Source organism: Psychrobacter sp. MES7-P7E, from assembly GCF_002863645.1.
Classification (GTDB): domain Bacteria; phylum Pseudomonadota; class Gammaproteobacteria; order Pseudomonadales; family Moraxellaceae; genus Psychrobacter.
The window spans coordinates 1-44,600 of the sequence record NZ_PJBU01000104.1; the positions used below are offsets into that span (position 1 = coordinate 1).

Sequence of the window (44,600 nt, forward strand, 5' to 3'; positions counted from 1 at the left end):
TTACAATCATACGCTTTATTGTTACTTTTCCTATCTTGGTTTTAGGTGGTTAACATTATTATACTTATGTCCAATGGCAGTTAAGGTAAACTTTTACTGTTTAAGCGGATAAATGAGCACTACTAAAAGATTAATAAACACGGCTCCCACATCTGCTGCACTATTCTTTAACTTGTTTGACTTTATGTTTTTCCATCTTATAGAGAGGATATTTTTATGAAGAAGTTATTAACCACGACAGTGATGGCCGCTTCGTTGTCAGCACTGACTTTAACTGGTTGTACCAGCACTACCAATTCTGGCGCAGTTGGTGTTGATCGTCAGCAGTTGCTATTAGTGTCTAGTGAGCAAGTATTGGCATTATCTGCCCAAAGCTATGCCAAAACAATACAAGACGCAAAATCAAAAGGTGTGTTAGATACCAATACCGCTCAGCTAAACCGCTTAAAAAATATTGCCAACCGACTAGTTGGTCAAGTTGGCGTCTACCGCGCAGATGCAGCCAAGTGGCAATGGGAAGTACACACTATCAAGTCTAACGATTTAAATGCATTTGTGGTGCCGGGTGGTAAGATTATGTTTTATTCAGGCATCATCGACCGTTTGAACCTTACTGATGATGAGATTGCTGCCATCATGGGTCATGAAATCTCTCATGCACTACGTGAGCATTCACGCGAGCGTCTATCACGCGAGTATGCAACCCAAACTGGTATTGGTCTGGCTGCTAGTATATTTGGCTTATCACAAGGACAGGCTGAGTTAGCTGGTACTGCGGGTAATTTAGGCTTGAGCCTACCCCACAGCCGCACTCAAGAAAGTGAAGCTGATCAGATCGGTCTTGAGCTGATGGCACGTGCAGGTTATAACCCTCAGGCGGCTGTTACGCTTTGGCAAAAAATGCAAAAAGCAAGCCAAGGTGAGCCACCACAATTCCTCAGCACTCACCCAACGAGCAGCAGCCGTATCGCAGAGTTACAGTCATTGATGCCAAAAGTTACGCCTCTATATCAACAGTCGCGCCGCTAATAAGTAGATAATTAGCTACTCCTACGCTTTAGCAGTGCGCATTTAGATATCATAGAAGCAAAGTACAGCCAAAGCGTTGTGCTTTGCTTTTTTAGTTATAGCCAGACATGGCAGGTTTTATAATTGACAAGCATTGTAGTTGATAAGCATTGTAATCGGCAGGGTTTGCAATTGATCGATTTGGCAATCGCACGCTATCCCGCTTATCGTGTCTGTTATAATGCCGATAAATATTATTTGCAGATTGCCCAATCAAATTGCACAAAATACATTGAAGGATTGTTATGAGTACCACACCTACGGCCGACGCACTTCATACTGAATTACAAGCGCTAGAACCGCAGCATATCGAACTGATCAATGAGTCGATGTCGCATGCTGGTTACTTTGAAGGTAAAGAAAGCCACTTTAAGCTCACTATCGTTAGCGATGCATTTGACGGCAAACGACTGGTCGGGCGTCATCAGCTGATATATGGCCTAGTCGCGCCTTTGCTCACTTCACAAGGCGGCCAAGTACATGCCCTCGCCATCCATGCCTATACTCCGACAGAATGGCAAGGTCAAAGCCCTGCGAGTCCATTATGTGCTGGTCAAAACAAATAGACGATTATGTTTGACTCGCAACTAACTATTCTAAATTAGCCTATATACTGCAGTTTTAGAGGGAGCAATATTCAATGAAACACCTACATATGCTGATGGCAGCGCTGACTGTTGCGCTATTTTTATATCAAAGCTACTTAGTACTCAGCGCAGACCGCCGCGCACCACGTGTGGTCAAAATAGCCACGCATATTATCTATGCCCTACTTATCTTGTCAGGTGCGATGATGCTAATGCAATTGATGGGTGCCAACGCTCCTGTCCAGTGGGTGTTTGCCAAAATCATTTTACTTATCGCTGCTATTAGCTCAAGTATCAAAGCGTTTAAGGTTGATGCGACACCTGTGCAAAGAAAAACAGGTATCCTTATCGCTGCCGTTGCTTATATCGGGATCGTCATACTTGCCTTTGCTAAGCCGGCAAACTTATTTTAATAAGCGACTTTCTGTTTTAATAAGCAAACGTTTTAGAAAGCTATCGTTATGTTGATGACATGATACGAAAATTTTTCATCATCGATGGATTTTCAATATCTTAATCACGCTATTTTTGCTATCTTAAATAGATATAAATACAATCACTTAGCCACTGGAGCCATTATGAAAACGTTTACGACAGCGACACTACTAGCTGGCATTTTTGCGCTCTCAGGCTGTGCCTCTACTGGTAACATCACCCCGCAATATGTACCGCCAAGTACTTATCAGAATTATAATTGCCAAGCACTTGGCCAAGAGTATACTCGTGTCAACCGCTATGTCGAAGCGGCACGCAATGAGCAGTCTACCCTATCGGCATCAGGCGTCGGTGTTGGTGTCTCTGCAGGACGCTGGGGTATCTCGCCGAATATCAGCTTTGGTCTAGGCAAGAGCAACAATACCAAAGCACGTGATGCAAAATTATCGCGTCTCTACGGTGAGCGTGATGCAATTGTCCAGTCGGCGCGCATTCAGCGTTGTAGCTTTGCCAATGGCATCAAGATTTATGGTGAGTAAAATTAAGCAAATGCAAAGCTATCTAAACGACTAAGATAGTGCCTGATACCGTAAAATAGTGTATGACACCATAAAATAGTACATGAAATAGAAAAAAAGCCAATATGCAGATCACATATTGGCTTTTTTATAATAGCTACGGTTTTTTGTAAGAAAACATGAGCGCTTAGATAGCTTGGAGAAAAAGTAATCTAGCCTGACTAATACTACGACTGTAAGCTTTGCACCCATTGGATGATTTGATGACTTGGTAACGCGCCTGATTGTCGCGCGACTTCTTTACCATTTCTAAAAGCAACCATCGTTGGCAAGCTGCGAATATTGTAAGGAGCGGCTGCCTGCTCGTATTTATCCGTTTGTACCTTAGCGAAGACTACTTGCGGTAATTGGCTAGCAGCGCTCTTGAACTCTGGCGCCATCATGATACAAGGCTGACACCAACTAGCCCAAAAATCCACGATAGTCAGCACATCATTTTTTTGAATAACCTTATTGGCTGTTTGCGCATTTAGCTCATGCGGACTAGCAGTCAATAATGGCTGACCACATTTACCGCATTTTGGCGCAGCGCTTAATCGTGCAGCAGGCACACGGTTGGTTGCTTGGCAATGTGGGCATACTAGATGAAAACTTTGCTCACTCATTATTTAATTCCTATTCTAATTATTTTGTTATTTCAAATACTGTTCATGAACCATTTTATATAAAAGCTAGTTACGTTGCTTGCTGTAGTTATAGCTGTAGTCGTTGCGTTGATTGATTACATAAATAATTTTAGCATAGTTAATTGGGCTTATCCTTTATGCCAGTTGCTGTGCCACACCGCTATACACATAGCTCATTGGTCGTGGACCAGGCAAATACGCTTCGCTCAACTCATCAATGACAAACCCACCTTCTCTGATAAGCGCCGGAATATCGCGATCTAAATGACACCCACCTGCTATAGGCTTCCAAAAAGGTGTCAATCGATGCTGCCAACGCTCAACAGAAAAATCTGGTGCCAGTCCGTGCTCACAAAATAGTAAGCGACCGCTAGGTTTTAGCACGCGCGCCATTTCTCGAAGCGCCGCCACTGGATCATCAATGCTACACAAGGTAAAAGTCATCACAATCGTATCAAATTGATCCGTATCAGCATGGATACCTTTTACATCGACGGCTATCACTTCAACCGGAATGCCAATGTCAGCTGCACGTTCACGAGCCAGCGACTGCATTTGAGCCGCTGGATCCACACCGATAATAGAAGAGACTTTATTAGCATCATAAAACTGCAAATTCAGACCGCTACCAATGCCAATCTCCAACACCTTACCGAGCGCTTGCGGAACAATTTTGGAACGTGCTTTCATGACATTGCCCGTACTACAGGCAATATCTATCATCTTTGGCAACACATAGCGCTCGTAAGGGTTCATTGCTCTCTCCAGTTATTGCATTATTTAATTTATCCACCAAGGACATTGATCGGAACTTTTAGATAGCGTGTACCATTATCTTCTGTTTCTGGAAAGCGTCCGGCATCGATATTGATTTGTACAGCAGGAATGATAAGGCGAGGCATATCTAAAGTCGCATCACGGCGCTCACGCATCTGCACAAACTCCGCTTCGTTTATACTGTCTTTGACATGGATGTTTTCTAGTTTTTGTGCGGCTACTGTCGTCGTTGGGCAGTGCTGACGACCTTTGCTCGGATAATCATGACACAGATACATGATGGTATCTTCAGGAAGTGCTAGCAGCTTCTGAATAGACTGATAAAGCGTTTTGGCATCGCCACCAGGGAAATCACAGCGCGCTGTACCGACATCAGGCGCAAACAACGTATCTCCAACGAATACCACTGTTTTTTCATCATCAGCGGCTAGATAGGCCATATCGGCACATGTATGACCAGGTACATACATCGCAGTGATAGTAATATTGCCAAGCTCTAAGGTCTCGCCTTCATCTGTTAAAATATCAAACTGGCTGGCATCAGTGCGGAAACTAGTGTCAAAATTAAAAATTTGCTTAAAGATTTTTTGTACTTCGGTGATATGCTGACCGATGACTAATTGTCCGCCAAGGCTTTCTTTTACATGGATGGCCGCTGATAAATGATCTGCATGCGCATGGGTCTCGATAATATACTTGAGCGTCCAATCCTGCTCACGTACAAACTCAATCACTTCATCGACACTGCTGGTATTGGTTCGGCCTGACTTAGCATCAAAGTTCAATACAGGATCGACAATGGCGCATAATTTTTGCTCAGTATCAGCAAGTACGTGGGTATAGGTTTCTGTATCGTTATCTAAAAAAGAATGAACTTGCATGGCGGCCTCTTCAATTATTTATACATAAGTTATTTATACATATTTTGGTTATAGGAATTTTTATCTTTAATTAACCCTTAAGTATGATATTCAGTCGTATATAATGCGTTCCTACGACTTATCTGATGCCACCAATATAACAACCACCATACAATTTATCAATTTATATAATGTAATTAATGATAACTTGCTATATGGCGTGATATCATTGATAATCAACTATATATTGTTCAAAACATCATGGTATCTGTTACCCTCTAATGTAAGGAATTTGTTCTGACTACTTCTATTTCAGCCGAAGGTACACCTACTCGCAGTACTACTGACGATGGGTCATCTGATACTGCAGATTTAGTACCTGCCGATCTTGCCAAGCAAATGCAGCAAGCATCGCTACAAGCCAGCCAACTACTAAAGTCGCTATCGCACCCTGATCGCCTACTTCTTCTCTGTCAATTGACCCAAGGTGAATATTGCGTCGGTGAGCTGGAGGATTTGGTCGGGGTTGGACAGCCGAGCTTATCGCAGCAATTGGGTATATTGCGCAAAGACGAGCTGGTCGCCACACGCCGCGAAGGTAAGCAAATTTACTATAGTATCGCAAGCGAGGATGCGCTAGCTGTACTCGATCTGCTGTATCAACGTTTTTGTGCCAAAGCAGAATAACGCCGCCCTCGCCTAATTATTTGTACTATCTACTGTGGTGATTGATATGTCCTCTATCGTCGCTCGTCTGATTCCAGCTTGGCTGCGTCAATACCAGCTCTCAGCGTTGCCGACTGATCTCGTCGCAGGCATAGTGGTGGGCGTGTTGGTCATACCGCAGAGCCTAGGTTACGCGGTGCTTGCAGGACTGCCGCCTGTCTATGGCCTATATGCAGCGATCGTACCTGTCCTCGTTTATGCGTGGCTCGGCTCTAGCAACGTGCAAGCCGTAGGTCCCGTTGCCATTACCGCCATCATGACAGCCAGTGGCCTACTGCCTTATGCTGAGCAAGGCACTGAACAGTATGCACTGATGGCCAGCCTATTGGCACTAATGGTAGGTGCACTGCTATGGATTGCAGGACGGTTAAAACTTGGCTGGATCATGCAGTTTATCAGTCGCGGTGTGTCCGCAGGGTTTGTAAGCGGTGCAGCGGTTCTTATATTTGTCAGTCAGCTCAAATATCTGACAGACATTCCGGTCACTGGCAATAGTTTGATTGGGTATCTATCTACCATGCAACGCTATGCCAGCCAGCTGCATCCATTGACCTTAGCTATCGGTATTACCGCATTTGCGCTATTGGTTGCCAATCGCTATGCAAGTGAATGGATATGGCAGACGTGGCTATCATCGTCGTATGCCAAATGGGCAGAGCGCTTATTCCCGCTTATTTTACTTGGCATCGCCATCGTACTCAGTATGGCACTGCATTGGAGCACATATGGTGTCGCGACCATCGGTCGTATTCCACAGGGGCTGCCGAGCTTTACGTTACCGCATATCTCAGACTTACAAGAAGCACTCAAACTCTTGCCCACAGCAGGATTGATGGCACTGATCGTATTTGTGTCGAGCAGTTCAGTTGCCAGTACCTATGCGCGCTTGCGTGGTGAGAGTTTTGATGCCAATCGTGAACTGACTGGGCTGGGTCTGGCCAACCTGTCTGGTGGACTGTTCCAAAGTTTTGCGGTTGCTGGTGGTTTTTCGCGTACGGCTATCAATGCCGACTCCGGCGCGAAGACACCACTTGCCAGTCTCGTCACCGTACTGGTAATGATTGCCGCGCTTATAGCCTTTAGCAATGTACTTGCCCCACTACCCTATGCACTACTGGGCGCAACTATCATGGCCTCTATCATTGGCCTGATAGATATTGCGACGTTGAAATCTGCATGGCAGCGTGATCGCTTAGATGGTGCTAGCTTTTTGGCCGCGTTCGTCGGTGTTCTGATATTTGGGCTAAACACGGGACTGGTCATTGGTCTAATGGTGTCATTCGCCAGTCTCATCTGGCAGTCGAGTAAGCCGCACGTGGCTATCGTTGGACAATTGGGCGGTACAGGACATTTTCGTAATATCAATCGCCATGACGTCGTAACTTTTAGCAATTTATTGATGTTGCGTATCGATGAGAGTTTGTTCTTTGGTAATAGTGAATCTGTACATCGACGCATCCTCAATGCCATGCAGCAATATCCCGATGCCAATGAAATCGTATTGATTATGGCCGCCGTCAACCATATAGATTTGACCGCTCAAGAAATGCTTTGTACCTTGAACCACGAATTGGCGTTACAGAATAAGCGCTTACATTTCAGCTTTATCAAAGGTCCTGTAATGGACATCATCGGTCACACCCCATTGATTAGCGAGCTATCAGGACAAGTCTATCTAAGCACCTTAGATGCTGTCGATGCGTTAAAGTAATCTATATTTTGACCACAACAAAGTTGCTGATACATTAATTTCGCTCAACCTCAATTACTATTGTCGCCTACAACACAATATCGCTATGATAGCGCCTGTGTTATGCTAGACGCACTAAATAAGTAATCAATTAACCTAGAAATCGGCCTAAAAAATGCTGATTTATAGTCTTTTGATATTCTTAGCCTAACCTTCAATAATAAATATACCTTAACAAATATAACTGAATCTATTTTATGACCGATGATTTAACGATTTATAAGCAAATATATCCAAGTCAATGCGTTAAGATTGCTGAGCTTGGTTATCGTTCAGTGCTTAATATTCGGCCAGATGCCGAGATTGAGACACAGCCTAATAGCTGCGATTTGGCAACGGCTACCGAACAGGCAAACCTAGCGTATCAGCATCTGCCGTTTGATGATGAGCGCTTAAGTATGCTGACGGTCGAGCAGTTTGCCGATTTCTATCACTCCATGCCCAAGCCTATATTAATGTTTTGTGGCACTGGTGCACGTGCCAAGCTACTATACCAAAGCGCATTGATGCAAGGTCTGTTATAACGATAACCGTCGCTCGAACTAACACGTTTTATAAACCCAACAACACCAATAAAAACAAGGAGCTCTTATGAGCCATGAAGTTAGCTTTACCGGACAAATCACGCCTGACCAAGTGCCTATGATTGCCGAAAATGGTTTCAAAACCATTATTAACAACCGTCCTGATGGTGAAGAGCCAAATCAGCCAACCAGTGCCGAAATCGAAGCAGCCGCCAAAGAAGCTGGTCTTGCTTATAAAGAGATTTCTTTTGCAGGTAATGAGCTAAATCAAACTCACGTTGAAACGTTTGCAGATTTCTTTAATCAAGCTGAGCAGCCAATGCTGATTTTTTGCCGCACGGGTAACCGCTCAAACGGTATCTATGAAGCAGCCAAGCAAATGGATTTACTAGACGACTAGTGCAGCATAAGTAGACTAGAAAGTTAGCGTATTTAGCCCACAGAATCTTGTGGGCTTTTTACTGTGCGTATCATTATGCTCAAAGTGTCATTAGCCACAAACAACTCAATCACTACCTAGTCACTGCCTAATCATTTCCCGATAGCTTCCAACAACCTCGACCAACCTCAATAGTCACGACAAGTGGGTTACTATACGAGCGTAATACCGCTATTATCATTTGATAGGCTTGATCTAGCTTAGTGGTTAAGACACCTCATTAGCTAGACGATTAAATACCTAAACACATGGATTGTGAGCAGCTGCCTGATGACAAGGTTGCCCCGCTGCTATTTACTTTCAAAAAGCCATCTTGATATGGCATTTTAGTTTTACAAGGAATGTTTGATGAATAATACCGCGCTAGCATTACTGCCACTAGCCCTTGCCTACATTATGTTCACTCTAGGAGCAGGGCTAAAACTGAGTGATTTTAAGGTCATTGCCAAATATCCGAAAGCGTTCTTTGTTGGCTTAATCAATCAAGTTGTGTTGGTACCGTTGGTTGCGCTAGCAGTCGTGTTAGTGACGGCTCCGCCACCAGCGATTGCTTTTGGGATTATGCTGATTAGTTTTTGTCCCGGTGGCGTCACTAGCAACATGTTGACCTACTATGCCAAAGGAAATGTCGCGCTCTCTATCGCGTTGACCGGTGTGGTCAGCATATTGTCGGTGATTACATTGCCCATTTTAATTACGTTGGCTTTTGATCATTTTATGAAAGATCAGGCGAACTCTATTAGCGCGATAAAGATTGGCTTAGTCATGTTCTTATTGACCACATTGCCAGTATCTCTTGGTATGCTTGCTCGCCACAAATTTACTGACTTTATGGTACGTCGTAGCAGCCTTCTAAACGGCTTGGCCAGCGTGTTTTTTGTACTAATTGTCTTTGCTGCTATTGCCTCTAACTGGCAACTACTACAATCACAGTTCACTCAAATTGGTTTAGAGCTGGTCTTTATCATTGCTATTTTATTTGCTATTAGCATCTTAATCTCTAGAGTCCTAAAGCTCAGCTGGTTTGATACCAAAACCATCTCAATAGAAACCAGTATCCAAAATAGTACGACGGCTATTACCTTAGCCCCTATCATCATGGGTGTGAGCACACTGCCAGTTATAGCACTGCCTGCTGCTTTGTACGGTGTGCTGATGTATGTCGTTGCGCTGCCTGTTATTTTCCTAATTAAAAACAAGAACTGATTGTAGTAAGTACGAGAAATAAAAAGCGCCCTTCTCAATAAGTGCTCGTCTAAATAAGCGCCCTTCCAAACATTGGAGGGGCGCTTTTTTTGTAATATGATTTAAATGATAAAAATATAGCTCGGGTTATAGACTGGTCAATACTCAAGATTGAGTACATAATAAAATGCTACTGTTATCGCTTAATAGGACTCTATGATGGAAAAACCGCTATTAATTATTGGGAATAAAAACTACTCATCTTGGTCGCTACGAGCGTGGCTATTGCTCAAAGCATTCAATGTTGATTTTGATGAGCAACTTATTGAGTTGTTTCATCCATCAGCACGTTCAACGCTCGAAGCACATTCGCCAACGGGTAAAGTACCTATTTTAGTCTATGGTGAAAAAGATAATAAAGTAACCGTTTGGGACACCTTAGCGATTGCGATGCATGTCAATGAGTACTTTACGGATATTGATATTTGGACAGGTATTGATAAATCTAACGCTGAAAAACGAAATAATAATCAAAGTAGAATAAATAGTGCCTATTGCCAAAGCATCGTGGCTGAGATGCATTCGGGATTGACAGGCATTCGTAATGAGATGCCGATGAATATACGAGCAACGGCTAAGATACAACCAAGTAGTGCTTGTTTGGCTGATATCGCTCGTATCGAAAACATCTACGCCGATTGTTTAAAAGGTCGCTCAGCAGACAGTTTCTTATTCGGAGATTTCACAGCATCCGATGTGTTTTTTGCTCCAGTGGTGCTGCGATTACAGACTTATGCTGATGCGTCTGATATTGCTTTGCAGCCACTGACCAAGCAGTATTGCCAAACTATGCTAAATCATCCACACATACAGGCGTGGCAACAATCAGCACTGACAGAAACTCGAATTATTGAAGAAGATGAAGCAGGAGAAATACTGTCTGTCGTTGGCGTATTGGCGAATAACCATTCATTTTAGGCATAAATAGTATCTTGCATAAAAAAACCACTTTAACTACGTTAAAGTGGTTTTTTCTTTCATGAGAAATAAAGCCTACAGGTACTACTGTTTTTGGTCTAACGCTTCTTTCACTGCTTTTTTACCCCATGCGCTCAAATCGAGATCCAACTTTTCATACTCTTGTGCATCAAATAAAGGCTCTTTAACCCCTGATCTTAACTGACTTGCAAAGTCGTCAAGTAGACGCTTAGCTCGCGGAAATAACATTATCAAGGCCAATAAGTTTGCTAGCGCTAGCACGCCCATCAACGGATCAGCGAAGAAGAACACTGCGGTTGCTGCAGGAGCCACTGCGCCCAAGAATAATACCGCAATCACCACAACTCGCAAAACTAGAGTCGCCATTTTGATATTCTTTTTGATCAAGAAATTAATGGCATTTTCACCCATATAATAGTTATACATAATAGAGCTTAGGGCAAATAGCAATATCGATATGGTGAGAATATACTGTGCCCAATCCCCAAGTTGGGTCGTTAGCGCCTGCTGTGCCAATACAATACCATCGACTTCAGCACCTGGTTGATACACGCCGCTCAGTAAAATCATAAATGCGGTGGCACTACATACGATTATCGTATCAATAAACACAGACAGTGACTGCGAGATACCTTGACTAACAGGATGAGTGGCGTAAGCGGTGGCGGCAATATTAGGCGCAGAACCTAGACCCGCTTCATTAGAGAATAAACCACGCTTCATACCTTGCTCAATTGCCACACCAATACCACCGCCCACGACAGACTCAATGCCAAAAGCATTTTTGACAATCATTACCATCAGTGCAGGCAGTTCTGTAAAGTTAAACGCAATAATAATAAGTGCCATACTGATATAGATTAATGCCATAACAGGAATGACAACGTCAGCTACTTTTGCAATGCGCTGAATACCGCCAAAGACAATAAATCCACCTGCAATCACCAGAACCAGACCCGTTATCCAGCGGTCAATCCCAAAGCTTTCAAGCGCTGAGCCTGCTACCGTGTTGCCCTGAAACGCCACAAACCCGATAGAAAAAGACAGTAGTAGCGAGATCGCATAAATGACAGCGAGCCAGCGATAGTCTTTACCTAACCCATGTAAAATATAGGTCGCAGGGCCACCGCGAAAGTTACCATCATTGTCTCTACGCTTGTAAAGCTGGGCTAAGCTACACTCGACAATGCTGGTCATCATGCCAATTAAGGCCACAACCCACATCCAGAATACCGCTCCCGGTCCTCCTAAAGAGATGGCAACAGCAACACCAGCAATGTTACCGCCGCCCACACGTCCACCGATAGAAACGAGCAACGCCTGACGGGCAGAGATTCCGTCGTCTCCTACTTCATCCGTTTTGAACACACGGAACATACGTTTAAAATATTTAAACTGAGCGAACCTACCTACGATGGTAAATAATAAACCAAAGATAATTAGCATAGGCACGAGCGCCCAGCCCCACGTTAGATCCCCGACTAGGGCAAAAAAAGCTTCAATGTATTCCATGCCTATTTTCCTTATAGTTCATGACGCTATGATAGGTTTTATTGCATACATTATTGCATCAACAACACGAGTTTGTAATGCAAATGTCGAATTTGTAACGTAAATACTGATATTTTCTGAGTGAAATCGCGTTATTTGTTTACTTAAGAGTCCATTTTCTAATTATCAGGATTTTTCTATATAGACGTATTTATGCGATAGCACAAAAAAACCACCTCAACCGAGGTGGCCTTTTATACTGAAACTAAACCGAATAACTTACTGCATGACCAAGTATTCAAACGCTGACAGTGCCGCTTTACTACCTTCACCCATCGCAATGTTAATCTGCTTAAATGGCACGGTGGTTACGTCACCACAAGCGAAGATACCTTTACGATCTGTACGGCAGCGCTCATCGATTTCGATCTCACCAAAGCGGTTTAGATCAACGAAGCCTTTGATGAATCCAGTGTTTGGTACTAAACCAATCTGTACAAACACCCCTGATAAATCACGCTCATGAGTCTCACCCGTGCTGCGATCTTGATAGACGATAGACGATACTTTGCCATCAGTCGCTTTGATCTCTTGTGTCGCTGCACCGGTAATGAACTCAATGTTGGTCTTCTCTTTCGCTTTGTTGATCAGTACTTGGTCAGCTTTTAACTCGTCAGCGAACTCGAGTACAGTAACGTGATTGACGATACCTGCCAAATCTAGTGCTGCTTCCACGCCTGAGTTACCACCGCCGATCACTGAGATGTCTTTACCTTTAAAGAATGGACCATCACAATGCGCACAGAAAGCCACACCTTTACCGATATTTTCTTCTTCACCCGGTACGCCAAGCTTTCTCCACTGAGCACCTGTCGCCAAGATAATACTACGAGTCTCGAACGTCTCACCAGTATTTAGATGGATACTGTAGTTCTCTTCTTCAGTCTCGCCGATTTCTTTAACGCTCACATGCTCTTTTAGCGTGATATTATATTCGGCCAAGTGCTTAACAAAGTTGGTCGATAAATCTGTACCATTGGTTAGCGGCACTGAAATCAAATTCTCAATGTCTTGCGTGTCTTTTACCTGTCCACCGATACGATCAGCGACCATTGTGACTTTTAAGCCTTTACGCGCTGTATAAATGGCTGCAGCCACACCTGCAGGGCCAGCACCGATGATAGTGACGTCTTGCTGCTCTAATTGCTCAGCATCGTCTTCTACTTCTGACAGTAAATCAGGGAACTGCTCTTGCAATTTTCCAATCAATTTAGCAGTGTCGATTAGACCATTAGCAAATGGCTTACCGTTTAAAAATACAGCTGGTACACCTTGGATTTTATTCGCTTCTACTTGCTCTTGAAACAATGCACCATCGATCATCTCGTTGCTGATACCATCGTTTAATAGCGCAAACTGGTTCAATGCCTGAACGACTTCTGGGCAGCTATGGCATGACAATGACACGTAGGTCTGGAACTGTAATGGCTTATTAAAGCGCTTAACTAACTTTTGGATACCTTCATCCAACTTTAGCGTATGACCACCCGCTTGCAAAATCGCCAAAATCAATGACGTAAACTCATGACCACCTGGGATACCGCTAAATACGATACCAGTATCGTTTGATTCGCCATCAATGTGACTGACTACTTTAAAACTAATCGCACTAGGCAAACTATCGTCAGTTGCTTCTGCATCGAAATTGATTTTGTCTGTCGTTCCAGCAATCTTGGTCAAAAAATCTACCAATTCTGCACGTTTCGCATGCGTACCATTACCCAATACAAAGGTAATTGGACGTGTCATGTTTTCGCTATAGCTCTTAACGGCATCTAATAAATTTTGATCTATCATGTTTGTTCCTCATTATGACTGAATATGTAACGGCAGCTGTCATGCTACGCGTCTAAATATGAAATAGTTGGTGTTGATAATTTTGTATAAAAGGTTATATATAGTGGGCTCTTGCCCTTTGATGTGTCTATTATCAAGCGTTTAGCGAGTTTCGGCAAGCTGAGAAACTCAAACTTTATGTTTTATAAAACTAATCGTTTATCGCTTTAAACAATTAAATACAAATACACAAACAAATGATAGTGATGGTACATGGTCTATTTTTTCGCTACAATCGAATGGTATGGATAGCAATATGCATTATCAATATCGTGAAGTAACTACCTTTATTACCATTAAACGTTCACCCCTTCCAAAAAAAGTCTCACCATCATAAGCGTCTTAACCATAACGTGCTTACGCTTATTCTAAGCTTGCACTAAATAACAAGGATGACAACATGACAATGACAGACACATGGCAAGATCACAGTGATATTATCGATGAGCTTAAGCAAAAGGACACGCATTTTGCGAGTATCTTTGACGAGCATACGACTCTAGATAGGCAAATTAATAAGCTTGAAAACGATGTGGTCAAGCATGCCAGTCGCGACGAAGAAATCGAACAGATGAAACGACGAAAGCTACAACTCAAAGACGAGATTTATAAAACTATTGATAAAAATAAAGCACAGTCTCGCGCTTGATATTGCGTCTATACTTAGAGATATGCTGAAAAAATAATACTAACAATACCTATGCTTAAGACGTAAAAAGACCCCATCAACTTATGTTAATGGGGTCTTTATTTGCAGCACTGACTTAAATCAGAGATTTAAGGTACAGCACTACTTTTATCTAAATATGAAATATCTACTTAGATTTTACCAACTAGGTCAAGACTTGGCTTCAATGTGTCGCCGCCTTGTTCCCAAGCTGCTGGGCAAACTTCACCGTCGTTTTCACGAACATACTGTGCTGCTTTTACTTTACGTAGCATGTCTTTTGCACTACGGCCGATACCGCCAGCATGGATTTCAGCGACTTGGATCAAGCCATCAGGATCTACTAAGAATGTACCGCGCTCAGCCAAACCTGCTTCTTCAATCATGACATTGAAGCCACGAGTGATTTTACCAGTAGGATCGCCGATCATTGGGTATTGTACTTTACCGATAGCTTCTGAAGAATCATGCCATGCTTTATGCGTGAAATGCGTGTCAGTAGATACTGAGTATACTTCAACACCAAGGCCTTGTAGCTCGTCATAATGAGCAGCCATGTCTTCTAGCTCAGTTGGGCAAACAAACGTGAAATCGGCTGGGTAAAATAGGAAAATCGCCCAGTTGCCTTTTACGTCTTCTGAAGTGATGGTTTTGAACTCACCGTTTACGTATGCATCTGCTGAAAATTCTGGGATTTCTTGATTGATGATAGACGCCATGGTTGGCTCCTCTATAGTTAAGTAAATTGGAAATTAATTATGTGGTTTTTTCAATTAGCCCTCTAGCTCTCTGGGCTACCTGACAAACTATACGCGAATTCTATGGTTAATCCAGTTAAAAGTTTTTAATGTGATGTTTTGTTTTATTAAACTTGTTAAACTATTATCTCTACATTTTATCATTGGTGCTTAATTGGTAATTTGCTACCTTATAAAGGTTGACCAAACATAATAAATTGCATTAAAAACCCACTAACAGAGATGTTTTATGATTACTTTACGACAACTTGAGTTTGCCCTAGCCGTCGCCAAACATCGTCATTTTAAACGTGCGGCTGAAGATTGCAATATCTCGCAATCTGCACTAAGTTTGGGTATCGCAGAATTAGAAAAACAGCTAGATACTCAGATTTTTGAGCGCAACAATAAACAGGTATTGATTACCCCTATCGGTCAAGACATCCTCACACGGGCGCAGCGAGTGTTTTCTGAGGTCAGCGATTTGACCACGCGTGCTCATAGCCATCAGACGCCGCTTGCCTATCCCATGACTGTCGGTATCATTCCGACGATTGCGCCTTATTTGCTGCCAAAAGTACTGCCTGCGCTGCGTGCACAATATCCAGAGTTCCGTATGACCATCGTCGAACAACAGACAGAGCGTTTGCTTGAACAGGTACGCTACGGTCATATCGACACCGCTATTATTGCGCTACCTTATGCGGTAGATGGGCTACACAGTTTTGAGTTTTGGAGTGAAGACTTCTTTGCTGTATTTCCAAAAGATGACATACATGCCAAGCTTGAGACCATCAATGCTGACGAACTGGCAACTGCCAACCTCATGCTACTTGGTGAAGGACACTGCCTAACTGACCAAACCCTGTCTGTTTGTCATTTCGACCGCGCACAAATGAAATCAAGCTTCTCAGATGCCAGTTTAAACACTTTGATTCAAATGGCACTTGCCAATATGGGCACAACGCTAGTGCCTGAAATGGCGCTCGATCAGCTACACCTGCAAAACCAGAATGCCGTTGCCATACCATTGGCTGAAGACGGGCCGCATCGCCATATTGCCTTTGTCACCCGTCTGAACTATGCGCGTGTCGATGATGTTAGCTTGCTTGGTGAGGTGTTTAATAAAGCATTTAAAGACGCAGTGGCTAACAAAGAATAATCAAACCATTTTTACCACGGTCATAGTGAAAAAATGACATATGAAAACTGTCTCAAATAAGCATGATGAGCTTGGCAAGTGCTTTGCACAGCATTTGTCAACTATGACCAGTGATATCTCGCCAAAGCAAATAGATAGGCTTTGGCAAGATATCGTGACGCGCTATGGTGAACCACAACGTGCTTATCATACACTCAATCACATTGAGCAGTTATTGGTACAGTTTGAGAATATTAAGCACCATCTTGCTAAGCCACATATCATTGCATTGGCACTGTACTATCATGATGTGATTTACGACCCAACACGCTTCGACAATGAGCTAAAAAGTACAGAATTTGCGACAGATGCTTTGGGCCCTTATCTAAGCACAGAGCAATGCCAACACATTCACGTTCTCATTATGATGACGGCTAATCATCAGATAGATATGTTGGTAGACAGGGACAAATATAACGATGCGGCATATCTGTTAGATATGGATTTAAGTATGTTGGGTGCGCCTTGGTCTGCATATGAGCAGTATGCAAAGGCGATACGTCAAGAATATGCACACGTCGCCGATGACAGCTACCGTGATGGGCGTACTGCAGTGTTACAAGGGTTACTAGCGCATCCCAAACTCTATCTGACTGACCATTACTATGAGCAGTTAGAAACGCAAGCTCGAGATAATATTAAGCGCGAGCTTACTTTACTTGCAGCTTTATAAATAGCTCACTACCTTGCCGCGCTGGATGTGAATTATAGCTGGGCTGCATAATATCGATATCAAAATAACTTTGAAAACGCTGCTGGTACTCTTCCTTGCTGCCGCCGAATGGTGGCTCTTCCCGTCCAAAATCTGTGTCGAATAACAACCCAACTAATTTGCCTTGCGGCTTTAACAGCCTTGCCATCTGTTGCACATATTCATCACGGCGAGATGGATTAATCGCACAAAAAAACGTCTGCTCAAGTATCCAATCAAATTGATATTGCTCAGCTGACAAGCTAAAAAAATCCGCACAGATCAGGTGTTCAGAAGGAAAACCAGGATAGCGCTCTGCAAACGTCTCAATCGGTGCAGGGGCAAAGTCAACCAGCGTGACATTGGTAAAACCTTGCTCATATAAATAGCCTACTTCATAAGCATTACCCGCACCTGGCACTAGTATCGCTTGATCTTTCGCGCTCTCAGGTAGCTGGTCGATATAAGCTTTTAGCGGTGGTGACACCTGCCCCATGTCCCAACCGATGCTGTTCTTCTCATAACGCTGCTGCCAAAACTCCGCTTGGTTGACGTTTTCCATATGACATCCCTGTATATAAACTTGTTAATTAAACGACACGATTTGTACCGTTATTTCTTATAATATCAGGCTTATCCAGGTGTGTCCTTATTTTAAAAATGATAATAAAAATAGGACTTGTTGCTCAGCATAATGAATGTTACGCAGATGATATCGAGATATTTATTAGGGCTATTTAGATAGTTAGATACTTAGATGATAGGTTTAGTCCAGCTGCCCTGTCTTGCCCGCTAGGGTATTATGCCATTGCAAATAATCTGGCATCGCTGTTGCAACCGTTTGCCAAAACGCTCGGCTATGGTTGGCATGATGCAAGTGGCACAGCTCATGAACAATTACGTATTCGGTGCATTCAATAGGATAGGCAGGAAGATAGACTGATAGCCAAATTCGTTTTGCGCGCGTGTTGCAGCTGCCCCAACGCGTGTGCATTTTTTTTAATCTTACTTCATTGGCATAAGTGCCAACGATTGGCTGCCACTTTTCAAATAGTGCAGGTGCGACTTCGGAGAGTTGTTGCCGATAGTAGGTGATTTTTTGATCGGGACTGAGCGTAAATGATTGCGCTGCACCCCATAATAAAACTGAATTATTAGCAGTTGAAAAGTTTGACGACGTATTCTGTCTACGTTTGTATTGCTCTAATACTTGCGGGTGATTTGCAATAGCCCAAGGCACCCGCTTAGCAACAGCATGCAACATTTGTGATGCGCTGACATGCATCGGTGCAGATACCATCAACGTATGGGGCTTTAAGCGAAAATTGATATTTTTAACACGCTTTTGACTGATATGTAGCTCGATGCCTGCTTGTGCAAGCTGATGTCTGACAGTATCTAAATTGGTGTCTAAGCTAATGCTCTACCTCCTTGGCTGACTATTACTGTCATTCTAGTGATAGTCATTATTAATCACCATGCCTGTTCGTCTGTCGCTCTTGTTGAACATCATGGGTCACAGTGCTTGCAAATGGTTGTCAAACGACATCATATGCAGTTGACTGTCTTTGATAATCCGCTCATGAGTTTCAACGTCGTTTACGTCCAACTTTACTTCAGGCAAAACATTTACCCTTAACGCTGTTAACTGACCTTGACCATCACTAACGATAAAACCTGTCGGCTCGGCATGTTTATCAATTTTACTCATTGAAGCACTAGAATTAGCTAACACCGAAGCCCCTGCACAATCTGGCAGACTTATATCATCAATCAGTTTGCGAGTACGCAAATCATAAATCGCCGCACAGCCACCTATCGGTGTAGTCACGCAAAGTAGGTTACGCTCACTATCCACTGCCACGCTAGCGATATATTGGTGAAAACGTTGCCATTGATTGTTTGGCATGGTCAGTGGGGTCAAGCTGGCATCACCACGTTTATGGGTCAATACCAATGGGACATTGATATGTTTTTCACCTTGGAACTGAATACCGATCATGACAGTGCCGTCATTGTGCATGGCTAAGTGGCGCACACTCATCTGATTGTGTTCGGGAGTCACTTGCTCAAGCAGGGTGCCATCATGACGATTCAGATAAACCAGTGAGGGTCGCATGGTATCTAGATTTAGCTCTTCGCGTGAGGCCTGCTCGGTTTTGATACCACCGTTTGCAATGACGAGCGTTTCGCTATCAGGATGCATAATCAGCTCATGCGGGCCTATACCATATGAGTCAAATTCTGCTACTTTTTGATAAGCATCATTGGCATCATAGATACCAATTTTACCTGCCAAACTCACTGTGTCGTTCTCGGTTACATAGAGCAAGCTGCCATCTAAACTGTAGCAAGCATGACCATAAAAGTGACGGTTTACATCAGCTGTAATCGCATGTTGTACTTGCCCATTTGATGTATTAAGCACCCAGAATTTTTCGCTTGGACGGCGACCCATGACGACGACATCACGTCTTTTTTCAACATTGCTATACTGAACTTCAGATACATTGACAGATACAGGCTGAACAACGATGTCGTGGACACGCTCAGGCATAGTTGTCTGCCAAACGATTTGTCTGTCAGCATCAATACCTACCACGCCAAAGTCGTGCTCACTCTGGCCTGATGCAGCCTGATCTTTTGGCATAGATGCGACGCCACTGACCCAGCTGACTGGTCGCGCTAGCATCGTTGTCGTATGCATGACAGCAAAGTCAGGCGTGTTACTTTTATCATCACCTACAGCATGATAAGCCTGCTTCCAGGTTACCACTGCTTGCTCACAAGCATAACGTAAGCGCGAAAGCTTCGGCGTTGAATCAGGACCAGCTCGTAATACCTGCAACTGCGTACGAATACCATCTACATAATCTTGTAGACTGGCATCTGGATGCTGCTGCTTACGATAACGATGGTGAATACCAACTAATGCTGCCGTACTAACTGCTGTCAGCACTGAAGTCGTCAAAAGCTCATGAGCTGACGAAGTTCTCCCAGACCGATTAGACCTGTTCATCTGGTCATGAGTCTGGACTGCTGACACTGCTGTACCCGCTTCGATAGTAGACATTGTCTAATCGCCATCAGTGCTATTAAACCCCACACGGATACCAAGTGCTGGGATTAACTGGCGCTTAATCAGACGAGTGACATCAGTCAGATGATCGTATAACGCTTGTTGGTCGTCCTTACTAGCCTCTGATAAATCTTCTGGCATTTGTGCTAATAATGCGGTTGTATCAGCCAATGCAGTCGATAAATTATCCGAAACTTTGTTTTCATCATTGCTGCCAAGAATAGCCGTCAGTACTGGGTCAGTCATGGCTTTATTGATAGTATCTAACTTAGCATTGATAATAGCGCGGCTCTGACCAGCAGTAGCAGCAGGCAGATGACCTTTTGCTTTACCTGTCAGACCTAGTGGCTGATCAATGGCATTAGACTTCATGGTCTCAATCAATGATAGTAGAGAGTTAATCCACTGATTTAAGCCTCTATCGCTTTCTGCTGCTTTGTCTATCGCCAATAAATCAGTCGCGTTTTGCTGCCAGTTTTTCTCGATGTCTTTTAGACGCGTGCTCAACGCACTACTAGCGCTAATCACATAAGCACACTGACCAGCGTCTAAACTGTCATTGGCAAACAAAGCTTCTTCTAACCCTGGCACGCCTTGTACGATAGCGCTCTCGCCAGCAAGCTGCTCTGGCGTTAGTTTTGGATTGGCAGCAATCAAATCAGCCACGCCACTGTGTACGAGTCCGCGCTCGTCAGGATAGTAGTTTATATATAGATTGCTCATGCTAGCAGTCGCAGGACCAAAGTTGACCATCTCAGCACTTGACCACGCTTGTGCCAATACTAGCCACTGCGCACGTAATGCTTGTAGCTCATCGCCACTTACTGGCGCTTGGGTACAATGTTTCTGCGCCAATTCGTTCAACAGATCGCTTTGCTTAGCTGCATCAGCATACGCAGGAATCACGATATCGTCTGCCACATGCGTCAAATACGTTTTTGCAGTCTCAGGGCTGATATCTACTGCAACGATTTGCTCAGTACTTTCTTTGCTGTTTTCTACTGAGCTGTCAGTAGCTGCACTGTCTTGCACAACTTTTTGGCTGTCTACATCTGCAGTTTTGTTGTCATCGGCAGGTTTGACACAACTGATCAGCAGTCCAGCACTCAATGCAGATAGCGCCATTGCCAAAGCGTGGTTTATTTTCATAGGTTTCTCGGTAATGTTGTAGATAGTAATTTATAGCGTTTTATACTGGTCTTATAATAGCGACTTTATTACAATGATTTTATTATAGCGACTTTAGGAACGCATTAAGCTCTGCGCGACCTTGTTTATCTAATTTCAATACTTGTTGCTTTTGCTTTTCGGCTTCTCCGCCATGCCACAAAACAGCTTCCATCAATGTACGGGCACGGCCATCATGCAAAAACGTCGCTTGAGGATCAACTGTCTGCGCAAGCCCTACGCCCCAAAGTGCTGGCGTACGCCATTCATAAGAGTTGGCTAAAAACTCAACTTGGGCACTTTTCGGTGGTAGCTTACCGGCAATCGTACGATCAGCGAGATCATTGCCCATATCATGCAATAGCAAATCTGTGTAAGGATAAATCACTTGTCCATGCTGCTCAAGATGATCATCGTCGGTTTTTGGCAACTGATATCTTGGCGTATGACAACTTTGACAACCCATGTCATAAAAACGCTTTTTGCCAGCCAGCACAAGCTTATCATCTGCATTACGGCGATGCGGCACTGCTAGATTGCGAGTATAAAATTCTACAAATTTCGCGACCTCATCGTTTACTTCAACAGGTGATTTACCATTGCCCTGTTCATCAGCACCTGTCGCTGCATTTAGGCAAGCGGTCTGCGTTGGCATACAGGATTCGTTAGGACGGATGTTCGACGTCAGACCCATGTCTTCGTTAAAGGCACTTTGGTTCTGAGTAATCAGCTTGGTTTGACCCGCTTTCCACCCAAATCGTCCAAGCGCACGCTTGCCCGTCTGTGGATCCGTCACCCAGTTAAATTTACCACTGATATCACCATTACTACTGTCGCTGGCTTGTTTTTTAATGTCATCGTCAGGTATTTGCTCTAGTAGCCCAAGCCCAATCATCGGTAGCGCCACACGCGGTGATACCATCATGTCATCGTCAAAAGCACCATAACCAGGTTTGGTCAAATTAAACGTTGGTGCACGCAGCGTCTCGACATATCCGTCAGCAAAGGTAACTGGTTTGTCTCTCCACTGCACTGCGATTCTTGCTTCAGCAGGCACGCCCTGAATGCCACGATCTTGTAGTTGCCCACCATACATAGGATGAGCCACCTTTTCAACTAGCGAATCCTTTAGCTGCTGGCGTTGCTCATCAGTCGTCGCTGGCATAGACAGACGAATCAATAAACTATCAGCATCGTCATCGGCAGTCATCGGTGCATGACCTCGCCCATCTTTGACATGACAGGACTGGCAAGCGGCCACATTGAATAATGCGCCCAGCCCATCACGACTATCAGTACTAGCAGGTGCAACGACCCATGGCTGTTTGAAAAACGCGTTACCAATAAAGAACGACCCTTTTCGAGAAGCAGCTAGGTTTGATGAAGGCTTTGAGTAGCTTTCAGCACTGCTAATACTAATACCAGAGTCGCCGCCCTGCTTGATTTCTTGAGGGTCAAAGCTCACCAGTTGCTGCATTGGCACGCCTGCCAATGTTTCTATATTTTTGGCGTGTTCGGACGACAGCGATTGGTTTTTTTCACTGCCGCTGTCATTACTTGAGGTCTGCTCTGAAGCATCACTAGAAGTATCATCAGAAACGCTGTCAGATGGTTGACACGCACTAATGGCCATTGCACTGGCGATAATTAGCATAAGCTTAGAGGGTATATGTCGTAGGATTTGAGTAGCAAGAGGAGAGTCAGAAGGGTTAACATAATTGGCGTTCATAGAAATTCAGTGCCTTAGCGCTAGAGTAGAACCATTAAAATTTTGTCATACCATCTCATTATATGTCGTCACAATCATTGCTTATCGACATATAATGAAATGGTACACCGGCCAATTGGCTTATTTAATGCTCGTAAAAATGCGTTGCCAACGGTGGCTGACAACGCACGTATTATATCTAATCTAAGTATCTAATAAACAGCGGTTACTGACCTATAACGACTAATAAAACGTCGCAAAGCCAATGAAAGGCTTTTAAATAAGAGCCGCTAGCTTAAGTTTTTCTTAAAACTGTGACCCTGCATCTGCGTCTAGATTATCGATTCCAACTGCTTTTGCAGCATTTTCGATACTGGCGGTCAGCTCTTGTAAGCTAGTGATACCCGCTTCAACCCATCCGCGACGGACGTTTTGTTCTTCAGCAGAGATACCTTCTTGGCCGGCTTGACCGACAGTTGCAATCATCTGGTCAATCTTGATGCCGTCTTTTTCGCCTTTTTCAACGATAACGTTGAACGCGCCTTCTACTTTGTTGAACTCAGCAGCCAACTTGTCAGCGGCTTCTGTATGTCCGTTATCCGTCAGATAGTCTTTGATACCGTAGCCGCCCACTGTCTTACCAGCGACTGTTGTATAGCTACCATTAAAGACGTTTTGGATACCGCGCGCATTATTGGCATAGCTTAAATGAGTCAAGTCACTAAAGCATTCGTGCTCATCTTCAGTAGATCCAGTAACAAAAGCGACCTGCATACGCTCAGACGCAAGCTCACCTAATGCTAGGCTACCCATTTGATACATAATTTGGCGCAGACCATTGTCATATTTGCGCGTTATCAAATCGCTACGCAAAGTATTTTCAGTGTCAGGCTGCCACTGGGCTTCCATCGCGGTCAAATCATCAACCAATAGTTGAGTTGCAGCAGTTAAGAATTCACCACGGCGCTCACAGATACTGGCATCTTCATTGACGGTCTCACCACTAGTACACTGTCCGGCTTCAGTCGCATAGTCAGTGACTGGGCGATTACCTGCACCTTCTTTTACGCCATTGTTGTCTTGACCCCACAGCATAAACTCAATCGCATGATAGCCAGTCGTTACGTTGGCTTCACTACCACCGATTTCATTCATTTCTGCGAGTAGCTCAGGCGTAATCGTACTGGTATCTTGCTTGATACTACCGACAGTAATGCTGTCGCTATTGATGATATTCTCTTGGCTGTTATATTCGCCTTCATAGTCGTCACCAACATAATCAATCAGCGCTTCATCAAGTGGCCAAGCATTGATCTGCCCTTCCCAGCTATCAATGCTGTTGATAGCACGTTTATCATTGGCAGTCACAAAGCCTTCATCAAAACGGAAAATCTCAGTTTGTGAATATGGTTGGCGTGCTGCTTTATAGGCAGCCTTTGCAGCATCAAGGTTCTCTTGTGTTGGAGTGGCCACGTAAGTTTCTACCGCAGTTTGTAGCGCTTTGGCCGTGTCCAACGAATCTTTATAAGCGGCGTGTGCCATATTTGCATAACTGATAATCAATCTATCAATATGTGCTTTTTCGGCAGCAGTCATCTCTGAATTATCAGCTGTCTCTGTGTTTGCTACTTCTGTTTGCGTTTCTGTCGCAGCATTGGTGTCTTCATCGGCTTGCTTTGTACAGCCCGACACCATTAACAATCCTGCAAGTGCAACAGCTAAAGTAGTTGGTAAAAGCTTACGGCTCGTTACTGTGGTAATCGTCATACATATCCTCAAGAAATATAGCAAAAAATTCGTTTTAGTTAAGTAGCCTCAATTATTTTGATAATCAAGCCATGTTACAGCAGGCTATCTTAGCCATGCACATTGACTCTCAGTGCGCACGATAAGACGTTTAATATTGCATAAGTAGCAAACACTGACAAATTATAGTGTTATTGATAATCATTATCAATATTTAATTTAATATTAACTTTATCTATCAATACTCAATGTTTTATTCAGACTGAAAACATAAAAAAAGAGCCAGCATATCGCTGACTCTTTTTGAAATATATGTGCTCAAATATCTAGCACATACTTAATAGCTATATAGCTATTTATTAGTTATAGCTATTGATTAGTTTACGCTCTGTGGCGCGTTAACTGTTAACTCAACACGGCGGTTTTGCTGACGACCAGATTCAGTGTTGTTAGTAGCAACTGGACGTGACTCGCCATAAGCAACAACATTTACACGGTTTGAAGCAACACCGCGAGCTGTTAAGTAGTTAGCAACTGAGTAAGCACGATCACGTGACAGACCCATGTTGTAAGATGCTGAACCTTTGCTATCAGTGTGGCCAGCGATAGTAATTGTGTTTTGGTTGTACTGGTTCATCGTTGAAGCAAGCTTATCAAGCGTTGGCTTGAATGATGAGCTAAGGGTTGCATCATCAAATGAGAACGTGATGCTACCTGGCATAACCAAATCAATGTTACCAGTGGTTGGATTTTGCTCAACAGTTACGCCTGTACCAGCCATTTGCTGCTCAAGCTGACGAGCTTGACGCTCCATGTAGTAACCAACGCCTGCACCTAGTGCTGCGCCGATAGCTGCATCACGACCAGTTTTGTCGCCGCCTGTTGCTTTTGAAATAGTTGCACCACCTGCTGCACCAACTAGACCACCCAGAGCAGCTTTGTTTAGACGCTGTTGTCCAGTGTTTGGATCTGTTGTACAACCACTAAGTGCTAGACCTGATGCTACTGCTGCAATCATTAAAGTATTACGCATAATATTTCCTCTTAAGTTTAAAAAATCGTGCTTTTTATAAAGATTGTCCATTAATCTTTTTTAAGTACTTATCTACATTCCCCATTATTATGGCAACTACAACCTATCTCTGTGTAATATTTTGTCATACCTATGTATGAGAAGTGCAGGTTATATTTCAATGATTTTATAGGTCAAATTTTCGCGCCTTGCTACCACTAGTCACGTTTACAACCGTACACTACAACATGTTTCTGCTAAAATTATATCGCTGAATTTGTCGGCTTTGAATAGTCATGATTTAAAGCTTTACGTTCATGATATTCCTGACTTGACTAGGACAGATTCAGCGACATACTGCTTATTATTAATCAGATAGACTGAAAAGGATTGAGCATGCGATTGACATCTACCATTCGAAAAATGCATAAACGTTCGCCTAAATTGGGCAAAGCTGTGTCGCTTGCAACAGCTACTGGTGTCATCGCCGCCAATAGCTTCGGTGGTAGTATTCCTTTATGGCTAATGGGCGTCGGTAAAGTCATTACTGGTGCCTCTATTGCAGACAAAGCCGTCATCAAAATTGCTACTCACTGGATCAGTAGCAACAGTGCCTTGATCGATAACATGTTGCCTCGTAAAGATTGGCGTATCAACCTACCGGACGATATTCATACCAATGGTAAATACCTACTGGTGAGCAACCACCAATCATGGGTCGATACTAGCATCGTGCAGTATATTGGCGAAAAACGTTTGCCACTTACGCGATTTTTTACCAAGTTTGAGCTGATTTACATTCCTATCGTTGGTCAAGCTTTTTACTTTTTAGACTTTCCAATGATGCGCCGACACTCAAAAGAAGCCATCGCCAAAAATCCTGCGTTAAAAGGCAAGGACATCGAAGAAGCCAAACGTGCCTGCGCCCTACTAAAAGACAAACCGTTTACCTTATTAAATTATTTGGAAGGTACTCGTTTCACCAAAGCCAAACAAGCTCAGCAAAAATCGCCTTATAAGCACTTATTGAAACCTCGTGCAGGCGGATTGTCATTGGCTATCAGCGCATTAGGTGAAGATATCGATGGCATACTAGACATGACAATCGTATACCCTGATGGTGTGCCAAGCTATGGGGATCTTTGGAAAGGCAATATTAAACGCTTGGGTGTTGACTTGCGCTACATTGACATACCGGATACGTTGTTCGAAAGTATCAAGCAAGGTGGCTACGAAAATGATGAAGACACAAAAGCTCAAATGTTCGACTGGGTTGAACAGGTGTGGCGTCAAAAAGATGAACGCATCAGCACTATGTTGGCAGATTTTGAAACCAATCCTAAAACGTAAAATGCCTAATGAGAATGCTCAGCAATATTAAACTGGCTGACCGTTAGACCTTATCAAATACCAAGCACAGTCTATGCAAGCGTACTAAGTAGTAAATATCGATGTAATAAACGTTAATGTAATAAGTATCGAGCACGAGATAAAAAGTTATAGGGCAATAAAGTTGCGGGTACAAATGTCACAATAGTCATATCTTACTTATGATGTTTGCTGTTAAAACAGCCATGCATCATAAGTAAATTTTAATCAAAGATGGGTTGTTTTTTAGCCTTATTCATTGATAATGTGACTAATCATGAACGCATAGATTTTCGATGTTTACTTCAATAGTAAATGGTAGTAAATATCGATTTCTGACCCATTTTTTGTGCCATTTATTACTTATAAGGTATGACTGTGCCCACCTCTACTACTAGCTCGCCGTTAGCTACCGAATCTGTTTTGAGTCAGCCTCCTTATCCAATAAGTGATGAGCCACCAAAACCGAACCATCCAAAGCCGAGTCGCTTTAAGCTCACTTACGATATTGTCATGATTATTGCCATCAGTATTGATCTGCTATTGATCAGTATCGACGCTATTTTGATGAGCAATTTTAGTAGTAATGCTGCAGAATGGCTAACCATCAGTGAAGCGCTCAATTGGTATCAAACAACCCTACATGATCCTCTACGCACTGCTGGAGGATTTTTTACTATCTTTTTGGTCGTTGAGTTGCTATTGCGTTGGGCGATTGCCATCAAACAAAAAGTCTATTATCGCTGGTTCTTTTTCCCATTCGTTCATTGGTACGAAGTATTAGGCTGTTTTCCGCAGCTACGTGCTTTGCGACTGCTGCGAGCGGTCGTTATTGGACGACGTCTATATCAGCTTGGCTATCAAGTACTGCCGCAGGCGTGGATCAATCGAATCAAGTTCTACATTGACCTACTGTTAGAAGAACTCTCCGATCGCGTTATTTTGACAGCGATACAGAACTTTCGACAAGAACTAACCAGTTCAGACACGCATAAATCATTCATCGAGTCGACGATTGCAAAAAATCGAAATGAGATTGAAGCGGCTGTATTGTCTATGCTGCGTACAGAGCTTGCACCAAAGCTGCAGGAACTGACTGCCTCATCAGGTGGCGGCAGTATATTGGCGAGCGAAATGGGTAATGCTATTGAAGAAGGATTGGCCAACACACCTGAGTTGCGCCGCTATCTACGCATGATACCGATCGCGGGCAGCCTTATTGAATCACAGCTACATCACGTCGGGCACAATATCGGTGAGAACGTCGTAAATGCATTAAACAAGCGACTTTTAGACCCTAAGCGCTTGGATATATTAATGATGGAAATTGCTAGCGGTATTGCGCAAATAGATACCAATAATACAGCGCTAGATACCTTAATTTCTAGTATCATTGATGACAGTTTGACTGCGTTTGAAGCGCAAGTAAAAGTGCAGCAATGGAAGCACCAAGATATGCTAAATCTATAGTTTAGCTATCTAATAGCATGACGTAATAAGAGACATAATACCGTGACAGAATTATTTTTAAGGGTTTGTATATGACAGTTTCAGCTAACGATAACCAGACTGCACCAGCGCTAGCTTTCTATGGCAAGATGCTGACGTTTTCACGCGTACAGTTTAGTACAAGCGATCTAGCAGCTATAGAAGCTCAGCTAACTGAAACGCTCAGTAATAAATCGAGCAATATCCCTATCCTTATTGATAGTGACGTTGAGCAGGATTTATCAGCATTGGTAGAGCTGTTATGGGCATGGGGATTGCAGCCTATTGGCGTGGTGACAGGTATGCTTGATGCGCAAGCACGTGAGCAGCGCTTAGCGATATTCCCAGCAGATGGTAAGCGTATTGAGCGTATATTACCAAGTAAAAAAGCGCCCATCCCTACTCAAAAGGCAGTAGAGAACAACAACGCCGAAGCAGTTAATGCTAATAGCGTCGATGATACTTCTACCACGAGCGAACCTGCTACTGAAACGACACTATCTAATATGCCCACCGAAACATTGGTAAGTACCCAGCATATTACTAGCTTAATCTATGATCAAATGCTGCGTTCAGGACAAAGCCTCAATCACGTTGGTGGCGACTTGATTTTGACCAGTAGTATCAATAGTGGTGCTGAAGCGATTACTGACAATAGCTTGCATGTATATGGCCGTGCACAAGGGCGTTTGGTGGCAGGCGCAACAGGGGATAAAGATGCCCGTATATTCTGCCAAGTCTTTAATCCGTCATTGGTATCAGTAGCAGGAACCTATTGCTTACGAGACAACTTACCTGAGCATGTCATCGACAAGTCGGTGCAAGTAAAATTTGTAGAAGGCGAAGGCTTAGTATTTACCGTAATGGATGAAGCTTAAGACGCCATTAAAAATAATACACCGTGAAGTGACTTTATAGAAAACTAAGGTAGTTAAGCTGCTCTATTCGACAAGCCAAAAACCATAGTTATAACCCTACTAATATTACGCAGAGAGGCTAATTTAGCGATACATAGGTTGTTTTTCTGCTTTAGTATCGAGCTGCTATAAATTTTTGTTTATTTATGCTAGGCTAGCTTCGAAGATAGTGTATATATGTTAGGTGAATAACATGTAATTTTGCTATTTATATAAAAGATATCCCATTGATTCATAGGAGTGTGCCATTGTGGCGAAGATAGTTGTAATCACTTCAGGTAAAGGCGGTGTGGGTAAAACCACGACAAGTGCTTCTTTTGCCGCTGGTTTGGCGTTACGTGGCTATAAAACAGTTGTTATCGACTTTGATGTAGGTCTACGTAATCTAGACTTAATCATGGGTTGCGAAAACAGAATTGTTTATGACTTCGTTGATGTCATCACTGGAAACGCGCGTTTGTCGCAAGCACTTGTCAAAGACAAACAGCTTGAAAACCTGTATATCCTGCCCGCCAGTCAGACACGCGATAAAGACGCACTGACAGACGAAGGGGTATCAGAGGTAATGGCTGAACTCTCTAAACAGTTTGACTATATCATTTGTGACTCACCTGCCGGTATCGAGCGCGGTGCACAGCTAGCGATGTATCATGCAGATGAAGCTATTATTGTCACTAACCCTGAGATCTCTTCAGTGCGTGACTCAGATAGAATCATCGGTATTCTGCAAAGTCAGACGAAAAAAGTAGAAGAGAACCAAGGGACTGTTCGCGAGCATTTGATTATTACTCGTTATAATCCTGAACGTGCGGCTGCCAATGAGATGATGGATATTGATACTATCTCAAATGATATCCTAAAAGTTCCACTACTTGGGGTTGTGCCTGAGAGCCATTCTGTGCTTGAAGCGTCCAACCATGGCGAACCAGTTATTCATTATACCGACTCTGTGGCTGGTCAATGTTATGAAGACATTGTCGCCCGTTTCTTGGGTGAAGAGCGTCCACTACGTCATATTGACGTGAAGAAAAAGAGTCTATTACAGCGCTGGTTTGGGGGATAATGATGACTAAGAAAAAAGGATTTTGGAGTAGCCTATTTGGTACTGACGACAACAGTAACGCAGGTAGCGCAAATTTAGCAACTGAGCGTTTAAAAGTTATCGTTGCTAGCGAAAACAGATTGAACAATCGCTTAACGGTTGATCGCATCGAAAAAATGAAACGTGAAATCTTAGAAGTTGTGAACAAATACGTTAACGGTGTGCAGATTGATGATGTCAATATTAACCATCGTTCTGAAGACAGCTTAGATGTGTTAGAGATGAATATCAATTTACCTGAGCATAAGAAATAGCATTCTAACAGTACGTATTTCTACAATGAATAAAAAAAGCCCCAAGTTTGATACTTGGGGCTTTTTGATGTTTATCGATTATAGATTATTTCATACGGGCAATGAGATTGTCTTTTTTGACAAACTGATGGTATAGCGCGGCGGCTATATGCAAGACCGTAAAACCAATAATCATTGGCCAGATAATCTCAGTATGCAAGTTATTGTAAAAACGAGCCAAACTTCTATCTGGGGTCACGAATACAGGTATCTGAAAAATACCAAAAATATCGACTGGTCGACCGCCATATACTGCCATCAGTAAGCCAACCATTGGCATAGCAATCAGTATGGCATAGAGAGCAAAATGTGACAGCTGAGATATGAGCATTTGCCATTTTGGCATGGCTAACGGTGGTGGCGCCTTAGTAAAAATGCGGTTGATGACTCGGGCAATCATCCAAAATAATAGGCTCACGCCGAACGCTTTATGATACCCAATAAACATATTACTATCTAAATTTTCATATAGCAGTATCATTACCCATGTGACTAACAGTAAGGCTGCACTAATCCAATGAAAAATACGGCTACTAACCGACCACTTTGATACATTCGAGTTGGCATTATTCATGAGGGACTCTACTACCTTTATCAGGAATTATCTCTAATCAATTTTATAAGTCAGCTAATGCTCTTCAAGAGATGAAGTCATTAACATTACTGGCTTACTATTTATAGAATGGAGAATACCTCAAATAACGATAAGAATCTAGCTATCCGAATCAATCAGGTGATAGGCAATTTTGTCTAAATCTGGTACTAAGTAGATTTCATCATCAATCATTACTGTTTGATATAGGTAGGATGAGACATCATTTTTATCGAAATACTCTTCCCTATCTTCGCCATTGGTAGTACTAAACTGTTCAGGTGTCTCTACATCTTTGACTTCAGAAATTCGTGCTTGCAGCTGACGCAAATCACCTGCCGTCTGTAAGGCAAAACGGTGATCAATCGTATTACCTTCCAAAACAACCATTTTGTCTGGGGTTTGATCTTGCAGTAGCAAATGAAATACAGCCAAATCTTGCTGTTGCCAGTCGTATCTAGAAACCTGCTGCTGGAACTCATCCACACTCAAAATTAGGCTACTTGGAATAATCCAGTCTGGCTGGTTAACGGCTGGAACAATAGTGACGTCAAGCATACCGTTGTTGGTAGTCAACAGACTCACAGCCTCAAACGAATGTTTTAAAATTTGTGTCATACGTCACTCGCAATAAGTTAATGTGAATGGCTATCTGCCCTTTCACCAATGTAATCGGTTAGTTTTTTTGCTAAATCGGTAGGGCTACCAACAAAATTGCAATACCCTGAGTCAATGATAGCCTGGGGTTGACTTGGACATGCACTCAAGCTCGGATCTTGGGCCCATAATTGACTGTTATTGTCTTGGATTAAGTCTAGATACTGAGAGCCATCATTACCCATACCTGAGAATATAATATTAATAAGCTCGCTACCATGAACATCACTGGTATTTTTGAGCAGCTGCCCAATTGCAGGCTTATATTCACCATGCCAATCTTGATCCAATAGTATCACGCGACCCGTTGAATCACAGACAACCTGCTTATCAATAGGCACTATCAGACACTCTCCTGCACGTAGCCGCTGTGAAGAAGCGATAATCTTACAGCGCCAGTCATTATGACGGTTAAGTATGCGAGGCAACGTACCAATCATGGCCTGATTGAAATGATGTGCCAATAAAATACAAATTGGCAGTGTGGCTGGCACATTATCTAAGAATTCTTTAACCGCACTAGGGCCACCCATAGAAGCACCCAAAAATACGACATAATGCCAGTCAGTATCAGCACTCTTGTAAGCTGGAGCATCTACCAATATTGGCAAGTCAAGCAGTTGAGCAAATTTACGCTTTAACTTACGCTGCCATTTTGCATATTCTTGTGATTCGTTTAGGTACGGAGCCTGACTGAAGCCAACCAGTACTGCTGCTGGTTTGGATGCCACCGTCGCTATTGCCACACTGTCATCATAATCACTGTCTATCAGCCAAATATCGATAGCTGCGTGAGACAGCGCGTGTGTGTCCTGCCACTGTGCTCGTGAAACGCAACCGACTAGCGTAAAACCGAAACCACGTACCGTATCTGAAAAAGCCATGCGCTGGCGATGGTCTTCTGCCACCACCATCACTTTAATATCGTCTTTATTTTTTTTTCGCAGTGCTAAAACACGTGCATTATCCTTCATTAGTCAGGCTAACCCCTTCACCTAGTAATTTTTGCATTTTATCAAGCAGCTCTTTTTCTTGGAATGGTTTGCCCATATAGTCATTCACACCAATCTCTAGGGCCCGCTCACGATGCTTTTCGCCAGTACGTGACGTTATCATAATAATTGGAATTTGCTTTAGACGATTGCTATGCCTGACTTGAGTCGCCACTTCGAAACCATCCATACGAGGCATTTCGATATCAAGCAATATCATATCTGGAGTTACATCTTGCAGTATCTCGATCGCATCAATACCATCTTTAGCGACTGCCACATTGAACCCTTGACGCTCTAAGAAGCGTGAGGTTACTTTACGTACCGTCACGGAGTCATCGACGACTAGAATAGTAGGTTTGGACTCTATGCGCCCTCTTTTAGCATCAACGGCTTTCGTAATATTCTTGACCAATTGCGCATTACGCATGAGAGCAATCAGATCTAAGATGAGCATAACCGAGCCATCACCCATGATAGTAGCAGCTGAAACTCCTGGAATATTTGATAATTGTTGGCCTAAAGGTTTGACAACAACTTCTATGCGCGAACCTGCAATCTGATCCACTTGCAAAGCAATGTTCTGTCCAGTACGGTTTTTAATAATGATAAGCGGTAAGCTGGTATTGGTATTTACAACCAATTCGTTTAACTTATTACCTGATAAAATTTCATTTAGATAGCGTACTCGATACTCTGTGTCTTCAAAATTCAATGTGGCATCATTTGATTGATAGTAGTCATAGAGCTTCTCTGGGTTCACTCGAACCACACGCTCAATCTGTACCAATGGAATCGCGTAGTAGCGATCTGCAGCACGAACAACCAACGCGTCAGACACGGCTACCGTCAATGGTAGACGCATTGTGAAACTAGAGCCTTTACCCAACTCTGAAACGACGGATACTGAGCCACCTAGTTGACGAATTTCACTAATAACAACGTCCATACCAACGCCGCGTCCAGAAATCTGAGTCACTTGCTGACTAGTACTTAATCCAGCGTTGAAAATATATTGCATAATATCAAGGTCTGACAGACTATTATCATCTGCATCAATTAGACCCTGAGAGATGGCTTTGCTACGTACTGCTTCAACATCAATACCTCGCCCATCATCTGTTAATTGAATGACGATTTCACTACCTTCACGACGGACCTCAAGGGTGATACGACCGCTACGCTCTTTGCCTGACTTCAGACGGGTTGACGTGGTTTCAATACCATGGTCGACAGCATTACGTAACATATGCTCAAGCGGTGACGTAATGCGCTCTAGGATGGCTCTATCCATCTCGTCATCAGCATTAACAATGGTCAGTTCAACAGACTTATTAAGCTCGTTAGCTGTTTGACGTACGATACGTTCAAGACGTGGTGTCAAGCGTGTAAATGGCACCATACGTGAATTCATCAAACCGTCTTGCAGTTCCGTCTGGGTACGAGATAACTGTAGCAGCAGGCTTTCGCTATCACGTGTCTTTTCTAATAATGTATGATTAATATCAACCAAATCTGAGGCCGACTCTGTTAAAGATTTAGACAGCTGATTCAAAGATGAGTATTGATCCATCTCTAGAGGGTCAAAGTCTTCATTATCGATGAGTTCCTCATCTATTTGAGATAGAATCTGTGCTTCTAGCTCGATCTCCATACGACGTAGCTGATCTGCCAAACGTTGTACTGTCGTACCCATCTCTTCAATACTGTTTGTTAGACTACTGATACCCATATCGATACGAGCACGGTTAATCGCTGACTCACCAGATAAATTAATCATGTGCTCAATTAAACCACCCGAGATACGAATCATCTCATTGCTACTAGCGCTCTGATCTTCCTCATGAGTATCTCTAAGCATAGACGGCATTTCACTGATATCTTTTGCAAGATACTGTGAATCTTGGTTTTCTTTGGCAATCAAGATTGCTTCACGCTGGGCTTGTAGAGACTCTTTAGGTATCGTTTTTAGGCTATCAGGGTTTCTACCAAATTGCTCCAACGCCTCAATTAATAGCGTAGGCGTCGGTGGATTAACATGTTGTTGAAGAATAAATACTGCATCAGCTAGCCAGTCATGACTTGCAACCAGCAACTCTAATACTTTTTTGGTGGCTGGACGTCGATTACTGACAAAGTCTGTATAAACCGACTCCATCTCGTGCGCCAAGTCAGCAATACCAGAGGCAGTGACCATTCGTGCGCCACCCTTTATGGTATGCAAGTCACGTTGGAGCGCTTGCAACGCTGTGGTATTACTCGTGTCTTTTAAGAACAAGTGTAGATACTTATTACGATTGGTAAGCTCTTCTGCCTCTTCTAAAAATACCGCTAATATATCAGGATCAGGAAGTCCATTGGCCCATGATTGTTTAATCATGCTATCCAGACTTAGGGTACTCAATACCTCATTATCACTGTCAACAACATTGGCAGCAATGCTACGCTCTGTAGGTTCAAAATGATTTTTTGGTACTGGTATGACTAGATCGACTACCTCTGGTAACGTTTTTGCTTTTTCAAGCTGATGCAACTGTTCAATTAGCTCTGGAGTAAAGAAAGATTTCTTATGACTCACAATATGCATCACTTGTAGTGACATCGTATCTTGCACCATTTGCATGATTTCAAGCCACTGCGCGGTTGGCGCTCTTCGGTTCTCTACAAACGACTCATAGACGCTTTCTGCTTCGTGGGTTAAATCACCAATACTACGGATACCGGCCATCCGTGCACCGCCTTTAATCGTGTGCAAATGACGCTGTAGAACTTTCAGCGCATTGATATTGGTGATATCGGCCCGCCATTTATTGAAGCTTTCATCTAGTGCAGTATCAAGCTCTTGTGCTTCTTCTAAAAATATCTCTAATAGCTCGATATCAGTATCAATGGTTTCGAACTGTAGCTCAGTTGCTGGAACAACTCTAACGGTGAAGCCAACGTCCTCGTTCTCATCCCTTTCTTGATAAATACTCTGTAGATCATCAATGACTTGTTTATCTATTTTTAAGGAGGTACTTCCAGCTAAGGCATCGAACAAGCCAATCAGCTGAGCATGACCTGCATGCAATATCGCTTGAATGTCTTGATTTTGAGCTTTATCGATATTATTACTCAAATAACGATACGCATTACCCAGCTCATCTAAAATCGTGACAAATTTTGGAAATGCTTGCGCCTTTTCCATGAGAGAGGCTATTTGAGAGATTTGCTGCTCTATATAACTTTGAATATGCTCTATTTCAGTATGATTCAACGCATCATCTAGTTCCCACTCAGCATCGAGCAACGTATCAATATTACTGTCTAATAACTCTTCTATCGTCAGTTTCTTATTGGTCATGACAGTAGTGTCATTAGCCACGTATTGCTCACCAAGCATAGCTTGCAATGACGCTATATCATGCTGACTCTGCGAACCATCGTCCTCTGTTGATGCATCATACTGCTCTACATTTTGCTTATAGTTGTTTAGATAACCCTCTATTAATGTGGCTGACTGGGCTAATGCTGCTAAGTGCTGAGCATTCATACCTATATCTTGTTGTTGTAATGACTCCAAGCTATGCTCGATGGTCGCACTGACTTCGCTGATAGCGGCCAAAGCACTAGAACCCGAAGCGCCGCGCAAAGTATGAAATGCGCGTACGATTTCATCTGTGATTTCTATATGATGCTGTTCTCTATTGTCTTTGACAAACTGTTCGATACAATCAAGCAGCTCTTCTGCTTCATCAATAAATATCTTACAAAATGCTTTTTCTTCTTCGGTTTGAGGGGTAAGAACAACCGCTGCCTCTGCCATTTTTTCATTGACCGAGTGAAAGGTCTGTAAGGTAGAGTCTATAGCTTCATAACTATTGTCATCATAAGCATAGCCAGTCTTAGCCGTATCAGACCATGGCGTCTTTTCTTCCATCTCATCTATAGAACTATCTATTGATTGTGCAAACAAAGCAGAGTAGCTAAATTCACTCCCCTGCTGTTTGCTATACGCATCAGCACACGCAATCCACACTGGAACAACAGCTGGATAGTCTTGAGTACCCTGTTCAAATGCTATGAGCATATCAGGATAAGCTGCCAGTACATCTGTAATCAACTGACGCATATCAGCTGAGATAGCGACACTCTTATCCAAAATACGGTTGAGCATGTTTTCTATAGACCATGCTAGTTCAGCTGTATAGTTAGCGCCTACCATGCGGCCCGAACCTTTCAAGGTATGGAAACCACGGCGAATATCTTTCAAGCCCTCTAGATCGGTCGAATTTTTCTGCCAGCTTTCATACAACGGCACAATTTCTGCCAATACTTCATTGGCCTCTTCTATAAATATCTCTTTGATATCAGGATCTGCATCGTCGGCATCGGCTGGTAGTTGATTAGTCTCTCTAATAAAAGGTACAAGACTTTCTGGAATATCCAACGTAGATAGATATTCGTTGGTATTTGCTTCCTTGTTATTCGAGTCAGTAACCAACTCGGTACTATCGTTATTAGAATCGTTATCAGTATCATCAATTTCTAGTAGCGATTTTTCTAATTCTACATCCTCTGATATAACCTCTTTAGGAGCAAGTTCAGTTAGCGTCAGACCAGTGTTGACCGGCTGCTGGCTCATAAGATTACTACTTTGTAAAATAGTAATCGCAGGGTCAAAGCTTGGTGGTCGCGGGGCTGAAAAATCTGCTACCAATGCTGGTAGAATTTTTGTGGTACCAACCACTAGATTTACCACATCATCTGTTACTGGCAATGTTTTATCTAATAAACGATTGAGTAGGTTTTCGATTGACCATGCTATCTCGCTGATACTAAAGGCACCAACCATACGACCTGAGCCTTTTAGAGTGTGAAAACCTCTACGCACTTCAGTCAATGGTGTTAGGTCTTGTGAGTCTTGCGCCCAGATAGGAAGGAAATCTTCAAGATCAGTGATAATTTCGGTCACTTCTTCGATAAAGATATCGTGGACATCTTCATCTGTTTCAAAGTTATCAGGCTTCACGTGTTCACGAGCCTGCTTTAGTGCATCACTTTCAGTACTATTGGACAGACTCACATTATCTTGTTCAACTACATTTGCATCGTCTATATTGATAACAGGGTTAATTTCGCCACTATCATCATAACGTACAACATTCGTCGCAGCTGACTCTTGAGCGAATACAGTTTCATTAAGCGTTGCTGGTGATTCGATATCAGTATCAAGAAGCTGTGTTGCTCTGGCCGTATGTTCATTTGCTAAATTAAGCAACTGCTGATCAAAAACTTGCTGCGCAAGATAATCAAGTAATAGCTCAATAGACGTTAAGCTCTCAGCCAACATCTGCACCAAATTCCAGCTCGGAGTAGTAATATTACGAGTGGTTAACTGTGTAAATAGACTACCGATATCATCCATAGTATGACGAATTTCTGGCAATTCCATATCGTCAAAAGCTTGACCAATACTGGTAAACTCAGTAGACGCTGGTAATAATCCTATATCTTGATGTTGTATATAATCGTTGAAATTTTGCTTTATCTTTTCTACTGCAATTCGAAGCTCACGTAGGCCATCATCGGTAGGAATAGAGTCATGTTTACTTGTTAATTCTGTCTCGTTACTATTTATCACTTCAGGCATAGTAGCGAAAGAGGTCGCATCACCAATCTTAAGAGAAATGGTTTGCTCAGTACTATAAATAGCGTTATATAGCTCTTGCAGCTTGCGTTCAATTTGCCACTGCTCTTGCGCAAAACTCGTTTCTGATACAAGAGACTGTTTCAAATCTGCAAGGATGGATTCCACCTGAGACACGTAGTAAGTCCAGCCTCGGTTTTTGAGCTGCTCTCTGATATGTTGTAAAGGAGCTACCAAGCTATCTGGCTCATCCAGTTTGAAAATAAGCGCATCAATCTGAGTTAATAATTGCGGTAAAAAACGAGACGCTGTCGTGGTACTTTGAGATACTTTATCCAAAATAGACTGAGTACGTTTGCTACTGTGCGCTAGATAACTCAATTCAACATAGATTGCGGTGGTCAATCTTACAACTATAGTTGAAGGTACTTCATTTGACTGGGCATAAGATTCTATAACTTGATCAAGCTGACCTAATAATGGTGCATAACGCTCAGGAAGTGGCGTCTCATTTTGAGCCAGTTCACTTAGCAGTAATTCGGTTAAATACCATAGTCTTTGTAAACCACTATCTTGTGTTGTCTGCTTAAGATACTGGCTAGCTTTTTCTAAGGTACTGAGTGCTGACGACTGATTTGTATTAGTGATCAGTAATGCTTGTACTTGCTGACGCCATACAAGTAGCAACTGCTGACACTGTTCACTTGTCAAGCTAGCGGTAGCTTGTTCTGTCGGCACGGCCACTTCAATACTATTGATAATATTTTCGTTATTCGCATGATCATTGATGTATTCATGCTGAATATCACTAATATTTACAAGAAAGTTAGTTTCTATGTCTCGTTGAGACAAAGCTTGGGTCAGCTCATCAACTGCCCTATTTATCAGTTCTATATGATAGATTCCTGTACGCGCATACTGATTGATCTCTCGTTGCAACAATCGATGAGAGAACTGACCTATACGGCGCTCTTTGATAGAAAAATCATCACAACTTTGTAATTCTACGAGTTGACTCAACTTGCTAGCAACATTTGCTAGTAAAGGAAGTTTAAGTATGATGAGTGCACCACTAACCTGATGATAACTTGATATCAGCTGTTCATGGTCGATGCTAGATTCACCTAATTGCCAACCGTCAGATATCTGTGTTAACTGCTGATTGAATAATGGTAGCAACCACTGAAATGTCACGATGTCATTGGGCTGGTTTTTCATAGGTTTATCCTAACTCGTCTATGCACTAATTTAGGCACTAATTTTTTGCCACACATTAACCTGTGGGTGCGCAATGCGGCGCATATTTGAAGGACGCCAGAACAACGCCTCACCTGGAGCCAATACAATATATCCCTCTAACGCGCATTGCTCTGATAACCGTGCCAAAATATCACGCTGATCAAATTTACGAAAATATAGCAGCATGTTTTGGCAAATAATCACATTCTGAAGATGCGTAGTGGGTGGTATTTTTTCAATAATATTGTGTACAGAAAAATTGACATGCGGTTGCAATACAGGGGCTACCTGCCAATTCTCCTGGATACTATTAGCCGCTTCTGGTGTGCTAGGCTTCAATCTGTTTAATCTACCTTTAGATGGCAGCGGCTGAACAAACGACTGACATGATTGCGGGATTAAAGTTTGCTGCCTGTTATCATACTGCCCCAACCGTGCGCTTTTAATAGCCTCTTCACTGATGTCTGTCCCTAATATGACATAGTCTTGACATCGCTGTACGGCCAAGCTCATGGCCAGTGACCAAGCTTCTTGTCCACTTGCGCAGCCAACACTCCAAATACGAAATAAACTATCAATGTTGCCTGCTTTATGATGCTGTAATGCATACTCTGTAACAAAGTCGATAGAGGGTCTATGTCGAAAGAAGCGACTCTCATGAATGAGCACTTTGTCTAACAACTGCTGACGCAACTCATTATTTCTCGATAGTTGATACCATAATTGTTGAACGCTCAATCCGTTCGACATCGCCGTACAGTCGATTGCATTAGCCAGCCACTGTAGCTGTATGTCTGGCAGCACAAATCCAGTTTCCTGCTCTATGTACTTCTGCCATCGCTGCACATCCAAACTGTCGACTTTCATCAAAGTATTACCTAATGTCAGATCAACTGTATAAGCAGATGATTTGGCTTATTAACACCATCTATGCTAGATAAATCATCTACTATGATTACGGTTTCTTTTTATCACTCTTACAGCAGCAACCTTGTCCAATATGCAGAAAAACCAAATGCTATCGATCTTGCTCTAAAAGAATACCTAATCACTAAACGCTTTCTTTCAATGCGCCTTCCGTATCCAACACTTCATAATCTACTAGCTCGTCGTCGTTCGATACCTTAAAGCCCGTTACCGATTCCTGTAGTGCTGCTGCCATTTCACTTAGCTCACCAATAGAACGGGCTGTTGCCATCGTTCCAGATGAGGTTTGCGAGGTAATATCTTGAATGATGTTCATGGTGTGAGAAATATGACCCGCAGACTCAGCCTGTTGTAATGCAGCATTTGAGATGTTTTGAATCAAGTCAGCCAAGGTGTTAGAAACGCTCTGCACTTCTTCTAGTGCTTCACCCGCATCTTTTGCTAAGCGTGCACCGCGTACAACTTCAGAAGTTGTTGATTCCATCGACATAACCGCTTCGTTGGTATCAGCCTGGATGGTTTTTACCAATGTTTCAATCTGTTTAGTAGCGTTTGCTGAACGCTCAGCCAGACGCTGTACCTCATCAGCAACAACCGCGAAGCCTCGGCCCGCTTCCCCTGCCATCGATGCCTGAATAGCGGCGTTCAATGCCAAAACGTTGGTCTGGTCAGCAATATCGTTAATTAGTCCAACGATATCACCAATCTCTTGCGAAGACTCACCAAGACGCTTAATACGTTTTGACGTTTCTTGAATCTGATCACGAATAACGTTCATACCCTCAATAGAGCGTTGTACAACTTCTGCTCCATTGTGAGAGATAGCAACTGAACGCTGGGCAACCGTTGCAGATTCTGCAGCGTTGTTTGAAACCTGATCAATTGAGACAGTCATCTCATTAATAGCGGCTGATACTCCAGCAATTTCTTGTGCTTGGTGTTCAGAAGCTTCGGCCAGTTCAACAGCATTCATCTGCGTTTGATCCGAAGACTGTGAGACTCGGTCAGCAGTGCTGTTAATAACCAGTACCAACTGTCGTAATTGGTCAATTGCAAAGTTGACTGAATCAGCAATCGCCCCTGTAAAGTCTTCTGATACAGTCGCATTGACTGTCAAATCACCTTCTGCCAAATCACCCAACTCATCAAGTAGACGTAAAATAGCGATCTGGTTACGTTCGTTTTCTTCTTGAATTTGACGCGCTCGTTCAGACTCAGCTTCTGCTTCTTGACGACGACGCAAGGTTTCTTTTTCAATAAGCGATCGCTCTGACCCACCACGGTTTTTCAGTAGCTGGTACAAAGCAAACAGAATCCCTAATGCGCCGATTGCAAATACAGCCGCTGGCAAGATAACGGATTGATTGAAACTATCGAAATACTGACTTACCGATGATAGCGAGTTAACTAGCCAAATCAGACAAGCCAAACTTAATAGAACAAAAAATCCTAACAATAGCTTCCAAGTACTATCAGCGTCTTTGCCATCTGTTGATGTTTTGGCCATACCAGCTACAGGTTTTTTTATCACATCACTCATCTTGCGTCTTCCTTTCAAACAGTCATCAAAGTCTAATTGTGGCTGACTTTGACAATCGTATTGTTATCTAAACAATGATTAGCAAAGCCTGTATAAATGCTGACATCGAACCCTATTATGTCAGTCGCTATTCTTCTATCGTTACTTGATAGACAGGTATTTTATAGTTAATAGCTATATCGCAGCATCTGAATACTGAGGATCCTGTGCGAGCAAACTTGGCATAAATACATACCAGTCTTGGTCATTTTTGAAAAACTTGCCATGGTTATAATGCGCAAATGGCGACTCTGGATCGATGGCTTCTGGACGATACTGTTCTTGTGTGAACTGTTCGATACCAAGTACTTGATCAACCAGCAGCCCTGAAAAGTTATTGTCATAATCAATGACGATAACTTTTCGTTGGCTCATTTGTGTCAAGCGACTAGGGACTTGCAAAAAATGCGACAAATCCGTTAAAGGTAATAGTCGCCCACGAATGTTGGCAATACCTAGCATCCATGGCTTTACTAGAGGTAGGCTAGTATATTCTGGCATAGATAATACCTCTGATACCTGACCCATAGGGGCAACTAAGCGCTGCCCACCAATTTCAAATACCACACCTTGCCAATCAAACTCTTGGCCACCGCGGCGACCGCTTTTGCGCGCGCGTGCCAAATCTGCTAAACGTAGAAGCTCAATAAATCCTCTAGAAGCCACAAGTTACTCCATTACTTTGCGAATCATATTGACCAATCCACTTTCATCAACTGGCTTGTTCATATATTCTTTAGCGCCTTGACGCTTGCCCCAAACTCTATCTGTTTCTTGGTTTTTGGTACTGATCATGATGACAGGGATATGAGCAGTGGTTTTACCGCGGGTGATCTTACGCGTGGCCTGAAAACCATTCATTTCAGGCATTACCACATCCATCAAAATCACATCTGGTAAATGTTCAGCTGCCATCTGGCAACCCTGCTCACCATTGGTCGCTTCCAACACTTGGAAGTTATTTTTGGCAAGCATATCGCGAAATTTCGCCATTTCTGATGGCGAGTCGTCAATGACTAAAACGGTAGTCATAGGAGGTTCCTTTAAGTTCTAAAATATCTGTGAAGATATATTGATATATGGTTCAGATAAAATGATTAAAAATAGCACTTATAAATCGACTGGTGGCCATTCTTTAATCATAGTTATTCAGTATTGAATAATCTGGAGCGATAATATCAATCACTCCCTGTAAGTCTATATTTATTCGATTAACGGTACTGATTAATGGCATCAAAAAGCTCATCTTTACTAAATGGCTTTGTCAGATACTCATCAGAACCCACAATACGACCACGTGCCTTATCAAATAGACCATCTTTAGATGACAACATGATTACCGGTTTATTAGCATAATCAGGGTTATTTTTTATCAGCGCACAGGTCTGATATCCATCTAGACGTGGCATCATAATGTCGACAAAAATAATATCTGGATTGTTATCTACAATCTTTGCTAACGCATCGAAACCATCGATAGCGGTCACTACTTCACAGCCCGCTTTTTGTAATAAAGTTTCTGCAGTACGGCGAATGGTTTTTGAATCATCAATTACCATTACTTTTAAACCTTCAAAATTATTTTCCATTCTCATTGTCCTGTAAACGACTATTTGTTCGTAACGCTATCTAGCAATACAAAATTTGCTTGGCTATTTTAAACTTTTATATCATCTATTGTCAGATCGATATAAGTACCTATATTTGCATTGTCTGCGTTGAAATTTGTGATAACAGCGAATCTTCTACAATTGATGCCTACTGACTAATCGCGGTATCAATATAACGTACTATACGCACTTTATAATTATTAATCTTACAAAATCTAGCGTTATTTAAGTGCCTTGGATAGGTTAACTTACCCTTCA

General features: G+C 42.7%; 39 protein-coding genes and 1 pseudogene. 18 read left to right on the forward strand and 22 right to left on the reverse strand.

All coding sequences use genetic code 11. The features are described from left to right. Positions 1–216 precede the first annotated feature (216 nt). The 4 genes from CXF62_RS09290 (at position 217) to CXF62_RS09305 (ending at position 2,629) form a co-directional block, all read left to right on the forward strand. Entirely contained in the window at positions 217–1,029 is an 813-nt protein-coding gene (locus CXF62_RS09290; RefSeq protein WP_057761502.1) for a M48 family metallopeptidase, read from the forward strand. A 284-nt stretch (positions 1,030–1,313) separates the two neighbouring features. Continuing rightward, on the forward strand, positions 1,314–1,634 hold the full coding sequence (locus CXF62_RS09295; RefSeq protein ID WP_102094087.1) for a BolA family protein: 321 nt from the start codon (positions 1,314–1,316) through the stop codon (positions 1,632–1,634). A gap of 74 nt (positions 1,635–1,708) precedes the next feature. Beyond that, complete coding sequence (locus CXF62_RS09300; RefSeq protein ID WP_102094089.1) at positions 1,709–2,068, forward strand: SirB2 family protein; 360 nt, start codon at positions 1,709–1,711, stop codon at positions 2,066–2,068. Between the two features lie 165 nt (positions 2,069–2,233). Continuing rightward, entirely contained in the window at positions 2,234–2,629 is a 396-nt protein-coding gene (locus CXF62_RS09305) for a hypothetical protein (protein WP_102091853.1), read from the forward strand. A 206-nt stretch (positions 2,630–2,835) separates the two neighbouring features. Here CXF62_RS09305 and trxC read toward each other — a convergent pair whose 3' ends face one another. The 3 genes from trxC to CXF62_RS09320 form a co-directional block, all read right to left on the reverse strand. Continuing rightward, complete coding sequence (trxC, locus tag CXF62_RS09310) at positions 2,836–3,273, reverse strand: thioredoxin TrxC (RefSeq protein ID WP_102091852.1); 438 nt, start codon at positions 3,271–3,273, stop codon at positions 2,836–2,838. Positions 3,274–3,429: 156 nt separating this feature from the next. Next, entirely contained in the window at positions 3,430–4,050 is a 621-nt protein-coding gene (locus CXF62_RS09315) for a class I SAM-dependent methyltransferase (RefSeq protein ID WP_102094090.1), read from the reverse strand. A gap of 29 nt (positions 4,051–4,079) precedes the next feature. Continuing rightward, entirely contained in the window at positions 4,080–4,952 is an 873-nt protein-coding gene (locus CXF62_RS09320; RefSeq protein ID WP_102094092.1) for an MBL fold metallo-hydrolase, read from the reverse strand. 378 nt (positions 4,953–5,330) lie between these two features. Between CXF62_RS09320 and CXF62_RS09325 the strand changes: the two genes are divergently transcribed. From CXF62_RS09325 to CXF62_RS09350, 6 genes are all read left to right on the forward strand, one after another. Continuing rightward, entirely contained in the window at positions 5,331–5,618 is a 288-nt protein-coding gene (locus CXF62_RS09325) for an ArsR/SmtB family transcription factor (protein WP_057761516.1), read from the forward strand. A 46-nt stretch (positions 5,619–5,664) separates the two neighbouring features. Further along, positions 5,665–7,368, forward strand: a complete 1,704-nt coding sequence (locus CXF62_RS09330) for a SulP family inorganic anion transporter (RefSeq protein WP_102094093.1) — start codon at positions 5,665–5,667, stop codon at positions 7,366–7,368. A gap of 236 nt (positions 7,369–7,604) precedes the next feature. Next, positions 7,605–7,931 (forward strand): protein tyrosine phosphatase family protein, encoded by a 327-nt coding sequence (locus CXF62_RS09335; protein WP_057761519.1) that lies wholly within the window; start codon positions 7,605–7,607, stop codon positions 7,929–7,931. A 67-nt stretch (positions 7,932–7,998) separates the two neighbouring features. Next, complete coding sequence (locus CXF62_RS09340; RefSeq protein ID WP_057761521.1) at positions 7,999–8,331, forward strand: protein tyrosine phosphatase family protein; 333 nt, start codon at positions 7,999–8,001, stop codon at positions 8,329–8,331. Positions 8,332–8,718: 387 nt separating this feature from the next. Then, positions 8,719–9,576, forward strand: a complete 858-nt coding sequence (locus tag CXF62_RS09345; RefSeq protein ID WP_102078816.1) for a bile acid:sodium symporter family protein — start codon at positions 8,719–8,721, stop codon at positions 9,574–9,576. A gap of 198 nt (positions 9,577–9,774) precedes the next feature. Further along, positions 9,775–10,533 carry a glutathione S-transferase family protein gene (locus CXF62_RS09350; RefSeq protein WP_102094095.1) on the forward strand — a complete coding sequence of 253 codons (759 nt, stop codon included), beginning with the start codon at positions 9,775–9,777 and terminating at the stop codon, positions 10,531–10,533. Positions 10,534–10,617: 84 nt separating this feature from the next. On the opposite strand, the gene CXF62_RS09355 is transcribed toward CXF62_RS09350, so the two are convergent. Further along, entirely contained in the window at positions 10,618–12,066 is a 1,449-nt protein-coding gene (locus CXF62_RS09355) for an alanine/glycine:cation symporter family protein (RefSeq protein ID WP_102094096.1), read from the reverse strand. A 258-nt stretch (positions 12,067–12,324) separates the two neighbouring features. Further along, complete coding sequence (gene ahpF / locus CXF62_RS09360) at positions 12,325–13,902, reverse strand: alkyl hydroperoxide reductase subunit F (protein WP_102094098.1); 1,578 nt, start codon at positions 13,900–13,902, stop codon at positions 12,325–12,327. Between the two features lie 439 nt (positions 13,903–14,341). On the opposite strand from ahpF, the gene CXF62_RS09365 reads away from it, so the two are divergent. Further along, the gene (locus CXF62_RS09365) at positions 14,342–14,590 is read left to right on the forward strand and encodes an HP1242/YdcH family protein (RefSeq protein ID WP_057761532.1); all 249 of its coding nucleotides are present in this window, start codon (positions 14,342–14,344) and stop codon (positions 14,588–14,590) included. Between the two features lie 170 nt (positions 14,591–14,760). On the opposite strand, the gene ahpC is transcribed toward CXF62_RS09365, so the two are convergent. After that, on the reverse strand, positions 14,761–15,327 hold the full coding sequence (ahpC, locus tag CXF62_RS09370; RefSeq protein WP_102094099.1) for an alkyl hydroperoxide reductase subunit C: 567 nt from the start codon (positions 15,325–15,327) through the stop codon (positions 14,761–14,763). Positions 15,328–15,595: 268 nt separating this feature from the next. Here ahpC and CXF62_RS09375 point away from each other — a divergent pair, with 268 nt between their 5' ends. Beyond that, complete coding sequence (locus tag CXF62_RS09375) at positions 15,596–16,507, forward strand: hydrogen peroxide-inducible genes activator (protein ID WP_101206008.1); 912 nt, start codon at positions 15,596–15,598, stop codon at positions 16,505–16,507. 40 nt (positions 16,508–16,547) lie between these two features. Continuing rightward, entirely contained in the window at positions 16,548–17,219 is a 672-nt protein-coding gene (locus tag CXF62_RS09380; RefSeq protein WP_102094101.1) for an HD domain-containing protein, read from the forward strand. Here CXF62_RS09380 and CXF62_RS09385 read toward each other — a convergent pair. From CXF62_RS09385 to CXF62_RS09415, 7 genes are all read right to left on the reverse strand, one after another. After that, positions 17,197–17,799 carry a methyltransferase domain-containing protein gene (locus CXF62_RS09385; RefSeq protein ID WP_102094102.1) on the reverse strand — a complete coding sequence of 201 codons (603 nt, stop codon included), beginning with the start codon at positions 17,797–17,799 and terminating at the stop codon, positions 17,197–17,199. The genes CXF62_RS09380 and CXF62_RS09385 overlap by 23 nt on opposite strands. 204 nt (positions 17,800–18,003) lie before the next feature. Next, a complete protein-coding gene (locus tag CXF62_RS09390) occupies positions 18,004–18,537 on the reverse strand; it encodes a M48 family metallopeptidase (protein WP_102094104.1) in 534 nt (177 codons plus the stop codon). A gap of 216 nt (positions 18,538–18,753) precedes the next feature. Next, positions 18,754–20,310: a DUF1513 domain-containing protein gene (locus tag CXF62_RS09395; RefSeq protein WP_102094106.1), complete on the reverse strand. Its 1,557-nt coding sequence runs from the start codon at positions 20,308–20,310 to the stop codon at positions 18,754–18,756. A gap of 3 nt (positions 20,311–20,313) precedes the next feature. Further along, positions 20,314–21,465 carry an imelysin family protein gene (locus tag CXF62_RS09400; protein ID WP_102094107.1) on the reverse strand — a complete coding sequence of 384 codons (1,152 nt, stop codon included), beginning with the start codon at positions 21,463–21,465 and terminating at the stop codon, positions 20,314–20,316. Positions 21,466–21,547: 82 nt separating this feature from the next. Then, positions 21,548–23,212 (reverse strand): di-heme oxidoreductase family protein, encoded by a 1,665-nt coding sequence (locus CXF62_RS09405; RefSeq protein ID WP_228153211.1) that lies wholly within the window; start codon positions 23,210–23,212, stop codon positions 21,548–21,550. A gap of 285 nt (positions 23,213–23,497) precedes the next feature. Further along, positions 23,498–24,958 carry an imelysin family protein gene (locus CXF62_RS09410; protein WP_102094109.1) on the reverse strand — a complete coding sequence of 487 codons (1,461 nt, stop codon included), beginning with the start codon at positions 24,956–24,958 and terminating at the stop codon, positions 23,498–23,500. Positions 24,959–25,313: 355 nt separating this feature from the next. Then, a complete protein-coding gene (locus tag CXF62_RS09415; RefSeq protein WP_102078398.1) occupies positions 25,314–25,970 on the reverse strand; it encodes a YiaD family glycine zipper/OmpA-like lipoprotein in 657 nt (218 codons plus the stop codon). A 375-nt stretch (positions 25,971–26,345) separates the two neighbouring features. Here CXF62_RS09415 and CXF62_RS09420 point away from each other — a divergent pair, with 375 nt between their 5' ends. From CXF62_RS09420 to minE, 5 genes are all read left to right on the forward strand, one after another. Then, on the forward strand, positions 26,346–27,299 hold the full coding sequence (locus tag CXF62_RS09420; protein WP_102094111.1) for an acyltransferase: 954 nt from the start codon (positions 26,346–26,348) through the stop codon (positions 27,297–27,299). Positions 27,300–27,689: 390 nt separating this feature from the next. Then, a complete protein-coding gene (locus CXF62_RS09425; protein ID WP_228153212.1) occupies positions 27,690–28,787 on the forward strand; it encodes a hypothetical protein in 1,098 nt (365 codons plus the stop codon). A 71-nt stretch (positions 28,788–28,858) separates the two neighbouring features. Further along, on the forward strand, positions 28,859–29,683 hold the full coding sequence (gene minC, locus CXF62_RS09430) for a septum site-determining protein MinC (RefSeq protein ID WP_102094114.1): 825 nt from the start codon (positions 28,859–28,861) through the stop codon (positions 29,681–29,683). A gap of 289 nt (positions 29,684–29,972) precedes the next feature. Next, positions 29,973–30,785, forward strand: a complete 813-nt coding sequence (gene minD / locus CXF62_RS09435; RefSeq protein WP_057761560.1) for a septum site-determining protein MinD — start codon at positions 29,973–29,975, stop codon at positions 30,783–30,785. 2 nt (positions 30,786–30,787) lie between these two features. After that, on the forward strand, positions 30,788–31,078 hold the full coding sequence (gene minE / locus CXF62_RS09440) for a cell division topological specificity factor MinE (protein WP_057762631.1): 291 nt from the start codon (positions 30,788–30,790) through the stop codon (positions 31,076–31,078). Between the two features lie 85 nt (positions 31,079–31,163). On the opposite strand, the gene CXF62_RS09445 is transcribed toward minE, so the two are convergent. The 9 genes and pseudogenes from CXF62_RS09445 to pilG form a co-directional block, all read right to left on the reverse strand. Then, the gene (locus CXF62_RS09445) at positions 31,164–31,691 is read right to left on the reverse strand and encodes a cytochrome b (protein WP_102094116.1); all 528 of its coding nucleotides are present in this window, start codon (positions 31,689–31,691) and stop codon (positions 31,164–31,166) included. 138 nt (positions 31,692–31,829) lie between these two features. Continuing rightward, entirely contained in the window at positions 31,830–32,327 is a 498-nt protein-coding gene (locus CXF62_RS09450) for a hypothetical protein (RefSeq protein WP_102094117.1), read from the reverse strand. A gap of 17 nt (positions 32,328–32,344) precedes the next feature. Continuing rightward, the gene (locus CXF62_RS09455; RefSeq protein WP_102094119.1) at positions 32,345–33,340 is read right to left on the reverse strand and encodes a chemotaxis protein CheB; all 996 of its coding nucleotides are present in this window, start codon (positions 33,338–33,340) and stop codon (positions 32,345–32,347) included. Next, positions 33,330–40,205 carry an Hpt domain-containing protein gene (locus CXF62_RS09460; RefSeq protein WP_102094121.1) on the reverse strand — a complete coding sequence of 2,292 codons (6,876 nt, stop codon included), beginning with the start codon at positions 40,203–40,205 and terminating at the stop codon, positions 33,330–33,332. The genes CXF62_RS09455 and CXF62_RS09460 overlap by 11 nt, the downstream gene beginning before the upstream one ends. Positions 40,206–40,235: 30 nt before the next feature. Further along, on the reverse strand, positions 40,236–41,093 hold the full coding sequence (locus CXF62_RS09465) for a CheR family methyltransferase (protein ID WP_102094122.1): 858 nt from the start codon (positions 41,091–41,093) through the stop codon (positions 40,236–40,238). A gap of 184 nt (positions 41,094–41,277) precedes the next feature. Beyond that, positions 41,278–42,564, reverse strand: a pseudogene (locus CXF62_RS09470) (methyl-accepting chemotaxis protein); the annotation flags it as partial. Positions 42,565–42,867: 303 nt separating this feature from the next. Continuing rightward, the gene (locus CXF62_RS09475; protein ID WP_102094125.1) at positions 42,868–43,398 is read right to left on the reverse strand and encodes a chemotaxis protein CheW; all 531 of its coding nucleotides are present in this window, start codon (positions 43,396–43,398) and stop codon (positions 42,868–42,870) included. A 3-nt stretch (positions 43,399–43,401) separates the two neighbouring features. Next, positions 43,402–43,764 carry a response regulator gene (locus CXF62_RS09480; RefSeq protein ID WP_057761573.1) on the reverse strand — a complete coding sequence of 121 codons (363 nt, stop codon included), beginning with the start codon at positions 43,762–43,764 and terminating at the stop codon, positions 43,402–43,404. Between the two features lie 179 nt (positions 43,765–43,943). Next, complete coding sequence (pilG, locus tag CXF62_RS09485; protein WP_057761576.1) at positions 43,944–44,321, reverse strand: twitching motility response regulator PilG; 378 nt, start codon at positions 44,319–44,321, stop codon at positions 43,944–43,946. Between the last annotated feature and the right edge of the window lie 279 nt (positions 44,322–44,600).

Coding starts and splice junctions, on each gene's coding strand:
- CXF62_RS09460 (WP_102094121.1), bottom strand. CDS start 40,205: ATGAAAAACCAGCCCAATGACATCGTGACATTTCAGTGGTTGCTACCA.
- CXF62_RS09335 (WP_057761519.1), top strand. CDS start 7,605: ATGACCGATGATTTAACGATTTATAAGCAAATATATCCAAGTCAATGC.
- CXF62_RS09365 (WP_057761532.1), top strand. CDS start 14,342: ATGACAATGACAGACACATGGCAAGATCACAGTGATATTATCGATGAG.
- CXF62_RS09380 (WP_102094101.1), top strand. CDS start 16,548: ATGAAAACTGTCTCAAATAAGCATGATGAGCTTGGCAAGTGCTTTGCA.
- CXF62_RS09290 (WP_057761502.1), top strand. CDS start 217: ATGAAGAAGTTATTAACCACGACAGTGATGGCCGCTTCGTTGTCAGCA.
- pilG (WP_057761576.1), bottom strand. CDS start 44,321: ATGGAAAATAATTTTGAAGGTTTAAAAGTAATGGTAATTGATGATTCA.
- CXF62_RS09345 (WP_102078816.1), top strand. CDS start 8,719: ATGAATAATACCGCGCTAGCATTACTGCCACTAGCCCTTGCCTACATT.
- CXF62_RS09410 (WP_102094109.1), bottom strand. CDS start 24,958: ATGACGATTACCACAGTAACGAGCCGTAAGCTTTTACCAACTACTTTA.
- CXF62_RS09355 (WP_102094096.1), bottom strand. CDS start 12,066: ATGGAATACATTGAAGCTTTTTTTGCCCTAGTCGGGGATCTAACGTGG.
- CXF62_RS09385 (WP_102094102.1), bottom strand. CDS start 17,799: ATGGAAAACGTCAACCAAGCGGAGTTTTGGCAGCAGCGTTATGAGAAG.
- CXF62_RS09395 (WP_102094106.1), bottom strand. CDS start 20,310: ATGTCTACTATCGAAGCGGGTACAGCAGTGTCAGCAGTCCAGACTCAT.
- ahpC (WP_102094099.1), bottom strand. CDS start 15,327: ATGGCGTCTATCATCAATCAAGAAATCCCAGAATTTTCAGCAGATGCA.
- minE (WP_057762631.1), top strand. CDS start 30,788: ATGACTAAGAAAAAAGGATTTTGGAGTAGCCTATTTGGTACTGACGAC.
- CXF62_RS09325 (WP_057761516.1), top strand. CDS start 5,331: ATGCAGCAAGCATCGCTACAAGCCAGCCAACTACTAAAGTCGCTATCG.
- CXF62_RS09305 (WP_102091853.1), top strand. CDS start 2,234: ATGAAAACGTTTACGACAGCGACACTACTAGCTGGCATTTTTGCGCTC.
- CXF62_RS09330 (WP_102094093.1), top strand. CDS start 5,665: ATGTCCTCTATCGTCGCTCGTCTGATTCCAGCTTGGCTGCGTCAATAC.
- CXF62_RS09315 (WP_102094090.1), bottom strand. CDS start 4,050: ATGAACCCTTACGAGCGCTATGTGTTGCCAAAGATGATAGATATTGCC.
- CXF62_RS09390 (WP_102094104.1), bottom strand. CDS start 18,537: ATGGTATCTGCACCGATGCATGTCAGCGCATCACAAATGTTGCATGCT.
- CXF62_RS09445 (WP_102094116.1), bottom strand. CDS start 31,691: ATGAATAATGCCAACTCGAATGTATCAAAGTGGTCGGTTAGTAGCCGT.
- CXF62_RS09425 (WP_228153212.1), top strand. CDS start 27,690: ATGACTGTGCCCACCTCTACTACTAGCTCGCCGTTAGCTACCGAATCT.
- CXF62_RS09350 (WP_102094095.1), top strand. CDS start 9,775: ATGGAAAAACCGCTATTAATTATTGGGAATAAAAACTACTCATCTTGG.
- CXF62_RS09295 (WP_102094087.1), top strand. CDS start 1,314: ATGAGTACCACACCTACGGCCGACGCACTTCATACTGAATTACAAGCG.
- minC (WP_102094114.1), top strand. CDS start 28,859: ATGACAGTTTCAGCTAACGATAACCAGACTGCACCAGCGCTAGCTTTC.
- trxC (WP_102091852.1), bottom strand. CDS start 3,273: ATGAGTGAGCAAAGTTTTCATCTAGTATGCCCACATTGCCAAGCAACC.
- CXF62_RS09465 (WP_102094122.1), bottom strand. CDS start 41,093: ATGAAAGTCGACAGTTTGGATGTGCAGCGATGGCAGAAGTACATAGAG.
- CXF62_RS09480 (WP_057761573.1), bottom strand. CDS start 43,764: ATGACTACCGTTTTAGTCATTGACGACTCGCCATCAGAAATGGCGAAA.
- CXF62_RS09450 (WP_102094117.1), bottom strand. CDS start 32,327: ATGACACAAATTTTAAAACATTCGTTTGAGGCTGTGAGTCTGTTGACT.
- CXF62_RS09320 (WP_102094092.1), bottom strand. CDS start 4,952: ATGCAAGTTCATTCTTTTTTAGATAACGATACAGAAACCTATACCCAC.
- CXF62_RS09400 (WP_102094107.1), bottom strand. CDS start 21,465: ATGAAAATAAACCACGCTTTGGCAATGGCGCTATCTGCATTGAGTGCT.
- CXF62_RS09455 (WP_102094119.1), bottom strand. CDS start 33,340: ATGAAGGATAATGCACGTGTTTTAGCACTGCGAAAAAAAAATAAAGAC.
- CXF62_RS09300 (WP_102094089.1), top strand. CDS start 1,709: ATGAAACACCTACATATGCTGATGGCAGCGCTGACTGTTGCGCTATTT.
- CXF62_RS09375 (WP_101206008.1), top strand. CDS start 15,596: ATGATTACTTTACGACAACTTGAGTTTGCCCTAGCCGTCGCCAAACAT.
- CXF62_RS09420 (WP_102094111.1), top strand. CDS start 26,346: ATGCGATTGACATCTACCATTCGAAAAATGCATAAACGTTCGCCTAAA.
- CXF62_RS09340 (WP_057761521.1), top strand. CDS start 7,999: ATGAGCCATGAAGTTAGCTTTACCGGACAAATCACGCCTGACCAAGTG.
- CXF62_RS09415 (WP_102078398.1), bottom strand. CDS start 25,970: ATGCGTAATACTTTAATGATTGCAGCAGTAGCATCAGGTCTAGCACTT.
- CXF62_RS09405 (WP_228153211.1), bottom strand. CDS start 23,212: ATGAACGCCAATTATGTTAACCCTTCTGACTCTCCTCTTGCTACTCAA.
- ahpF (WP_102094098.1), bottom strand. CDS start 13,902: ATGATAGATCAAAATTTATTAGATGCCGTTAAGAGCTATAGCGAAAAC.